General features: G+C 55.0%; 50 protein-coding genes, 1 tRNA gene and 1 pseudogene (2 of these 52 only partly in view). 19 read left to right on the top strand and 33 right to left on the bottom strand.

What is annotated here, in order from left to right; genetic code table 11:
- Positions 1–558: the 3' end of an amino-acid N-acetyltransferase gene (gene argA, locus AC2FAJ_RS17545; RefSeq protein WP_014885072.1), read on the top strand. 774 nt of this gene lie to the left of the window's left edge; only the last 558 of its 1332 coding nucleotides appear in the window; the start codon falls outside the window, past its left edge; its stop codon occupies positions 556–558.
- Between the two features lie 21 nt (positions 559–579).
- Here the strand turns inward: argA and recD are convergent, their stop codons facing one another.
- The 12 genes from recD to rppH all read right to left on the bottom strand — a co-directional run bounded on the left by recD (position 580) and on the right by rppH (position 19033).
- Complete coding sequence (recD, locus tag AC2FAJ_RS17550; protein ID WP_049136435.1) at positions 580–2400, bottom strand: exodeoxyribonuclease V subunit alpha; 1821 nt, start codon at positions 2398–2400, stop codon at positions 580–582.
- A complete protein-coding gene (gene recB / locus AC2FAJ_RS17555) occupies positions 2397–5939 on the bottom strand; it encodes an exodeoxyribonuclease V subunit beta (RefSeq protein ID WP_485454355.1) in 3543 nt (1180 codons plus the stop codon). The genes recD and recB overlap by 4 nt, the downstream gene beginning before the upstream one ends.
- Positions 5936–8818 (bottom strand): pitrilysin, encoded by a 2883-nt coding sequence (gene ptrA / locus AC2FAJ_RS17560; protein WP_188245981.1) that lies wholly within the window; start codon positions 8816–8818, stop codon positions 5936–5938. The genes recB and ptrA overlap by 4 nt, the downstream gene beginning before the upstream one ends.
- A gap of 263 nt (positions 8819–9081) precedes the next feature.
- Entirely contained in the window at positions 9082–12456 is a 3375-nt protein-coding gene (gene recC, locus AC2FAJ_RS17565) for an exodeoxyribonuclease V subunit gamma (protein WP_485454356.1), read from the bottom strand.
- Between the two features lie 12 nt (positions 12457–12468).
- Entirely contained in the window at positions 12469–12792 is a 324-nt protein-coding gene (locus tag AC2FAJ_RS17570; protein ID WP_041908385.1) for a prepilin-type N-terminal cleavage/methylation domain-containing protein, read from the bottom strand.
- Positions 12777–13178: a DUF2509 family protein gene (locus tag AC2FAJ_RS17575; protein WP_485454357.1), complete on the bottom strand. Its 402-nt coding sequence runs from the start codon at positions 13176–13178 to the stop codon at positions 12777–12779. The genes AC2FAJ_RS17570 and AC2FAJ_RS17575 overlap by 16 nt, the downstream gene beginning before the upstream one ends.
- Complete coding sequence (locus AC2FAJ_RS17580) at positions 13175–13735, bottom strand: prepilin peptidase-dependent protein (protein ID WP_485454358.1); 561 nt, start codon at positions 13733–13735, stop codon at positions 13175–13177. Before AC2FAJ_RS17580 ends, AC2FAJ_RS17575 begins: the two co-directional genes overlap by 4 nt.
- Positions 13726–14190: a prepilin peptidase-dependent protein gene (locus tag AC2FAJ_RS17585; RefSeq protein WP_485454359.1), complete on the bottom strand. Its 465-nt coding sequence runs from the start codon at positions 14188–14190 to the stop codon at positions 13726–13728. The genes AC2FAJ_RS17580 and AC2FAJ_RS17585 overlap by 10 nt, the downstream gene beginning before the upstream one ends.
- A gap of 184 nt (positions 14191–14374) precedes the next feature.
- Positions 14375–15169 (bottom strand): thymidylate synthase, encoded by a 795-nt coding sequence (thyA, locus tag AC2FAJ_RS17590; protein ID WP_485454360.1) that lies wholly within the window; start codon positions 15167–15169, stop codon positions 14375–14377.
- 6 nt (positions 15170–15175) lie between these two features.
- Positions 15176–16051 (bottom strand): prolipoprotein diacylglyceryl transferase, encoded by an 876-nt coding sequence (gene lgt, locus AC2FAJ_RS17595; RefSeq protein WP_028014284.1) that lies wholly within the window; start codon positions 16049–16051, stop codon positions 15176–15178.
- 192 nt (positions 16052–16243) lie between these two features.
- Positions 16244–18490 carry a phosphoenolpyruvate--protein phosphotransferase gene (gene ptsP / locus AC2FAJ_RS17600; RefSeq protein WP_028014285.1) on the bottom strand — a complete coding sequence of 749 codons (2247 nt, stop codon included), beginning with the start codon at positions 18488–18490 and terminating at the stop codon, positions 16244–16246.
- 12 nt (positions 18491–18502) lie between these two features.
- A complete protein-coding gene (gene rppH / locus AC2FAJ_RS17605) occupies positions 18503–19033 on the bottom strand; it encodes an RNA pyrophosphohydrolase (RefSeq protein WP_013098553.1) in 531 nt (176 codons plus the stop codon).
- A 683-nt stretch (positions 19034–19716) separates the two neighbouring features.
- Here rppH and mutH point away from each other — a divergent pair.
- The 3 genes from mutH to AC2FAJ_RS17620 all read left to right on the top strand — a co-directional run bounded on the left by mutH (position 19717) and on the right by AC2FAJ_RS17620 (position 21928).
- On the top strand, positions 19717–20409 hold the full coding sequence (gene mutH / locus AC2FAJ_RS17610; protein WP_028014286.1) for a DNA mismatch repair endonuclease MutH: 693 nt from the start codon (positions 19717–19719) through the stop codon (positions 20407–20409).
- Between the two features lie 128 nt (positions 20410–20537).
- Positions 20538–20756 (top strand): YgdI/YgdR family lipoprotein, encoded by a 219-nt coding sequence (locus AC2FAJ_RS17615; protein ID WP_014885085.1) that lies wholly within the window; start codon positions 20538–20540, stop codon positions 20754–20756.
- A gap of 131 nt (positions 20757–20887) precedes the next feature.
- Positions 20888–21928, top strand: a complete 1041-nt coding sequence (locus AC2FAJ_RS17620; RefSeq protein WP_028014287.1) for an NADP(H)-dependent aldo-keto reductase — start codon at positions 20888–20890, stop codon at positions 21926–21928.
- 45 nt (positions 21929–21973) lie between these two features.
- Here the strand turns inward: AC2FAJ_RS17620 and lplT are convergent, their stop codons facing one another.
- Together lplT and aas are read right to left on the bottom strand one after the other, a co-directional pair.
- The gene (gene lplT, locus AC2FAJ_RS17625) at positions 21974–23167 is read right to left on the bottom strand and encodes a lysophospholipid transporter LplT (protein WP_041908380.1); all 1194 of its coding nucleotides are present in this window, start codon (positions 23165–23167) and stop codon (positions 21974–21976) included.
- On the bottom strand, positions 23160–25319 hold the full coding sequence (gene aas / locus AC2FAJ_RS17630; protein ID WP_485454361.1) for a bifunctional acyl-ACP--phospholipid O-acyltransferase/long-chain-fatty-acid--ACP ligase: 2160 nt from the start codon (positions 25317–25319) through the stop codon (positions 23160–23162). The genes lplT and aas overlap by 8 nt, the downstream gene beginning before the upstream one ends.
- Before the next feature lie 624 nt (positions 25320–25943).
- On the opposite strand from aas, the gene galR reads away from it, so the two are divergent.
- Positions 25944–26960, top strand: coding sequence for an HTH-type transcriptional regulator GalR (gene galR / locus AC2FAJ_RS17635; RefSeq protein WP_028014290.1), 1017 nt, complete (start codon positions 25944–25946; stop codon positions 26958–26960).
- On the opposite strand, the gene AC2FAJ_RS17640 is transcribed toward galR, so the two are convergent.
- Positions 26921–27406, bottom strand: coding sequence for a GNAT family N-acetyltransferase (locus AC2FAJ_RS17640; protein WP_041908378.1), 486 nt, complete (start codon positions 27404–27406; stop codon positions 26921–26923). The two genes, galR and AC2FAJ_RS17640, sit on opposite strands and share 40 nt — an antisense overlap.
- Before the next feature lie 220 nt (positions 27407–27626).
- Here AC2FAJ_RS17640 and AC2FAJ_RS17645 point away from each other — a divergent pair, with 220 nt between their 5' ends.
- On the top strand, positions 27627–28664 hold the full coding sequence (locus AC2FAJ_RS17645) for a LacI family DNA-binding transcriptional regulator (protein ID WP_028014292.1): 1038 nt from the start codon (positions 27627–27629) through the stop codon (positions 28662–28664).
- Here AC2FAJ_RS17645 and lysA read toward each other — a convergent pair.
- The gene (gene lysA / locus AC2FAJ_RS17650) at positions 28634–29896 is read right to left on the bottom strand and encodes a diaminopimelate decarboxylase (RefSeq protein WP_485454362.1); all 1263 of its coding nucleotides are present in this window, start codon (positions 29894–29896) and stop codon (positions 28634–28636) included. The genes AC2FAJ_RS17645 and lysA overlap by 31 nt on opposite strands.
- Before the next feature lie 122 nt (positions 29897–30018).
- Here lysA and AC2FAJ_RS17655 point away from each other — a divergent pair, with 122 nt between their 5' ends.
- Complete coding sequence (locus AC2FAJ_RS17655; protein WP_045260912.1) at positions 30019–30945, top strand: LysR family transcriptional regulator; 927 nt, start codon at positions 30019–30021, stop codon at positions 30943–30945.
- Here AC2FAJ_RS17655 and AC2FAJ_RS17660 read toward each other — a convergent pair.
- A complete protein-coding gene (locus AC2FAJ_RS17660) occupies positions 30940–31632 on the bottom strand; it encodes an aspartate/glutamate racemase (protein WP_028014295.1) in 693 nt (230 codons plus the stop codon). The two genes, AC2FAJ_RS17655 and AC2FAJ_RS17660, sit on opposite strands and share 6 nt — an antisense overlap.
- A 133-nt stretch (positions 31633–31765) precedes the next feature.
- Between AC2FAJ_RS17660 and AC2FAJ_RS17665 the strand changes: the two genes are divergently transcribed.
- Positions 31766–32089 carry a cupin domain-containing protein gene (locus AC2FAJ_RS17665; protein WP_028014296.1) on the top strand — a complete coding sequence of 108 codons (324 nt, stop codon included), beginning with the start codon at positions 31766–31768 and terminating at the stop codon, positions 32087–32089.
- Between the two features lie 37 nt (positions 32090–32126).
- Here the strand turns inward: AC2FAJ_RS17665 and wzz(fepE) are convergent, their stop codons facing one another.
- The 6 genes from wzz(fepE) to AC2FAJ_RS17695 all read right to left on the bottom strand — a co-directional run bounded on the left by wzz(fepE) (position 32127) and on the right by AC2FAJ_RS17695 (position 39202).
- The gene (gene wzz(fepE) / locus AC2FAJ_RS17670; protein WP_028014297.1) at positions 32127–33251 is read right to left on the bottom strand and encodes an LPS O-antigen length regulator Wzz(fepE); all 1125 of its coding nucleotides are present in this window, start codon (positions 33249–33251) and stop codon (positions 32127–32129) included.
- Between the two features lie 187 nt (positions 33252–33438).
- Positions 33439–34854 (bottom strand): arabinose-proton symporter AraE, encoded by a 1416-nt coding sequence (gene araE / locus AC2FAJ_RS17675; RefSeq protein WP_028014298.1) that lies wholly within the window; start codon positions 34852–34854, stop codon positions 33439–33441.
- A 313-nt stretch (positions 34855–35167) separates the two neighbouring features.
- Positions 35168–35929: a 2-dehydro-3-deoxy-D-gluconate 5-dehydrogenase KduD gene (gene kduD, locus AC2FAJ_RS17680; protein WP_003862835.1), complete on the bottom strand. Its 762-nt coding sequence runs from the start codon at positions 35927–35929 to the stop codon at positions 35168–35170.
- Between the two features lie 63 nt (positions 35930–35992).
- Positions 35993–36829: a 5-dehydro-4-deoxy-D-glucuronate isomerase gene (gene kduI, locus AC2FAJ_RS17685; protein ID WP_045260916.1), complete on the bottom strand. Its 837-nt coding sequence runs from the start codon at positions 36827–36829 to the stop codon at positions 35993–35995.
- A 234-nt stretch (positions 36830–37063) separates the two neighbouring features.
- Positions 37064–38242 (bottom strand): acetyl-CoA C-acetyltransferase, encoded by a 1179-nt coding sequence (locus AC2FAJ_RS17690; RefSeq protein WP_028014300.1) that lies wholly within the window; start codon positions 38240–38242, stop codon positions 37064–37066.
- Positions 38243–38335: 93 nt separating this feature from the next.
- Entirely contained in the window at positions 38336–39202 is an 867-nt protein-coding gene (locus AC2FAJ_RS17695; RefSeq protein ID WP_447087613.1) for a LysR family transcriptional regulator, read from the bottom strand.
- Between the two features lie 104 nt (positions 39203–39306).
- On the opposite strand from AC2FAJ_RS17695, the gene AC2FAJ_RS17700 reads away from it, so the two are divergent.
- Both AC2FAJ_RS17700 and AC2FAJ_RS17705 read left to right on the top strand, forming a co-directional pair.
- On the top strand, positions 39307–39768 hold the full coding sequence (locus AC2FAJ_RS17700; RefSeq protein ID WP_041908370.1) for a multidrug/biocide efflux PACE transporter: 462 nt from the start codon (positions 39307–39309) through the stop codon (positions 39766–39768).
- 119 nt (positions 39769–39887) lie between these two features.
- Positions 39888–41117, top strand: coding sequence for an amino acid permease (locus AC2FAJ_RS17705; protein WP_485454363.1), 1230 nt, complete (start codon positions 39888–39890; stop codon positions 41115–41117).
- 36 nt (positions 41118–41153) lie between these two features.
- Here the strand turns inward: AC2FAJ_RS17705 and AC2FAJ_RS17710 are convergent, their stop codons facing one another.
- Both AC2FAJ_RS17710 and yjdI read right to left on the bottom strand, forming a co-directional pair.
- Positions 41154–41426 carry a GNAT family N-acetyltransferase gene (locus AC2FAJ_RS17710; protein WP_045260919.1) on the bottom strand — a complete coding sequence of 91 codons (273 nt, stop codon included), beginning with the start codon at positions 41424–41426 and terminating at the stop codon, positions 41154–41156.
- 10 nt (positions 41427–41436) lie between these two features.
- Complete coding sequence (yjdI, locus tag AC2FAJ_RS17715; RefSeq protein WP_041908367.1) at positions 41437–41667, bottom strand: 4Fe-4S mono-cluster protein YjdI; 231 nt, start codon at positions 41665–41667, stop codon at positions 41437–41439.
- Between the two features lie 178 nt (positions 41668–41845).
- Here yjdI and AC2FAJ_RS17720 point away from each other — a divergent pair, with 178 nt between their 5' ends.
- From AC2FAJ_RS17720 to AC2FAJ_RS17740, 5 genes are all read left to right on the top strand, one after another.
- On the top strand, positions 41846–43486 hold the full coding sequence (locus AC2FAJ_RS17720; protein ID WP_485454364.1) for an ATP-binding protein: 1641 nt from the start codon (positions 41846–41848) through the stop codon (positions 43484–43486).
- Positions 43470–44165, top strand: coding sequence for a response regulator (locus AC2FAJ_RS17725; protein ID WP_075202785.1), 696 nt, complete (start codon positions 43470–43472; stop codon positions 44163–44165). The genes AC2FAJ_RS17720 and AC2FAJ_RS17725 overlap by 17 nt, the downstream gene beginning before the upstream one ends.
- A 168-nt stretch (positions 44166–44333) precedes the next feature.
- Positions 44334–45422 carry an ABC transporter substrate-binding protein gene (locus tag AC2FAJ_RS17730; protein WP_485454365.1) on the top strand — a complete coding sequence of 363 codons (1089 nt, stop codon included), beginning with the start codon at positions 44334–44336 and terminating at the stop codon, positions 45420–45422.
- 78 nt (positions 45423–45500) lie between these two features.
- Positions 45501–47270, top strand: a complete 1770-nt coding sequence (locus AC2FAJ_RS17735) for an ABC transporter permease (protein ID WP_485454366.1) — start codon at positions 45501–45503, stop codon at positions 47268–47270.
- Positions 47263–48333 carry an ABC transporter ATP-binding protein gene (locus AC2FAJ_RS17740; RefSeq protein ID WP_045629973.1) on the top strand — a complete coding sequence of 357 codons (1071 nt, stop codon included), beginning with the start codon at positions 47263–47265 and terminating at the stop codon, positions 48331–48333. The genes AC2FAJ_RS17735 and AC2FAJ_RS17740 overlap by 8 nt, the downstream gene beginning before the upstream one ends.
- Positions 48334–48642: 309 nt before the next feature.
- On the opposite strand, the gene AC2FAJ_RS17745 is transcribed toward AC2FAJ_RS17740, so the two are convergent.
- Positions 48643–48792: a hypothetical protein gene (locus AC2FAJ_RS17745; protein ID WP_485454367.1), complete on the bottom strand. Its 150-nt coding sequence runs from the start codon at positions 48790–48792 to the stop codon at positions 48643–48645.
- A 611-nt stretch (positions 48793–49403) separates the two neighbouring features.
- On the opposite strand from AC2FAJ_RS17745, the gene AC2FAJ_RS17750 reads away from it, so the two are divergent.
- Together AC2FAJ_RS17750 and AC2FAJ_RS17755 are read left to right on the top strand one after the other, a co-directional pair.
- Positions 49404–50114, top strand: a complete 711-nt coding sequence (locus AC2FAJ_RS17750; protein WP_248113128.1) for a DUF4145 domain-containing protein — start codon at positions 49404–49406, stop codon at positions 50112–50114.
- A gap of 407 nt (positions 50115–50521) precedes the next feature.
- Positions 50522–50980, top strand: a complete 459-nt coding sequence (locus AC2FAJ_RS17755) for a hypothetical protein (RefSeq protein ID WP_485454368.1) — start codon at positions 50522–50524, stop codon at positions 50978–50980.
- Between the two features lie 303 nt (positions 50981–51283).
- Here the strand turns inward: AC2FAJ_RS17755 and AC2FAJ_RS17760 are convergent, their stop codons facing one another.
- Both AC2FAJ_RS17760 and AC2FAJ_RS17765 read right to left on the bottom strand, forming a co-directional pair.
- Positions 51284–51409: a hypothetical protein gene (locus tag AC2FAJ_RS17760; protein ID WP_255320002.1), complete on the bottom strand. Its 126-nt coding sequence runs from the start codon at positions 51407–51409 to the stop codon at positions 51284–51286.
- Positions 51410–52103: 694 nt separating this feature from the next.
- Positions 52104–52249, bottom strand: a pseudogene (locus tag AC2FAJ_RS17765) (ISNCY family transposase); the annotation flags it as partial.
- A gap of 469 nt (positions 52250–52718) precedes the next feature.
- On the opposite strand from AC2FAJ_RS17765, the gene AC2FAJ_RS17770 reads away from it, so the two are divergent.
- Positions 52719–53528, top strand: a complete 810-nt coding sequence (locus tag AC2FAJ_RS17770; protein WP_193359755.1) for a DUF4225 domain-containing protein — start codon at positions 52719–52721, stop codon at positions 53526–53528.
- Here AC2FAJ_RS17770 and AC2FAJ_RS17775 read toward each other — a convergent pair.
- From AC2FAJ_RS17775 to actS, 3 genes are all read right to left on the bottom strand, one after another.
- The gene (locus AC2FAJ_RS17775; RefSeq protein ID WP_020882780.1) at positions 53525–53839 is read right to left on the bottom strand and encodes a hypothetical protein; all 315 of its coding nucleotides are present in this window, start codon (positions 53837–53839) and stop codon (positions 53525–53527) included. The genes AC2FAJ_RS17770 and AC2FAJ_RS17775 overlap by 4 nt on opposite strands.
- Positions 53840–54225: 386 nt before the next feature.
- Positions 54226–54299: transfer RNA gene (locus AC2FAJ_RS17780), tRNA-Gly, on the bottom strand.
- 80 nt (positions 54300–54379) lie between these two features.
- Positions 54380–55123: an amidase activator ActS gene (gene actS, locus AC2FAJ_RS17785; protein ID WP_041908359.1), complete on the bottom strand. Its 744-nt coding sequence runs from the start codon at positions 55121–55123 to the stop codon at positions 54380–54382.
- Positions 55124–55286: 163 nt separating this feature from the next.
- Here actS and idi point away from each other — a divergent pair, with 163 nt between their 5' ends.
- Positions 55287–55829 (top strand): isopentenyl-diphosphate Delta-isomerase, encoded by a 543-nt coding sequence (gene idi / locus AC2FAJ_RS17790; protein ID WP_041908358.1) that lies wholly within the window; start codon positions 55287–55289, stop codon positions 55827–55829.
- Between the two features lie 38 nt (positions 55830–55867).
- Here the strand turns inward: idi and lysS are convergent, their stop codons facing one another.
- Positions 55868–57385, bottom strand: coding sequence for a lysine--tRNA ligase (gene lysS / locus AC2FAJ_RS17795; RefSeq protein ID WP_014885130.1), 1518 nt, complete (start codon positions 57383–57385; stop codon positions 55868–55870).
- Between the two features lie 9 nt (positions 57386–57394).
- Positions 57395–57671 (bottom strand): peptide chain release factor 2 gene (gene prfB, locus AC2FAJ_RS17800; RefSeq protein WP_100170824.1) (it continues 822 nt past the right edge of the window). Within the gene, positions 57395–57671 belong to an annotated coding region that runs on past the window's edge; the region does not span the whole gene.

The following is a 57671-nucleotide window of genomic DNA, read 5'->3' on the forward strand; positions in this document are numbered from 1 at the left end:
CGCAGCGGCGTGCGCCGTAGTCACCTGATCAGCTATCAGGAAGACGGAGCTCTGCTGCAGGAGCTGTTCTCCCGCGACGGTATTGGCACCCAGATTGTGATGGAAAGTGCGGAGCAGATTCGCCGCGCGACCATCAACGATATCGGCGGCATTCTGGAGCTGATCCGTCCGCTGGAACAGCAGGGTATTCTGGTTCGTCGCTCCCGCGAGCAGCTGGAGATGGAGATCGACAAATTCACCATTATCCAGCGCGATAACCTGACCATTGCCTGCGCCGCCCTCTATCCGTTCCCGGAAGAGAAAATCGGAGAAATGGCCTGCGTGGCGGTGCACCCGGATTACCGCAGCTCTTCACGCGGCGAAATGCTGCTTGAGCGCGTGGCGGCACAGGCGCGTCAGATGGGGCTGAGCAAGCTGTTCGTCCTGACGACGCGCAGCATTCACTGGTTCCAGGAGCGCGGGTTCACGCCGGTGGATATTGATTCTCTGCCGGAAACGAAGAAAGAGATGTACAACTATCAGCGCCGTTCGAAAGTGCTGATGGCCGACCTGGGGTAATCCTTTCTTTGCCGGCGTCGTTCAGAGGGAGTCAAATATCGCGCTCAGCCCGCTTCGGCGCTCCGTGCGGGTGGCAATCGCCTGTACCAGCACCCGTTCATCGGTATACAGCGACAGGCGCTGACGCGCGCGCGTAATGGCGGTATAGATCAGCTCGCGGGTAACGACGGGGGAAAGCTGTGTGGGCAGGATAAGTGCCGCATGGTTAAACTCAGAACCCTGGGATTTATGCACCGTCATCGCCCAGGCAGTTTCATGCTCGGGCAAACGGCTCGGCTGGAAGGACTTCACGCTACCGTCCGGCATCTGGAACCAGACGCGGAGCCCCTGCCCGCGATCGAGCGCAATCCCGATATCCCCGTTAAACAACCCCAGCGCGCTGTCGTTGCGGGAGATCATCACCGGCCGGCCTTCATACCAGCGCGAGTGCGGAGTACGGTTGATTTTACGCTTTTGCGCCAGCAGCTGTTCCAGCCTGTCGTTCAGGCCGCTGACGCCAAAGGGCCCTTCCCTCAACGCGCAGAGCAGCTGGTATTCGCCAAACGCGGCAATGACCTGCTCCGGCGTGCTTTGCTGCTGTACGCCCGTCAGAAAATGTTGGTACCCCAGCAGGGCGTCATCCAGCATCGCCTGATACTCTTCCCCGGTTTGCAGCGATTTTTTCTCAATATCGGTAAAGGTACCGTCAAATACCGCACAGGTAGCGTGCCGGTCGCCCCGGTTCACCGCCGCCGCAAGCTGACCAATGCCGGAGTCGCTGCCAAAACGGTAGCTTTTTTGCAGTAAACACAGGCTGTCGCGCAGCGCCCCCGCAAGTAAATGGTTCTCAGCCGCGAGCGAACATCCGGTCAGGCGCGCCAGCTCCTCAGCGCGTTCAGCGGTATACCCCAGGCTGGCATAGGTGCAGATATCGCCCAGCACGGCCCCGGCCTCAACGGAGGCAAGCTGATCGCGGTCGCCGAGGAAAATGACGCGCGCGTGCGGCGGCAACGCATCAATCAAACGCGACATCATCGTCAGGTCAATCATCGATGCTTCATCCACCACCAGCACGTCCAGATGCAGCGGGTTACCGGCATGGTAGCGCAGACGCTGGCTACCCGGCTGCGCGCCGAGCAAGCGGTGCAGCGTGCTGGCTTCGTTAGGGAAAAGCGCAAGCCGCTCCCCGGTGAGCGGCAGTTTTTGCAGCGCGCCGCCTAACGACTCCGTCAGACGTGCAGCCGCTTTACCGGTGGGTGCCGCCAGGCGGATACGACACTTTTGCTCACCCGATAACTGAATCAGCGCGGCAAGCAGCTTAGCCACGGTGGTCGTTTTACCGGTGCCCGGCCCGCCCGAAATCACCGAAATCCGCCGCGTTAACGCCACTGCTGCCGCCACTTTCTGCCAGTCTGTCTCGTCGTCAGAGGTAAACAGCGTATCCAGCGTTTGCCGGAGCAGTGCTTCATCGCACGGAAGCGGAGTATTGGTCTCGCTGAAGAAGCGCGCCACCGTCAGTTCGTTACGCCACAGCCGGTTCAGATACAAACGTTCACCCGTCAAAATCATTGGCGTACCGGTATCGGCGCTGCTGACGGCGGGCGAGCGGAGTAATATTTCTTGCCAGTCCACTGCCTCACCCAGAAGCGCGAAACACGCCTGTAAAGCCGGCGGCATTTTCTCATCCACCACCAGACGTGAAAGCGGCAGACAGACATGCCCTTCTCCCGCATCTTTACTCAGGATCGCCGCGGCAAGCATGACGGCAGGCTCTTCGCCCGCCACCATCATGGCAAATTGTACGTCCAGGTGGCGAAGTGCACGTTGTTCAATTGCGTCCAGCAGTAGCGCCTGCATCGTCATGCTACTTCCTCCGTGCTTGCAGCAAACAGGTTATCCATCTTTTCAATCAACTCCACAGCCGGACGGGTGCTGAAGATACCCGAACGCGGGTCGTTAGCATCCACGCCGCGCAGAAACAGGTAAATGACGCCGCCAAAATGATCTTCATAGCGATAATCGGCCATGCGATGGCGCAGGTAACGGTGCAGCGCCAGGGTGTAAAGCTGATACTGCAGATCGTAGCGATGCATTTGCATCGCTGAGGCCATCGCCTGCTGGGTATAGGCTTCGCTGTTTGCCCCCAGCCAGTTCGATTTGTAATCCAGCAGGTAGTAGCGCCCTTCGTGGCGGAAAACCAGGTCGATAAAGCCTTTCAGCATCCCCTGCACCTGGCGAAAATTCAGCGGCGGACACCCGGCGGATAACGGATCGTACTCGCGGATCAGCGCATCAAGCGCCTCGGCCCTGAGCGGGCTGGCGATGGGGAGGTAAAACTCCATCTCCACCTGCTTATCTTTGGCGGTCAGCTGGCTCAGCGAGATCCCCTGCGCCGTGAGCGGCGCGTGCAGAACAGCGCGGATCCATTCAGTGAGAACCGGCTGCCACTGTGCGTCGTAGCCGCCGCTCTGTAACATCTTCAGCACCCACTCTTCTGATACCGGCTGGGTAAAATCCAGCTCTTCAAACAGGCTGTGCAAAAACGTGCCCGGCGAGGCGCCGCGCGGAAACTGATGCGGCGTGAGCGCCGGCTCGACGGGCACGCTCCCGGCCCCAGCGGCATCCACGTCCAGTTTTGGCATCAGATCCTGCGCAATACTCTGTCCGTGCTGCTGTAAACCGGAGTAACTGGTGACGCGCCAGTCGTCAGCGATTGTGCGAGCCACCTCGCGGGCATGCAGCGCTGACTCTCCCTGCTCCGGCGTCTGCCAGCGGCTGCTGTCGGGCTGGGAGGGAATATGCAGGGCAACATGCTCTGAGCAAAGTGATTCGATGCACTGGCGCAGCCCTGCGGCATCTTTAGGCTCGCCGCGCTGAATAAGCCGCCCCAGCGCGCTCAGATGAAAATCACTCTCGCCGCTCTTTTCGCCACGGCGACGGAACAGCGGCGCGACGCCCAGGGAACAGTGCCAGACCGAACGGGTCAGCGCCACGTATAGCAGGCGCAGGTCTTCCGCGAGACGCTCCGCTTCGGCCAGCTCGACGCTGGACTCCGCGTTGCTGAGGTCGAGTACCGCTTCGAACGACTCGCGATCGTGGTAAAAAGCCTGGTCCTGCACGCGATAATTGGCGATAAACGGCAGCCAGACCAGCGGATACTCCAGGCCTTTCGACTTGTGAATGGTGACGATCTGCACCAGATGTTTATCGCTCTCGAGGCGCATCTGCTGGCTGGAAGAATTGCTGTTAGGGTCGGCAATCTGCTGGGCCAGCCAGCGCACCAGAGCATGCTCGCTCTCCAGTTGCGTACCCGCTTCCTGGAGCAGCTCGCTGATGTGCAAAATATCGGTCAGACGGCGCTCGCCGCCCGCTGTCGCCAGCATGTTTTCCGCAATGTGACGATGTGCCATGAGCTCGCGCACCATCGCCATCACGCCGCGCTTCTGCCATTTTTCACGGTAGCGCACAAACTCTTCTACCACAGCATCCCACGCGGATTCGTCAGTATTAAGCGCATCAATGTCACGCGCGTTCAGCCCGAGCATCGCGCTCGCTAAGGCGCTGCGGAGCGTGCTTTCACGCTCCGGGGCCAGCACAGCCTGCAGCAGCCATAGCATCTCGAGGGCTTCCAGCGTTTCAAAAACGCTGTCGCGGTTGGAGAGGTAGACGGACGGTATATTCAGTAGCGTCAGGGCGTCGCGGATAAGCGCGGCCTCCTGACGGCTGCGCACCAGCACCGTGATATCAGATGCCTTTACCGGGGCTGGTTTATCCTCCTTCCACAGCAGCGCATCGCCGCGCGCGCCTGCGCTGAGCCAGTCCCTAATTTGCGCCGCACAGTGCTGGGCCATAGCATTTTGATAGTCCGCGACGCCCCAGCCTTCCCCATCAAGTAGCCAGAAGTTCATGGCTGGCTGCGTTTCGCCATTAACCTCGAAGCGCAACGCGGTATTTTTAGGGGCGAACTTGACCGGCTGGAAAGGGATCTCCCGGAACATAAACGCCGTATCCATGCGGCTGAAGAGCGCATTGACGCTTTCCACCATGCCGGGAGAAGAGCGCCAGTTGGTGTCGAGCGTGTAGTGCGCGTCAACCTCGCTACGGGCTTTCATGTAGGTAAAAATATCCGCACCGCGGAAGGCGTAAATGGCCTGCTTAGGATCGCCGATTAACAACAGCGCGGTGCCGGGCTGCTGGCGCCAGATACGGCGGAAAATGCGGTACTGCTGTGGGTCGGTGTCCTGAAATTCGTCAATCATCGCGACCGGGAAGCGGGTGCGAATCGCGGCGGCAAGCGCTTCGCCATTTTCACTGCACAGCGCCGCATCAAGTCGGCTCAGCATATCGTCGAACCCCAGTTCGCCCCGGCGACGCTTTTCACGCGCGACGGCGTCGCGGATCTCCGTCATGGCGCGAGTGATCATCAGATCGTTGAGCGTCAGGGGCTCCGCCAGCAGGGTTTCAATCGCCAGAAACAGGGGATGTTCAGGTACGATACCGTCGGCTTTGGTCCGCTCAACCAGGAAACGCCGGGAGAATTTCTCCAGCGCATCCGGGAGCTGGTAACCGCGCGTCTCTTCCTGCGCCCACGCGCTGATCTTCTCGATCCATTTGCCCTGGTTGCCGCGATTGAACTTACGTCGATCGATCCCGGAATTCTCGATGACCGCGTCAATCTCACCGACTGACTCAATCCATTTTTGTTTGATGTCGTCAATTTTAGCGATGATTTTTTCATGGCGTGAGGCCAGGGTTTCATCCGCCGGGGGCGGAGATTTGATGACCGGCGCTTCCCCCTGAAGATAACGATCGATGGCGCGCAGCAGCGCTTCGGGCCCCTTCCACAACGCATGTACCGCTTCCGCAATATCCCGCTGTAACGGATAACAGTGGCGACGCCAGAAATCCGCGCAGGCCTGATAGCGAAGCACGGATTCATCTTCAATAAGCTGCTGCTCAAACAGCATGCCGGATTCAAACGCATTCAGGCTCAGCATGCGCTGGCAAAAACCGTGAATGGTGAAGACGGACGCTTCGTCCATCTGCCTTTCTGCGAGGAGCAGCCACTGGGCTGCCTGTTGCTTATCGGCGATCTCTTCCAGAAGGCTCGCGTAGAGAGGGTTATCCGTGCTCTGGCGCAGACAGGCGATACGCAGTTCGTGGATATTGCTCCGAATACGGCCGCGCAGCTCAGCGGTGGCGGCCTCGGTAAAGGTAACGACCAGCAGCTCTTCAACGCTCAAAGGACGAGGAAAAGCGGCATTACCGCCAAGCCCTAACAGCAGGCGCAGATAGAGCGCGGCGATGGTGAAGGTTTTTCCCGTTCCCGCTGAGGCTTCAATCAATCGTTCACCCTGCAGAGGTAAACGTAAGGGATCAAGGGACTCAGCGGTATCGGTCATTCTTTCTTACTCCAGGGCATAGATTGCTGCAACGCGCTGACGCTCTTCCAGACTTTCCAGCCTTTCGGGTTCACGTAGTCCGTTTTCCCGTTCTGGCTACCGGAAACCTGAGACAGGATAGTGATGCCCTGCGGCTTAATCACGGCCTGATGGAAGAAATCGGCAGCCTTCTGCGGCGTCAGCTGTTTTATCTCGGCCACTACTTTATCACGCGAATCAAATTTCAGATTACCGCGATCGAAATCTTTGCTCAGCTGTGACGCCTCTTCGCCCAGCGTCTGCGGCGGCTGCATCACCTGCGCGATGACGGCCTGCTGGATCTGAGCAAACTCTTCCGGCTTCATGGCCCGCAGTTTTGCTTCCACCTGCGGGAAGAACGCCTGATAGCGGTGCCAGAGATAGGCTGGCTGTTTGTCGCTGCTTTGCAGCAGGAAGCCCAGCCCCCATTGACGCCCCACGTTCATTGAGAAAGCAAATACCGCATAGCCAAGCTGCTCTTCTGTGCGCAGCTGGTTATAGAACCACGGCTGAATAATCTGACCCAGAACGGCGCTCTGCGCAGAGCTTGCGAATTCATCATAGCCCGTTGGCACAAACACCGCGGCCAGCGCGGAATCGGTGCTGCTCCCCGCTTTTTCAAAGATCACATTCTGTTTTTTCTCAACCAGCACGTCCTGGTTACGGCACCACTCGTCCCCTTTCGAACCGAGCTGCGTGCGAACATTTTCTGCCAGCGTTTTGGCCTGATCTTCGCTCATGTTGCCGACGATAAGAAACTCCGGGCGCGTGTTGGTTTTTAGCGAGTCACGGTAAGCCAGCACCTCTTTTAATGAGATTGATGGCAGCAAGGCACGGCGTTCTTCACGCTGGAAATAAGGTATTTGCGACAGCATTTGCGCCGGCATAAGCGCCTGATCGTAAGCTTTGCCCTTTTCTGCAGAATCCATCATCTGCGCATACCAGGATTTAGCCTGCTCAAGCTGCTCTTCCGTTGGCGTGTAGCTGAAGTAACCCTCGAGCAGTGCCTTGAAAAGCTGAGGCAGACGCTGAGTATAGCCATTTGCATTAAGCATCAAACCGTTGTTGGCATTGGTGGAGAAGCTGATCCCGCCCACGGCCGCCTGGTTGCTGAGCTGATCGAGCGCGATACCGGCCAGATAGTCATTGAGCGCGAACATCACCTGATTTTTGGCGCTGTTCATCGCTTTCGGGTTACGCAGGACCACGCTGACATCGGCCTTTGGCTCGCTCGCAAAATAACGGCTTGGGGTATACACCACGCGCAGCGTCGGTTCATCAATAATGAGCTCCGGGTGCGGATAATGCTTAGTCGTTTTGATCAGCGAGAAATCATCCGGGATATAGGGGTTCAGCTCCGGCAGCTTCAACGCAATCTCACCGGCCTTCTTCTGCCAATCGGCGAAGGTCTGGTCGCTGATTTTGTCTACCTGATAAGGGGCATCAACAAAGTATGCCGTCTTGTTATGCGGTTCGTTCGGGCTGATGTACCAGATGCGGGCATTTTGCGGCGTCATCATCGCCAGGCGCGCTTTAACCGCCTCGGCATCATAACGATCGGCAATATTGACCGCGTCGAGCGTGTGCGCCACCGGCACGCGGATCATGGTATCCGCCAGCCACTCCACGTAATCCATATCGCGGGTAATGGACGGGTAACGGAAATCGAGATCCAGCACGTGCGCGAGTTCATCAAAATAGCGCTTATCGACGCCTTTCTCGCGCAGTAAAGAGAGGTAGCTAAAGATAGCCGCCACCACTTCATCACGGTTGGCCTGACCTTTGTCGGTCAGGGTGGCGGAGATCGCCAGCACGCCGCTGTTGCCGTTTACCACGGGATCGGAATCGGCGCGGATCCCTTCCACCAGCCCCTGTTTTTGCAGCCAGTCAGATAAGGTTCCCGGGCTACGGTTACCAATCAGGTAGGTCACCAGCTCGTCGGTTTTACTGCGAAACTGGGCTGTGTTGTTATCAATGCGGAACTCAACGCGCAGCACTTTGCGGGGCATGGCAGGGACGTAGTGGATGACGATCCCTTTTTGCGCGTCCGTGACAACCGGTACGTCTATCTTCGGCAGGTCAATATTTTTATTCGGCACCCGGCCAAACGTTTGTGCCGCCAGTCCGGCAAGCTCCGGCAACGATTTGTTGCTGTAAATAACCGCCTTCATCAGGTTGGCGGAGTAGTATTTGTCACGAAACGCATGCAGGGCGTCAATGACCGGGCTTCCCGGTTTATCGCTCAGCGTCTCCAGGTTACCGCCCGAGAAACGTGAGCCCGGATGCGCCGGGTTGATGGTCTCGGCGCTGACCTGCGCCATACGCATACCGTCCCGGGTACGGGCCATAGTCAGCTCCGCATTGACGGCATTGCGCTCGCGGTCGGCGTATTTTTTATCCAGCAGCGGCGCGGCGATAGCATCGGCAAGACGATCAACCGCCCCTGCCAGCGCGTCATTTTCGACTTCGAGATAAAAGGCCGTGCGGTACGGTGCCGTGCTGGCGTTGTGGCTGCCGCCGTGCATTTTCAGGAATTCAGAAAGGCTATCCGGCTGCGGATATTTTTTAGAGCCCATCAGCGTCATGTGTTCGAGATAATGCGCCAGCCCCGGATGCGCCTCAGGATCTTCGAGCGATCCAACCGGCACCACTAACGCCGAGAGGGATTTCACCGCCTGCGGATCGGAAACCAGCAGCACGGTCATACCGTTATCGAGGCGGATAGCCTGATACTGACGGGTATCTTTTTCGCTCTTACGGATAGTTTCCTGAACGGGTTGCCAACCGGAGTCTGCCTGAGTGACGGGAGCCCAAAGGGCGACAAACAAAACAAACGCTTTGAACAAGGTGCTGCCTGGCATTACGACCTCTTTATCACGGCTATCCCGTCATACTTCAAGTTGCATGTGCGTCGGCTGCATGCGTTCACCCCAGTCACTTATTCATGTAAGCTCCCCGAGATTCACGCCCTTGCCGCCTTCCTGCAACTCGAATTATTTAGGGCAAACATCATTAACAAACTGCGTGCTGGACACGCCAACATCTCTTTATTTAGGTACATCAGTCCGTGATAAGAAGTGCATCATAAATGAACACCCCATACTGCGCAATTTTTATACAGCGCTCAGGACTGATTAAACTTAAACAACGGTAACAGGTAGCGCTGTGCCTCTTCCGTAATAGCCTCGAAGTATTCTGGCTCAAGCGTTCGCCATAGACGTTGATACCAGACATCCTCACCTTCACCGCGTACCATCATGTTTCCTTCATAGGCCTGCATAAATTTACTGCGCGCTTTCTGCAGCGAAGCCTCATCCGTTAACATCGCATCATTCTGCGCGTCATAACAGGCTTTTATCCACGCACCGCCACTTTCGGGCAGTAACAGGAGGGGTTTGTTCATTCCCTGAAGATAGCCCTCAATATACAAGGACAGATAGCGTAACGCCTGTTCTGCCTCCATAGGTGGGAAGCGCCATTCGCCCTCTTTGCGCACGAAGATCCGGCTTTCACCTTTATTCCCACCCGCACTGTAGACAAGATGTTCCAGCCAGAGTTGCAATCCTTGTGAAACGCTGAGCAGAGAAGGCCGCCAGCGCAGTAGCCCATCCGGTTGAACCTGGGTTAGCCAGCCCGTGAGCTGTATGCCCTTGCAACTGAGATCGATTTCGATGCTTTGTCCGGGCTGGCGGTGCTCCCTGACGCGCTCCGCCAGAGCGGTCATCTCCTGGCACTGCGCCTCCCAGACGATTTCCCCAAACGCACCGTAAGGTAGTTGCCCTGCGGCACGGTAGCGCCGGTAAAGTTTGTCTGCATCTTCCTCTTCAACCAGCGCATTAAGCAGCTGGAGGTTTAGCTGATAGCGCTCCAGCCCTTCCAGAGTAAAGGGTTCTGCATCAGGAATTTCGCTCTCTTCAGAGCGGAAGTTGACCCGTAATCGCTGCTGGAAGAAGGCGCGCACCGGATGCGCCCAAAACCGCTGAAGCTGTTCGAAAGTCAGAGTGTTAATGGGCAGCGGATCAAGCGGCTGAATAAAATCCGTATGGGCTCTCCCCTCTTTTTTCGCTGCTGGCAGCCATTCGCGGGCATAGCTCTGCTGTTCGCTGACAACATAGTTTACCGGGTCAAACGGCATGCGGCTGTGGATACAGGTAATGTGCGCCTTCACCCGCTGCTCGCTTTCATCGCAGTTAAGCGCCTCATCCCCAGCCAGATAGTGGCTCTGGCCGATATAGTCCACCAGTTCCTGCACCAGAACGGAGGGGAAGCGCTCGCTGTTGTCCTGAATGGAACGACCGATATAGCTGATATAGAGCTTACTTTGAGCGGAGATAAGCGCTTCAAGGAAGAGATAGCGGTCATCATCACGACGGCTACGGTCACCCCGCTTTGGATCTGCGTTCATCAAATCGAACCCCAGCGGTGCCAGGGCCCGAGGATAAATACCGTCGTTCATGCCGAGCAGGCAGACCACCTTAAAGGGAATTGAGCGCATTGGCATCAGGGTACAGATATTGATGGGGCCTGCCAGGAAACGCTGGCTGATTCGCTCCTGGTCAAGGCGCTGCGTCAACTCATCTCTCAGCAGCGACAAAGGAATCGCTTCGCGATAGTGGGAATTCACGCCCTCGTCAACGATAGCCTGCCACTGCGTTTCAATGAGCGCCATCGCCGCTTCGGTGTCGTTGTCTGGCAGGAAGAAATCATTAAGTAACGCCCTGCACACCGGGAGCCACTCTTCAAGAGGACGCGGCTGCATTAGCTCACGGCGCCAGCGGTTAAGCTGCATCAGTAGAGAAGCTAAATGCCCTACCAGGTCAGCAATCAAACCGCTGGACTCATCGTAAGGCAGCACTTCGTTCCACTCGCCCTGGCTGCTCTCCATGGCGTAGCCCAGCAGCATACGCGTCAGGCCAAACCGCCAGGTATGCTGGCCGGTTGGGGGAAGCTCGAACTCCTGAACGTTATCGTCATCGATGCCCCAGCGAACGCCTGATTCGTTTACCCACTGGCGAAGGTAGCGCAGCCCTTCTTCATTGATGTTGAAGCGGGCTGCCAGCACGGGAACATCCAGTAACGCCAGAACATCTTCGGAGATAAACCGGCTATCCGGCAGTGAAAGCAGGGTGATAAATGCCTGCAATGCCGGGTGCGACTGACGGGCACGACGGTCAGAGATGGCGTAAGGCAGGTATCGCTCACCCGTCGCACTGCCGAAGACGGCCTGAATAAAGGGACTGTAGCTGTCGATGTCCGCCACCATCACCACGATATCGCGTGGCGTCAGTTCAGGGTCGTCCTGCAGCATCGCCAGCAGCCGATCGTGAAGCACTTCGACCTCACGCTGCGGGCTATGACAAACATGGATCGTGATACTGCGATCCTCAGCGTCCAGCTTCCGCTTGCTGTCGCTGCGCTCAAACTCTTTCGCCGTCACGCCCATGACGGCGCGGTTCTCCAGATCCAGAATATCTAACTGAATATTATGCAGCAGACTATCCGGGGCGATCTCGACAAAGGCGTCAACGTCACCTTCGCCTGATGACGTAATATCGGAGAGCATGTGAATGTAATCACGCCCCAGCTTCCCCCATGAGGCAAGCAGTGGATTGGGCAGGTTCTGGATGCCGTCTTCATCAAAAAGCTGCCCGGCAGTCGAGCCGTCTTTAAACAGCGGGACGGATCGTTCTTCAAAAAGGCGCTTTCGCTGGCGAGTCACCAGCCGCGCAAGCCAACGTTCGTCTAGGATATCCCCCCAATACTGTCGGCAAGGGTTGGTGAACAAAATATGAATATCGATATGTTTACCCAGCGCATTCAACGCTTTCAGATAAACAGGCGGTAATGCGGATATCCCACAGATAAAAACGCGTGACGGCAGTCGGGCTGGACGCGCCGACGCATTCTCGAGTATTGAGATAAACCGATCGTACAGGTTGGCACGGTGCCACTTAGGCTGCCCAAGTTTCTCCGTATGCTCGACCAGCGCTTTCCAAAGCGGTGCCTGCCATATTTGCGCCTCCGGTAACCCTTCAACCAGTTCGCCCGCTTCCCAGCGAATTAACCAGTCAGAACGGTAAACAAGGTATTGGTCGTAGAGATCGGCGGTGCGCGACGCCAGCTGGAACAGCTTGCGCTTATCGGTATCGTCATTGAGGTAGTGACGCAGCATGGCGAATTCATCGTGCTGGAGCATTTCCGGCAGCAGCGCCATCAGCTTCCAGCTCATGCCCTGCTTGTTGAAGGCGCTCTGCTCGGGGATGTCCGGTAACACGCGAACAAACATCTCCCAGATAAAGCTCGCGGGCAGCGGGAAATCAATATTCGCGGCAATGCCAAACTTACGGGAAAGCGACATTTGCAGCCACTGTGCCATACCGGTGCTCTGCACCAGCACCATTTCAGGCTCAAAAGGATCGTCGAGCCGCTCGCGCTCAACAATAAATTCCATCAGTGCTTCCAGCACATCCAGACGATTTGAGTGGTAGACCCTTAACATAGACGCTCCCGACTACTGGCTAACCGGGCAATGCAGACGCGTTATTTCACCGCGTCGCCCCAGAGGAGAAATAAGTGTAACCGTGATGCTGACACATCCTGCGTGCGTTGTCTGCACCCGACTGGCCTGCCAGCCTGCGGGCAGAACATTTGTTGAGAGCTGAGCCTGATTCCAGGCGTGGTGCCAGAGCTGACGATACTGGTTAAACTGCGTAAACCGCGCCGCCAGCGCCCGATGATAACCGGCCAGTGCCGTGACGATGATGACCAGCAGCATCATCGCCAGCAGAACCTCAACCATGCTAAATCCTTTTTCTTTGCTTACTGCAGCTGGCATAGCGAACGCTCCTTTAGCGGGCAAAAATCACTCCAGCCGTGAGGCGAAAAGCGAATATTACCGTCAATAATCTCTCCTGAACGCCAGAGCAGCAGATCGTTGACTCCGGCAATCAGTAAAACAGTGGTCTCACTCAGCCGCCGCAAACACACTTGCCAGGCGAGTGCCTTTTTGCACTGGACTTCAGGATCGGGTGACCAGCTCTGAACGCGTCCCCACTCAAGCGCTGACTGTACAGAAGCCTGCTGCTGCAGCGAACGGCTCTCACCGCCAACGAGCGCGCTGAATGTTGTCAGTTGCTGGTTAAGGCCGGTGAGGATCAGCGTACCAAGCACCAGTAAAAGTAGAACCAGCGCCAGCGAAGACATACCGCGTTGACGGTTCACAGGTTGTACCCCGTGACCGTATACAAAGCCTGATAAGGCTCTCCATGATCGCCGTTGCGCAGGGCGAACAGTTCGATATTCAGCTCCGGCGCAAACCCGGCGTGTGTTACTTTCCTCACCACAAAATGCGCGATGGCGAGCTTGTCCGGGTCCGTGAGCTTTTCCCATCCCTGACCTTCACATGAGGTTGCCCCACGAAGCGTTTCCAGCGCGCCCGATTCCAGACGAAAACCGGTGCTGTCGTTTTCTGATGCACTGCGATCCCAACGACCGTTACTGTTGGCATCCCACCGAACAATGACGCAGCTGCCCTGCCTTGCGATCGCCAGCCCTTGCCCCTGGCAGTTCCCAGCACAGTAACCCGCACGCTGAAGCTGTTTGCCGAGAGCAAACAGGCGCTGCCAGACCTCTTCTTCCAGCTCTCTCTGGCCGGATTGCAGTAATACCGCCTGATGCAATCCGGGTAGAAAGCGCGATGCGCCAATCAACAACAGGCTACTGATGGCCGTAGCAATCAGAACTTCTGTCAGCGAGAAACCGCGTTGTCTCATCGACATGAACCTCCTTGTGAGACCTTACACATTCTGATGCGCCCTCCGTCTGAGATCAGGATAAGCCATTCTCCGGCACGGCTTTGCACGCGTATCCGCCCTGCCCATGCCGTATCCCTTGACCCATAGAAGCCTAATGACGGTGTGACCTCGCTCACCGCGACCTCTGGCCAGAGTGGAATCAGAACAAAGGGGCTGCCCTTCACACAGCCTTGCACGGCAGCGCTCACCAGACACTGCTGTTCCCCAACCCGCAGCTGGGTTATGTGATGATCGCGGTTGTACCTGTTGGCATCATTTCGCAGAAACACCAGATAGTCGCGCACCTGGCTGGCGGTTTGCCACAGCCGCTGCTGCCGCTGCCAGCTGTCCCAGCCGTACAGACCTGAGGCGCTGAGTATGACAACCAGCGAGACTGCCACCAGCGTTTCGATAAGCGTAAAGCCGTTCTCTTTTTTCATGCGGGAAGTGTGGCGATTCGCCGTGGGCGTGGCGAGCGGTGAATAATGGTTTTCCGAGGCGTTATCCGAAGTATCAGGAGAGTTGCAGCGCGTTGCACGTTTTCTGGATAACGCCTCGGAAAACGAAATAAAGACGAAAAAAAACCGGCGCTAAACAGCACCGGTTATGTCACGCTTTACCGCATCAGATAGCGACAGGCGCTTTGATGCCAGGGTGCGGGTCGTAGCCCTCAATCTCAAAATCATCAAAGCGGTAATCGAAGATCGATTCCGGTTTGCGTTTGATAATCAGCTTCGGCAACGCGCGCGGTTCACGAGTGAGCTGAAGATGCGTCTGTTCCATATGATTGCTGTAAAGATGGGTGTCCCCACCTGTCCAGACGAAATCACCCACTTCCAGGTCGCACTGCTGCGCCATCATGTGGACTAACAGCGCATAGCTGGCAATGTTAAACGGCAGGCCGAGGAACACGTCACAGGAGCGCTGGTAGAGCTGGCAGGAGAGCTTGCCGTCTGCGACATAGAACTGGAAGAACGCGTGGCACGGAGCCAGCGCCATTTTATCCAGCTCGCCCACGTTCCAGGCGGAAACGATGATTCGGCGCGAGTCCGGATCGTTTTTCAGCTGGTTCATCACGGTGGTGATCTGGTCAATATGGCGGCCATCAGGCGTTGGCCATGAGCGCCACTGCTTGCCGTAAACCGGGCCCAGGTTGCCGTTTTCATCTGCCCATTCGTCCCAGATGGAGACGTTATTTTCGTGCAGATACGCAACGTTGGTGTCGCCTTGCAGGAACCAGAGCAGTTCATGAATGATCGAGCGCAGGTGGCAGCGCTTCGTCGTCACCAGTGGGAAGCCTTCTTGCAAATTGAAGCGCATCTGGTGGCCAAAAATGGAGAGCGTACCGGTACCGGTACGGTCGTTTTTCGGCGTGCCCTCATCGAGCACTTTTTTCATCAATTCAAGATACTGTTTCATGGTTCCTCAGGAAAGTTGTTGCTGTGGACGACGACGATACGCCCAAATCATCATAATGGCACCCGCGACAATCATCGGAATGGAGAGGATCTGCCCCATGCTGATGTACTGTACCCATTCGCCGGTAAACTGCGCATCCGGCTGGCGGAAGAATTCAACGATGATCCGGAACGCGCCATAGCCAATCAGGAACAGTCCGGAAACAGCTCCCATCGGGCGCGGCTTGCGAATAAACAGGTTGAGGATGATAAACAGCACCACGCCTTCCAGCGCCAGTTCATACAGCTGGGACATATGACGCGGCAGCACGCCGTAGGTATCGAAAATGGACTGCCACTCCGGGTGCGACGGCAGCAGCGCGATATCCTCCGCGCGGGAGCCCGGGAAGAGCATCGTGTACGGTACGCTTGGGTCAACGCGGCCCCATAGCTCACCGTTAATAAAGTTGCCCAGACGACCCGCCCCCAGACCAAACGGGATCAGCGGTGCGATAAAATCTGACACCTGGAAGAAGTTGCGTTTGGTGCGTTTGGCAAAAATCACCATCACCAGGATCACCCCAATCAGGCCGCCGTGGAAGGACATGCCGCCGTCCCAGACGCGGAACAGGTAGAGGGGATCGTTCAGGAACACCGGGAAGTTATAGAACAGTACATACCCAATACGGCCACCGAGGAACACGCCGAGGAAGCCCGCGTACAGCAGGTTTTCAACTTCGTTTTTGGTCCAGCCGCTGCCAGGACGGCTGGCGCGACGGCCCGCGAGCCACATGGCAAAAATAAAGCCCACCAGGTACATCAGACCGTACCAGTGAAGCGAAACAGGTCCTACTGAGAAAATGACCGGATCAAACTCCGGAAAATGCAGATAACCACTGTTCATCTGTCACCACAAGATGTTGTTATTCCGCTGAAAGTGGACAGCGGTAGACATGCGATTCTGCCTTAAGCAGAGGCTCCAAAGTTGCGAATCATAGCATAAGGCGGGCGCGGAGGATGCGCCAGAGATGTAAAAGATGTGTATAGGATTTTGTGCGCACTGGCGCCCTCTCCACAAGGAGAGGACGAAAGACGATTAGCGACCACCGCGGATCAGGCCGCCCATACCGCGCCGTTCCATAAATGCCGCCACCTGGTGACGAACCTCTGCGGCCAGCTGCGCCTCAAGGCTGCGCTCAGCCAGCTCGCGGGCATCATTGATGTCGATATGCCGCAACAAATACTTCACGCGCGCTACTGCGCGGCCGTTCATTGACAGATGACGATACCCCAGACCAATCAGGATCGCGACACACATCGAGTCTCCGGCCATTTCACCGCACAGGCGGAGATCAATACCGTACTGTTCAGCCTCACGGGCAATCATCGCCAGCGCGCGAATGATCGCCGGGTGCAGGCTATCGTAGATACTGGCGACGCGGGTGTTGTTCCGGTCGACGGCCAGAATATATTGCGTCAGGTCGTTGGTACCGACAGAGATAAAATCAACGCGATTTGCCAGCTGCGGCAGCATAAAGACCATAGATGGCACTTCGAGCATGACGCCGATCCGTGGTTTCGGGATCGCATAGCCAATCATCTCTTCCACTTCACGACCAGCACGTTCGATCAGGCGCCGCGCTTCGTCGATTTCATCTATGCTGGTGACCATCGGCAGCAGAATACTGAGATTGCCCGTCGCGGCGTTGGCGCGCAGCATCGCGCGCACCTGGATCAGGAAGATCTCCGGCTGATCGAGCGTAATGCGGATCCCGCGCCAGCCCAGACACGGGTTCTCTTCGCTGATGGGCATATACGGCAGCTGTTTATCCGCCCCGACATCCAGGGTTCGCAGGGTGACAGGCTTGTCGTTGAACATCTGCAACATCCCCTGATACTGCGCCACCTGCTCCTCTTCGGAGGGGAAACCGCTCTGCAGCATGAAGGGGATTTCAGTGCGGTATAAACCGATCCCGTCGATGCGGCTGCCAAGCTTCTCTTCGTGCTCGGGGCTTAAGCCGGCGTTGAGCATGACTTTGATCCGCTCTCCGCTTTTCAGCTGCGCGGGCAGGTTAACGTCATCTTCCGCCAGCTTGCTTAATTCATTCTCTTCGCTGATGAGACGCTGATATTCCTGGAGCAGAACCGGCTCAGGATCGACCAGCAGTTCACCGCGGTAACCATCAACCACCAGCGTGCGGCGGTGCAGCACCGAGGGCTGAATATCCGCCCCCATAACGGTAGGGATACCGAGCGCGCGCACCATAATGGCGGCATGGGAGTTCGCTGCACCATCACGTACGACAACCCCGGCGAGTCTGTCCTGCGGCAGCTCGGCCAGTGTTGTTGCCGAAAGTTCATCGGCCACCAGCACAAACCGTTTTGGCCAGGCATTCGGCCCCTGAATGGTATCATCGAGGTGGAACAACAGGCGCTGTCCCAGCGCGCGGAGATCTCCCGCCCGCTCTTTCAGATAACCGTCGGTCAGAGCAGCGAACTGCTCGGCAAATTTTTCGATGACCTTTTTAACCGCCCACTCCGCGACTGCGCCTTTATCAACCTCAGCAAAAAGCTCACGGCGCAGACGCGCGTCGGAAAGCAGGTGCGAGTAGAGGTCGAAGATGGCCGCCGTCTCTTTTTGCGCACCAGCGGCAAAGCGCTTGCTGTAGCGACGAAACTCATTGGCCGCCTCTTCCAGCGCGGCGGTAAGACGCTCGCGCTCCAGCGCTTCATCAAGCGTAGAGGCTTCGTAGACCTGCTCCATCAATGGCAGCGTGGCGTCCATCCAGCCTTCCGCAATCGCCACCCCTGGCGATGCCGGAAGGGCGCGAATGCGCGTATGGCGATACTGACCAAAGAGCGCAGCAAGCTGAGACTGAGAGAGGATCGCCGCCATCTGTGTCGCCAGCGTGACGAGGAAGGACTCTTCGCTTTCATCATACTGACGCAGCTCGCGCTGCTGGACGACCAGCACACCGAGTAGCTGACGACGCTGAATAATCGGCACCCCCAGAAACGCGCGGAAGCGTTCTTCTTTTACGGAAGGGATGTATTTAAAGCTGGGGTGTTTTTGCGCGTCGGCAAGGTTGATAGGTTCAGCCAGCCGCCCAACCAGCCCGACGATACCTTCATCAAAGGCGAGCGTTACGGTGCGCCCCCGCGGCTTTTTCAAACCGCGGGTCGCCATCAGGTAATAGCAGCGCCGATCGTGGTCGGCCAGATACACCGAACAGACCTCGGTCTCCATCGCAAGACAGATGTCAGTGACCAAAATATTCAGCGCCTCGTTGAGGCGCGGAGCGCTGGCCACCTTCTCGACTATTTCTCGCAAGCGGGTGAGCATGATTTGCGTAGCTTAACCTCTTTTACGTCGCCAGGCAGGTGCGCTCTGCGGCTTAGGCGGGATCTCCTGAAGCTGCATCACCACACTTGCAAACTCTTTCATCACCCTACGGTAAACATCGCGCTTAAATGACACGACCTGACGAACAGGATACCAATAGCTCACCCAGCGCCAGCCATCGAACTCCGGCGTACTGCTGGTTTGCATATTGATGTCCGAATCGTTGCCCACCAACTGCAGAAGAAACCACTTCTGTTTCTGGCCGATACAAACCGGCTTTGTGTCCCAACGCACCAAACGTTTCGGTAACTTGTAACGCAACCAGTTGCGGGTCGAGGCAAGGATGCGAACATCTTTTCGGCTTAAACCGACCTCTTCAAAAAGCTCCCGGTACATCGCTTGTTCTGGGGACTCTCCCGGATTGATCCCGCCTTGCGGGAACTGCCAGGAGTGCTGACCATATCGACGGGCCCACATGACCTGGCCCTGACGATTACAAATTACTATTCCTACGTTCGGGCGGTAGCCATCGTCATCAATCACCGGACTACCCCAAACTAAACCTTATATATGAATGATTGTTTCACACTACAGTGAGGCGGTAAACCACTCTCTTACAGGCCTGCAACCTAATAACATTTGAATAACTCACAAATAAGCGCAGAGTTATAAACAGATGTGCGGTCTCGAGGGCAATTTTATTCACCTTTTCTGTGGATATAGTTGTGAAGAAGTGTCTGATTACCGATGAACAACCTGAAATGGCCTCTGCCCTCCCATTTCTCGCCTTCAACATAAAGTCATATTTTTCATTATTTTATATTCATATCGACAAACAAAATGCAGAATAGCGTGACGATCGTCACAGCAGGGATCGTCGTGCTGATGAAAGATCGAACAGCGTCGGTTTTATCCACAGATTGTGCCAATAAGTTAGGCACAATTTGTCTGAAATTTGGATTTTCGTCGCACGTCAAGGCTGTAAATTGAAACAGTAGTCAGGGTTATGCCCAGTTATCCCATTTTTCTGTGGATAACATGGTGTAAGATCCTGTTTATTGTCAGTGACCAGATTTGAACAACCCGTTTTGCGTCCCTGATGAAACCGTGAAAAATTCATAAAAAAACCTATAAATCATGCACATGGAATATTGGTACAGAAAAAGTTAAACTCTATCCACAGGGGACTGTTTCTTCGTTTATTTTTTAATCAAAAGGTTATCGTCATGCATCCGCTTTCACCCTTGCTCTCACCGCCTTCGAGCGAAAGCCAGTTGCTACAGCAGGCTCAGCGCCTTGCAGGCTTCTCGCTGGGCGAACTGGCGGCGATGGCAGGGCTACAGATCCCGAAGGATCTGAAACGAGATAAGGGCTGGATCGGCATGCTTCTGGAGCTGTGGCTGGGTGCAAGCGCCGGGAGCAAGCCAGAGCAAGATTTCGCGGCCCTTGGCGTAGAGTTAAAAACTATTCCTATCGACCGCCAGGGTCGGCCTCTGGAGACTACCTTTGTCTGCGTTGCGCCCTTAACCGGCAATACCGGCGTAACGTGGGAAACCAGCCACGTGCGCCATAAGCTGAATCGCGTGCTTTGGGTTCCGGTTGAAGGTGAACGGCAGATCCCGTTAGCTGAACGCCGCGTTGGCGCGCCGCTGCTCTGGAGCCCGGATGAAGAAGAGGAGCATCAGCTGCGCCTGGACTGGGAAGAACTGATGGACATGATTGTGCTCGGTCAGGTCGAGCGAATTACCGCCCGGCACGGAGAAGTGTTACAGCTGCGCCCAAAAGCGGCAAACAGCAAAGCGCTTACCGAGGCGATCGGCGCGATGGGCGAACCCATACTGACGCTGCCGCGCGGCTTTTATCTCAAAAAAAATTTCACCGGCGCGCTGCTTGCTCGTCATTTCTTACTTAAAACATAGTTTTTTACTTATTTTGCGAGCTCACAAACATAATCGCCTGGTTTTTAAGATTTTACCGCTTCACCCTGTTGCTATAACGGGTTAATACTACACTATGATTTGATACGAGCCAGATGAGGACGATAACGATGAAAAAATGGGCGGTGTTAATTTCAGCAGTCGGGTTGGCGTTTGCCGTTTCGGGCTGCAGCAGCGATTACGTCATGGCGACGAAAGACGGCCGGATGATCCTGACTGACGGTAAACCTGAAGTCGACGATGATACCGGTCTGGTCAGCTACCACGACCAGGCAGGCAATAAAATGCAGATCAATCGCGACGAAGTCTCGCAAATTATTGAGCGATAACAGTCGGAGGTCAGTAGCCTACTGGCCTTTTTGATTTTTTTCTTCCCCTTTTGCTTCCCCTCTGCCATGTTTATATTCCTTTGTCGGGAGGTTCCTGACGCGGTCTACATGTCTATTGAAGGAAGCCGGCTATGCATTATCACCGTATCCCCCACAGCGCTCTGGAGATAAGTCAACTGGGGTTGGGCACGATGACATTTGGTGAACAAAACAGCGAAGCCGATGCCCATGCACAACTCGATTATGCCGTCAGCCAGGGGATTAACCTGATTGATGTCGCAGAGATGTACCCTGTGCCTCCACGCCCTGAAACGCAGGGACTTACCGAAACCTACGTCGGTAACTGGCTGGCAAAACGCGGTAACCGTGAAAAGCTGGTTATCGCCTCGAAAGTGAGTGGCCCCGCGCGAAACAACGATGCCGGGATCCGCCCAAACCAGATCCTCGATCGCAAAAATATCCGTGCCGCGCTGGACGCGAGCCTGAAGCGCCTGCAAACCGACTATCTCGACCTTTACCAGGTCCACTGGCCGCAGCGTCCAACCAACTGTTTTGGCAAGCTCGGCTACAGCTGGAACGAGAGCGCCCCCGCCGTTACGCTGCTGGAAACGCTGGAGGCGCTGACCGAATGCCAGCGCGCGGGAAAAATCCGCTACATTGGCGTGTCCAACGAAACGGCCTTTGGCGTAATGCGCTATCTGCACCTGGCGGATAAACACGATCTGCCGCGCATCGTCACCATCCAGAACCCGTACAGCCTGCTTAACCGCAGCTACGAGGTGGGGCTGGCCGAAGTGACGCAATATGAGGAAGTGGAACTGCTCGCCTATTCATGCCTCGGTTTCGGCACCCTGACGGGGAAATACCTGAACGGTGCGAAACCGGCCGGGGCACGTAATACCCTCTTTAGCCGCTTTACCCGCTACAGCGGCGAGCAGACGCAAAAAGCCGTTGCTGCCTATGTGGATATCGCGAAGCGCCACGGCCTGGATCCGGCGCAGATGGCGCTGGCCTTCGTGCGCCGTCAGCCGTTTGTTGCCAGTACCCTGCTTGGCGCGACGACCATGGAACAGCTGAAAACTAACATTGAGAGTTTCCATCTGAACCTGAGTGAAGAGGTGTTAGCGGAGATTGAAGCGGTGCATCAGGTTTATACCTATCCTGCGCCGTAGCTGATGCTTTTGCCGGGTAAGGCGAAGCCGCCACCCGGCTACTTATTAACGGCGACGCTGCCAGATCCACAATCCCGCAATCGCCGCCGCGAACAGCCCACCAAATCCAACGCCAATCGCCACCACCGGGACACCCACTTTTACCGCCAGCGAGTAGAGCCCCAGCATTAACAGCATGGCCAGGTTTTCACCGAGATTTTGAACCGCAATGGCATTCCCCGCCCCGACGGTCTGCTTGCCACGCTCCTGGAGTAACGCATTCAGCGGTACCACAAAGAAGCCCCCCAGAATACCAATCAGGATCAACAGAGCATAAGCGGGCAATAACGCATGTTGTAGCGAGAAGATAAGCACCACGAGGCCAATCAGGATCCCCGCTGGCATGCAGCGTGCAACCGTTTCAAGCGTCACCAGCTTCGCCGCCGCGCCCGCCCCAGCCACAATCCCGATCGCCACCATCGCATTAAGATAGGTCGGCGTCGCATTGTCCGTAATCCCCAGCGCCACCGGTACCCACAGAACCAGCAGGAAGCGCAGCGTGACGCCCGCCCCCCAGAACATACTGGTTCCCATCAGGGAGAAACGCGTTTCCCCGTTACGCCAGAGCACGCGGCACGCGTTAAAGAAACTGCCGGTCATTGGTTTAAAGCGCCAGGACTGGCCCGGGCGAGCCACCGGCAGCTTCGGAATAAACAGGTTAGCCACGACCGCCCCACCATACACCACTGCACACACGCCCAGGGCCGCCAGAACATGCCAGTCGGCCAGCACGCCACCCGCGACGGAGCCGAGGAGGATAGCGGCAATCGTTGACGACTCCATCAGGCCGTTGGCTTTCACCAGCTTATCGCCCGTAGTCAGTTCTCCGAGAATGCCATACTTCGCCGGGGAGTAGGCGGCAGCACCGATGCCCACCAGCGTATAGCCAACAAACGGATTAAAACCAAAACATATACTGGCAGCGCCCAGCAGCTTGAGACCGTTGGCAAACATCATCACCCGGCCTTTCGGGAAGCTGTCCGCCACCTGCCCCACAAACGGGGCAAAGATAATGTAAGCGCCCACAAACACCATCTGCAGGATCGGCTGACTCCAGTCAGGGTAAAACTCGGCTTTCAGCAGCGCCAGCGTGGCAAACAGCAGCGCGTTATCACCGAATGCAGAGAGAAACTGCGCGGCGATGACGGCCATCATGCCTTTCGACCTGAGGGAGGTGTTAGTGTGTACTGACTCACGCATTTTGCTGTTCCGCCTCTTCAACCATACCTTTCAGGGTCACGAAATCGGGCTTGCCGCTACCCAGCACCGGAAGCTGCTTCAGGTAGCGAATATCGCGCGGCACCGCCAGCTCTGGAATGCCATGCTCACGCGCATAGCTCAGTAACCTGTCGCGCTTAAGCTCAGCATCAGTGGTAAACAGCACCAGCGCCTCGCCTTTGCTGGCATCGCTCTTCACGACCGTGGCGTGCATCTTCTCGGCGGACACGGCCGTCGCCAGTTGTTCAACCATTTCCAGAGAGACCATCTCACCGGCGATTTTGGCGAAGCGTTTTGCGCGCCCCTGAATCTTTACAAAGCCTTGCTCATCGAAACGAACGATGTCACCGGTGTCGTACCAGCCGGTTTCAATCTCGCCGTTGACGTTTTCCGCCGTTGGCGCTTCCAGCACGCCTGGGTTTTCCACGCGCAGGTAACCGTTCATCACGTTCGGCCCTTTCAGCTGCAGGCGGCCACCGTCCTCAATGCCCGGCACCGCCAGCAAGCGCGCGTCCATCCCCGGCAGAATTCGGCCCACCGTTCCCGGTTTCGCCGCCATCGGTACGTTGATCGAGACAACGGGCGCGCACTCGGTAACGCCATAACCTTCAAGAATGCGCAGGCCAAACTTGTCCTGCCAGATCTGACGCGTGCTCTCCTGCAGCTTTTCCGCACCGGCCACCACGTACCGAACGCGGAAGAAATCATACGGATTGGCGAAACGGGCATAGTTACCCAGGAAGGTTGAGGTCCCGAACAGGACGGTGCAGTTACGGTCATACACCAGCTCCGGCACAATGCGGTAGTGCAGCGGGCTAGGATAGAGGAACACCTCGGCACCGGTCAGCAGCGGCGTGAACAGCCCCACAGTCAGGCCAAAGGAGTGGAACAGCGGCAGCGCCGACATAAAACGGTCATTCGCGGTAAAGTCGGCAATGCTTTTGATCTGCTCAACGTTCGCCAGAATACTCTTGTGGCTGTGGACGACGCCTTTCGGGTTGCCCTCCGAACCCGACGTGAAAAGGATAATCGCGTCATCTTCCGGCTGCTGTTTGACCTGAGCCAGATGCGGCACCAGCAGATGCGCAAAAATCCACAGCTTGTCGCCGGTGGTCACGTCCGCTTTTAGATCTTCCAGGAAGACCCAGCGTACCTGGGTCAGCTGTTCCGGCAGATGCCACAGCTTGCCTTTGTCCAGGAACTGTCGGGAGGTAAAGATGGTATTGATTTGGGCGGCGGTAATGGCGCTGGTCAGCCCTTTCACGCCCGCCGTGTAGTTCATCATCGACGGTATACGGCCACGGGAAACCGCACCAAAAATCACCGCCGCGCTGATGCCCGCGTTTGGCAGCATCAGGCCGATCTTTTCGCCCTTTTTGCTGTACTTCTCAAGAATGCGGCCCACGAACAGCGTCTTGGTCAGCAGTTTACGATAGGTATCCGGGGTAAAGTTGATGTCTTCAATGCAGTTTTTCTTCGCGCCGTAGCGGTACTGCGCCGAAAGCAGGGATTCATACAGCGTTTCGCGCGCACGAACGGCCATGCGCGCTTCCATCATAATCTGGTGCAGCATTTCCCCGGCGATTTTACGGCGATCGCGGGCACGCGGCGCTTCCGGCATCGGTAACGACGTTGGCGGCAGAATATGCAGGGTGATTTTGGGGAACAGACGCTGCTTCACCAGCCCCTTAAGGCGGCTGAAATGGGTCAACTCCGCGCCTTCAATGCGCAGCGGCACCACGGTCGCGTTTGATTTCGCCGCGACAAACCCCGCGCCGTCGTAGATTTTCATCAGCGAACCGGTCACTGAAATGCGCCCTTCCGGGAAAATGACCACCGGACGCCCCTGCTCTACCAGACGTACCAGGTGTTTAATCATCATCGGCTTTGTCGGGTCAAGCGGTACGAAATCGATCAGTGGGGTGAGCCAGCGCATATACCACTGCTGGCTGATGGAGGTATAGACCGCAAACACCGGACGCACGGGCAGAAACAGCGCAAGCAGGATGCCGTCTATAAAGGAAACATGATTGGGTGTGATAAGAACGCGCTCGCCACGAAGCGCCTGGGCATCGCCAGTGACGCGGATGCGAAAAAGAATACGGAACAGTGTACGGAAAAACCCAAATAGCATCTCAACTCCCTTTGCCAGACAGTGTGGTGGGTTGACAGTAAATGGTGGCAGATTACACGAGAAGTGATACGGGAGCGACAGCAAAAATGGAGGCGAAAAAAAACCTGCGCATCCGCGCAGGTTGGTGCAAGAGATGAGTACGAAACCGTACTAAGAATTCTCACCAATCAATACCTCTGGGATCTTGATTGTGGCTGTTGACCCTGCACTTCGCCAGCAGGAAAACGCAAGGGAATGAGCCGAAATGCAACCAGGTGTGAATATTCTCTTTTGCTGTTACAGGTTGAACTATCAGGCAAAAAAAAACCTGCGTAAGAACGCAGGCTGGTGTAAGTCGTGTTAATCAACCGGAGTTGATTCCACCTATCAATACCTCTGGGATCTCGACTCTACCAACCTCTTTAACGTCATCGCCACCGGACAATCGCAACAGCCTGAGGCAAAGTGTAACTAAAGGTTCAGAATGACATTCTTCTGACATGACCAGGCGTGTAACGATTACACTACCAGGGTTGGTCTGCGTCACGTTTGTGGCTCCCGGAAACCGGCTTCCCTTGAATGAACGTCACTTTTCCGCAACACTATTCAGTGTGTAAACGCTTACCCCAAATAAGAAGGTTATAAATGGCGACAATAAAGGATGTGGCTCGTCTGGCAGGTGTGTCGGTAGCCACCGTCTCCCGCGTGATTAATGATTCACCCAAAGCCAGTGACGCATCACGCCAGGCGGTACAAAGCGCCATGGAAACCCTGAACTACCATCCGAATGCCAACGCCCGCGCGCTCGCCCAGCAGTCAACAGAGACTATTGGGCTGGTGGTGGGAGACGTTTCCGACCCCTTTTTCGGTGCCATGGTAAAAGCGGTTGAACAGGTCTCTTATCAGACGGGTAATTTTTTGCTGATCGGCAATGGCTATCATAATGAACAAAAAGAACGCCAGGCCATCGAGCAATTGATCCGCCACCGCTGCGCTGCACTGGTGGTACACGCCAAAATGATCCCGGATGCCGAGCTAATTCACCTGATGAAGCAGATGCCCGGCATGGTGATTATCAACCGTATTATCCCCGGCTTTGAAAAACGCTGTGTAGCCCTCGACGACCGCTACGGCGCCTGGCTTGCGACCCGTCATCTGATTCAACAGGGTCATACCCGGATTGGCTATCTCTGCTCCAATCACCCCATTTCTGATGCGGAAGACCGCCTGCAGGGCTACTACGACGCCCTGCGCGAAAACGGTCTGCCGTGCAATGACCGTCTGGTGGCCTACGGTGAACCAGATGAGAGCGGCGGCGAACAGGCCATGACGGAGCTGCTGGGTCGCGGACGGAATTTCACCGCGGTCGCCAGCTATAACGATTCGATGGCCGCCGGGGCAATGGGCGTCATGAATGACAACGGGATCGAGGTGCCGGCTGAAATCTCGCTGATTGGCTTCGACGATGTTTTGGTCTCCCGGTACGTGCGCCCGCGCCTGACCACCGTACGCTACCCCATCATCACGATGGCCACCCAGGCCGCAGAGCTGGCGCTGGCGCTGGCCGAACAACGCCAGCCGCCGGAGATTACCCATCTCTTCAGTCCAACGTTAGTGCGCCGTCACTCCGTTGCTGCCCCCGCTGACGCACAGAGCGAATAGCGATACAGGTGTACCGTTTTATCCGGATACTCCAGCCCATCGCCAATATACTGCCAGCCGTAACGTTCATAGAAGTCGCGGCAGGCAGACCAGAGATGAAGTTCCTCGTACCCGGCCCGTGCGGCGAAGCGAATAACATGCTGCTGTAACTTTCCTGCCAGCCCCTTGCCTCGCGCCGCGTCATCAACGTAGAGCGCCGCCAGCCACGGACAGAGATCCTGACGGGTAATCAAATCACAGCGCCAGAGTCCCACCGTCCCGAGAAGCCGTTCATCCTCTACGGCGATAAAGGTCAGCGGCAGGGCACCCGGCGTCTGGCTGTGCTCGACGATGCTATGGAAAAAATCCCGCGCAAGCCCCTCGCCAAAGGCCTGCCAGAGCCAGTCGGTGACCTGCTCCGCATAGCGCGGTGCCTCGTAAAGCGGGAGAATGACGGTCTTTTTCACGTTTCACCTGCGTTTTTAATGATTATGCTGGCCTGACGTCTCCAGCCCGGTTTGGCGATTATTTTACCAGAGTCAGACTATTTAGTTTTACTTCCGGCAGGCCAGGCGAATCGTGACCAAAAAGCGTGATCGTGGCAGAAGTTTTGCGCTTCCCGCATCGCTTATACGCTGTCAGGTCTGTGTTAAACTGCAAACCATTACGTGGAAGCAGGAATGTAGAATGGCAACAATGCTGGATGTCTCACTGCGCGCGGGCGTGTCGAAGGCTACCGTCTCGCGCGTGCTGAACGGCACAGGTCAGGTTAAAGAGAGCACGCGTCAGCAGGTCTTTGCTGCGATGGAAGAGCTGGGCTACCGCCCAAACTTTCTCGCGCGTTCGCTGGCTAACCAGACCAGCAACAGCATTGGTCTGGTCGTCTCTACCTTCGACGGCTTTTACTTTGGTCGTCTTTTGCAGCAGGCGTCGCGGCAGACCGAAACCCACGGGAAACAGCTGATCGTCACCGACGGTCACGACGCGCCAGAGCAGGAAGAGCAGGCGGTGCAAATGCTGGCCGACCGCCAGTGCGATGCCATCGTGCTTTACACGCGCTATATGAGCGAAAAAGCGATCATCAAGCTGATTAATACCGTGCAAACGCCGCTGGTGGTCATCAACCGTGAAGTCAGCCAGGCACCGGAGCGCTGCGTGTTCTTCGAACAACAGGATGCCGCGTTTAAGGCGGTGGATTACCTGATCAATCAGGGCCACCGGGAGATCGCCTGCATTACCGTTCCGATCCACACCCCCACGGGTAAAGCGCGGCTGATGGGCTACCGTAAGGCGCTGGAAAAGCACGGCATTCGTCTGGACGAGCGTCGAATAAAGTACGGTGATGCGGGAATGACGCGGGGCTATGAGCTGTGTAAGGAGCTGATTGCTGAAGGGGTGTCGTTCAGCGCGCTGTTTGCCTGTAACGATGATATGGCGCTGGGCGCGTCCAAAGCGCTGCATCAGGCAGGGCTTAAGATCCCGCAGGATATCTCCCTGTTCGGCTTTGACGATGCCCCAAGCGCAAAGTGGCTGGAGCCTGCGCTGTCGTCGGTTTATCTGCCGATAGATAACATGATCGTCACGGCTATCGATCAGGCGATCCGGCTGGCGAAGAACCAGCCGGTCGATGCGATCCCGCCGTTTACCGGCACGCTGGTATTACGCGATTCGGTCACAACGGGGCCGTACTTTAATCAAACGAGTTCCAGCGCCAGCAGTTCCTGAATGGTCTGGCGACGACGGATCAGCCGCGCCTTGCCGTTATCAAACAGCACTTCCGGCAGCAGCGGACGGCTGTTGTAGTTCGAGGACATAGACGCCCCGTACGCCCCGGTGTCGTGCAGCACCAGGTAATCGCCCGGCTTCACCTCGGGCAGCGCGCGGGTTTCAACTTTGCCACCTTCCTGCTGGGTAAACACATCACCGGATTCACACAGCGGGCCTGCGACCACCGTCTCGCGGCGCGGCGCGTGCGTTAAATCGCGGCCATCGGCAGCCAGGGCGGTAATGTGATGGTAGCTGCCGTACATGGACGGACGCATCAGGTCGTTAAAGCCCGCATCAATCAGCACGAAGTGGCGGGAGCCCATCTCTTTGACGCTGCGTACCTGAGCCACCAGCACGCCGGCTTCGGCTACCAGGAAACGACCCGGCTCAATTTCCAGCTTCACGGCATGGCCCAGATGTGCGGCAATTTGATCGCGCGCGGCGCTCCACAGGCCGTAATAGTGATCGGTGTCGATCGCCTCTTCCCCTTCACGATAAGGAATGGAAAGACCTCCACCGGCGGAGATCGCCTCCAGATCCTGACCGAAGTCAACAACCTGGCGCACCATCGCCCCGCACACCTGCTCCAGGTGCCCGTAATCGACGCCGGAGCCAATGTGCATATGAATGCCTACCAGCTTCAGGCTGTAGCGCTGCAGTACCTCAAGCGCGGCAGGCATATCGGCGTACCAGATGCCGTGCTTGCTGTTTTCGCCCCCGGTGTTGGTTTTTTGGCTATGGCCATGTCCAAAGCCCGGGTTGACGCGCAACCAGACGCGATGGCCGGGTGAAACCTGCCCAAGCTGCTCCAGCATATCCACAGAACCGGCGTTCACCGGCACCTGCAGTTCATGCAAGCGCGCAAGCGTGGCGTCGTCGATCACATCCGCGGTAAAGACGATCGCGTCAGGATCGGTTTTCGGATCAAAGCCTGCCGCCAGCGCACGCTCGATTTCACCCAGCGACACGGAGTCAACCTTCACGCCCTGCTCGCGCATCAGGCGCAGAATATGAATATTGGAGCAGGCCTTCTGGGCAAAACGCACCACGTCAAACTGATGCAGGGCGGCGATCTTCTCGCGAACGATCTGCGCGTCGTAGACCCATACCGGGCAGCCAAACTCGGCGGGCAGGCGCAGCAGGTTTTCAGCGTTCAAATCGGTATCCGTCTGGTTGAGCGGGCGTGGCATGGTCTTCTCCGGTTCAATTCATTTTTTATGATTACGCCACAGCGGAAGCAGAATAAAAAATATCGTTTTATCGCGAGTCTATGCAAAAATGATATGGACAGTTCCTTGCTTTCAGGTGCCCTATGCCCGCCGTCAATTTACGCCACATCGAGATTTTTCACGCCGTGATGACCGCCGGCAATCTCACCGAAGCCGCGCAGATGCTGCATACCTCGCAGCCGACGGTCAGCCGCGAGCTGGCGCGCTTCGAGAAAGTGCTGGGGCTTAAGCTGTTCGAACGCGCCCGGGGCAGGCTTCACCCGACGGTGCAGGGGTTGCGCCTGTTTGAGGAAGTGCAGCGCTCATGGTACGGGCTGGACAGAATCGTCAGCGCGGCGGAAAGCCTGCGCGAGTTTCGTCAGGGCGAGCTGTCGATTGTCTGCCTGCCCGTCTTCTCTCAGTCCTTTTTACCGACGCTGCTCCAGCCTTTTCTGGCCCGCTATCCTGAGGTCAATCTCACCATCGTCCCGCAGGAGTCGCCTCTGCTTGAAGAGTGGCTGTCGGCACAGCGGCACGATCTCGGGTTAACCGAAACCCTCTCGACACCCGCAGGAACGGCGCGCACGGAACTGCTCGCGCTGGATGAAGTGTGCGTTCTGCCCGCCGGGCATCGGCTTGCCCACAAAGCAGTGCTGACGCCCGCGGATTTTCATGGTGAAAACTACATTAGCCTGTCGCAAACGGACAGCTACCGGCAGCTGCTGGATACGCTTTTTTCTGAGCATCAGGTGAAGCGGCGGATGGTCGTTGAAACCCACAGCGCGGCGTCAATATGCGCGATGGTGCGCGCGGGCGTCGGCGTTGCGGTCGTCAATCCGCTTACGGCGCTGGACTATGCAGGAAGCGGGATCGTCATCCGCCGTTTTAGCGTTTCCGTCCCGTTCACCGTAAGCCTTATCCGCCCGCTGCACCGTCCGGCTTCCGCGCTGGTGGACGCATTCACCGAACACTTAGTTGAGCATGCGCGTCAGGTGGCGCTTCGCTTACCTGACCTGCAAAACCCGTTATGACAGCATAAATTCCACGGCATCTGCCGCGTGAATGGCCGCGGTATCAAACACCGGGATGGGGCTTCGTTCGGCCGGCACCAGCAAACCGATCTCCGTGCAGCCGAAAATCACCCCTTCAGCCCCCTGCTGCGCCAGTTTATCTATTACGCTGACGTAATATGCGCGGGAGGTTTCGCTGAAGGTTCCGAGGCAGAGCTCGTCGAAGATAATCTGATTGATGCGCGCCCGGTCCCCCTCATCCGGGATCAGGCTTTCAATCCCAAACTCGCTGTGCAAGCGCCCGCGATAGAAATCCTGCTCCATGGTGTAACGTGTGCCCAGCAAGGCCACGCGCGACATTCCCGAAGCGCGAATGGCGCGTCCGGTGGCGTCCGCGATGTGCAGGAACGGCAGCGAACAGCGCGCTTCAATGTGCGAGGCCACTTTGTGCATCGTGTTGGTACACAGCAGAATGCCCTGCGCCCCCGCACGCTCCAGCCCCAGCGCGGCATCAGCCAGGATTTCTCCGGCTTTATCCCATTCGCCGCTCGACTGGCAGGCTTCGATTTCATGAAAATCAACGCTGTGCAGCAGCAGGCTCGCGGAGTGCAGGCCGCCCAGACGCTGCTTTACGCCTTCGTTAATCAGGCGGTAATAAGGGATTGTCGATTCCCAGCTCATCCCACCTATCAGGCCAATCGTTTTCATCATCGCTCCTTATATGTTTAAGCCAGTGAAGCAAACTTGTGATCCTGTTTCCAGTTCTTTATTACGTCGTTTTCTTTTTAAGCTGGCCAATGTAAATTAAATAAAACACTGTTTTATTATGAAGGGCAAAGCCATGTTTATGTTCCACAAAGAGACCGCGTCTGAAGATCTGGGGAACGGCGTTACGCGTCGCGTGCTGGCACACGGCGGCAGGATGATGGCGGTTGAAGTACAGTTTGAGCAGGGCGCGATTGGCCCACTGCATAACCACCCGCACGAACAGTTAACCTATGTTCTCTCTGGTGAATTTGAGTTTACCATTGGTGAAGAGAAGCATGTCGTGACGGCGGGAGATACCCTCTACAAACAACCACATGTGATGCACGGCTGCGTCTGCCTCAGGGCCGGCACGCTGCTGGACACCTTTACGCCTGTTCGCGAGGATTTCCTGAAATAAAAAAGGCGCTGTTGCAGCGCCTTCATGTGTGCAGAATTTATTCCGTTACCGGCTCTGGCAATGGGTTTCGGCTGAGCATGGCCTCACGGAGTAATACGCTGCCGCAGGCAAACAGAGCGCCAAGGATCGCCGCCAGAATGACAATCATGCCTTTGCCCGGGCCGTCTTTTTTCACCGGCATCGATGGCGAAAGCTGATACCTGAATGGCTCAAGCTTAACGTCTGCGAAGGAGAGTTTTTTCAGCTGCGCCAGGTAATATTCCCGGTTCTGGAAGTCCGCGTTCAGCTCCGTCACATCCTTAAGATTTTTTTCAATCCTTAGCTTTTCCGCGATACCGTCAGCCCCGAGCGCGACGGAGTAATCCGGATCGTCTTTTATCCCTTGTCCGTTGCTATAAACAGGCTTCTTAATGCCCGCCGCATTCGCCACTTCCAGCGAATAGTTCAGCCGCTGCAGGTTGGTGTTATGCACATTGGTCAGACGAACGCGGTCGAGCGTCAGCTGCTGCTCTACCTCGTTCGTTTTGAGGGCGATCTGGTTGCGGATATTCTGCACCGTTTCTTTCTCAACAATTGCCGAGATATAGTTGATATACCCCTCCAGAACGGATTGGGCATCGGCTGCGGTCGGCGCGGTGAAGCTCAATGTCCAGGAGACGAAAGGCGCTTTATCCGCATCTTTTCCCTGAACATCATTCACCGCTTTCATTTTGTCTGCAATATTGACAACCGCACGGTGCAGTTCAAGCGGGTCCACTTGCGCATTCTTGAGCTGCGCCATCACGTAAGGGGAAGAGGTCATATACTCTTCAAGCAATGACTGCGACTGGAATTTTTTAATAAACAGGTCAAAGACTTCCTGACGGGTAACCGGCACCTTCACATCAAGAACCTGCAGCGCAACCATCATCTGGCTCAGCGGATTCCACTGTGTCTGTTCCGCCGGAGTGATCACCGCTTTACTGGTCCATTTTTGCGGCAGTAGAAGCGCAATTGCCAGACCTGCCAGCGCGAAAACAAAGATAATGGTGGCAATACGTTTTTTCGCGGTAATCAGAATATCTAACAGGCCCAGAAGATCGATCTCTTTTGAACTGACTGCTGGAGGAGCATATGAGGGAAAATCGAGGTCCGTATTTTTTTTGAAATCCATTGCTGACATAGCCGTTCTTATGTTTCGGGTGCAGTAAATTCCTGCCGGGTGAGTTCAGTTGCCCAATAATACAAGAAACTAAGAATAATCTGAACACGAGAATGGACTATCTGAGGAACGGCTATCAAAGTTGGTAGTTATTCAGCATCACGGTTACAAAACGCCGGGTGGCGCTGCGCTTACCCGGCATTACCTCTTACACGCCGATATTTCGCAGTTTCTCCCCGCTCATCAGCTTGCGTTCAATATGTTCCAGCGTCACGCCTTTGGTTTCTGGAATTAGCCAGAATGTCACGCCAATAAACGCCACGTTCAGCACCGTATAGAGCCAGAAGGTTCCCGCCGCGCCAATCGCATCCAGCAGCGTCAGGAAAGTCGCGCCGATGATCATGTTCGACACCCAGTTGGTGGTGGTGGAGCAGGTGATACCAAAATCGCGACATTTCAGCGGCTGAATTTCAGAGCACAGGATCCACACCACCGGCGCGGCGCTCATCGCGTAGCCAGCGATACACATCATGGTCATGCCCACGGAGAGCCAGGAGAGGCCGCTGGACGCCGTGCCGTTATCAAACTGCATCAGGCAGTAGCCGAGGATCAGCGTACCGAGCGCCATCACGCTAAAGCCAATCTTCAGCGCCGGTTTACGTCCGGCCTTATCGACGGTGAACACCGCGATAAAGGTGGCGAACATAAAGGTCAGCCCCACCACCAGCGTGGCGATCATCTGCTGTTCGGTGGTGGTAAAACCGGCCATTTTGAAGATGCGCGGGGCGTAATACATGATGATGTTCATCCCCGTGAACTGCTGCATCGCCTGCAGCAACATGCCGAGGAACACCGCGCGGCGCACGTTGCGGTTAGCCTTAAACAGCGACCAGCCGCCCTGCTTCAGCTTCAGGCTTTCGCGGATCTCGTTCAGCTCTTCACGCGCTTTCTCAGACGTGTCGCGCAGCATGCGCAGCACCTCTTCCGCTTCCACGTGACGCCCTTTTTGCGCCAGCCAGCGCGGGCTGTTGGGCAGGAAGATCACTAAAACAATCAGCACTACCGCAGGCAGCGCCAGCACGCCGAGCATCGCCCGCCAGTTACCGCTGTAGCTGAAGTACGTATCGGACAGGAACGCCAGCACGATGCCCAGCGTCACCATCAGCTGGTACATGCTAATCATCTTGCCGCGCACGTTCTCGCTCGCCATTTCGGAGAGATACAGCGGCGCGGTGTAGGAGGCAATCCCCACCGCCACGCCCAGCAGCACGCGGGAGAGCAGCAGCACTTCAACATTAGTGGCAAACGCCGAACCTATGGACCCGGCAACAAACAGGACCGCCCCGACCATCAGGCTGTATTTACGCCCAAGGCGGAACGAAAGCCAGCCGTTAAACAGTGCGCCGATGGCCGCGCCGAGCATCATGCTGCTCACCACCCACTCCTGCAGGCGGTTACTCAGCGTAAAGTGATCGGTAATAAACGGCAGCGCTCCGGCGATAACGCCGATATCAAGGCCGAACAACAAACCGGCCACGGCTGCCGCAATGGAGACAAACTGGTTCATGCGGCGGGTATCGCGCAGCGCGGCGGGCATCAGGGTAGAGTCATTTATAGATGTCATATTTTTCCTGCCTCAACAGCAAAATTCGTTAAGTGAAATTACGAGATAGCGGGGAAAAGTGTCAGGCCGGAATTCGTGAAGATATGGATTATTACGCTATGGCATAGCGTTCTGTGATGGACATTACAATTTCAACTAATGCTGGATAATCACCTGATTTTACTAACATCTTAATTTTTCAGTAATAAAAGTGTGATGGCAGTCATCTATGATTTTTAAGTATGGATTTTTCGTGTTTATCAATATGGACTTTGACAAATTTTAAGCAAAAAAAACCTCCGCCGAAGAGCAGAGGTATTTGTCATAAGTTAGGTTATCGCGCCAGCCAGCCGCCATCAACCGCGACGGTATAACCATTGATATAGTCCGATGCCGGGGAAGCCAGGAACACTACCGGCCCCATCAGATCGCTCGGTAGCCCCCAGCGGCCCGCCGGAATACGCTCCAGGATCGCCGCACTGCGTTCTTCGTCAGCACGAAGCTGCTGGGTGTTGTTGGTGGCCATGTAGCCCGGCGCAATCGCGTTGACGTTGATGTTGTGCTGCGCCCATTCGTTCGCCAGCAGGCGGGTCACGCCCATCACCGCGCTTTTCGACGCGGTGTAAGACGGCACGCGGATGCCGCCCTGGAAGGAGAGCATCGAGGCGATGTTAATGATCTTGCCGCCCTTGCCCTGCGCGATGAAATGCTTCGCCGCCGCCTGGGACATAAAGAACACGCTCTTGATGTTCAGGTTCATGACATCGTCCCAGTCGGTCTCGCTGAAGTTAATCGCGTCTTCACGGCGGATCAGCCCCGCGTTGTTGACCAGAATGTCGATATGGCCAAATTCCGCCACCGCGCGATCCAGCAGCTCCGGAATAGCGTCGATTTTACGCAGGTCGGCGGTCAGGCTGAGAAAACGGCGGCCCAGCGCGGTTACGCGTTCGATGGTTTCCGTGGGCTCAACGATGTTAATCCCGACGATATCACAGCCCGCTTCCGCCAGGCCTAACGCCATCCCCTGGCCCAGTCCGGTGTCACACCCGGAAACCACGGCCACTTTACCCTGCAGAGAAAATGCATCCAGAATCATGTTTGTTCCTTACTCTTTCAGCGCCTGTCATCAACAGGCAGATGTATGCTTAATTGCCCGCGACTAGCGCAGATCCTTAACCGCGACGTGGTCCATGTCATCGAAGACCTGGTTTTCTCCAACCATCCCCCAGATGAAGGTATAGGCTTTCGTCCCCACGCCGGAGTGAATAGACCAGCTGGGTGAAATCACCGCCTGCTCGTTATGCATGACGATATGGCGGGTTTCCTGAGGCTGTCCCATCATGTGGAACACGCAGGCGTCTTCATCCATGTTGAAGTAGAAGTAGACTTCCATGCGGCGTTCGTGGGTATGGCACGGCATGGTGTTCCACAGGTTACCCGGGGCCAGTTCGGTCAGACCCATGCTGAGCTGGCAGGTTTCCAGCACATCCGGCACGAAGTATTTATTGATGGTGCGGCGGTTGCTGGTGAGGTTGTCGCCCAGCGTCACGGGCGCAACGTCAGCGGGCGTTACTTTTTTGGTTGGATAAGCGGTGTGCGCCGGGGCGCAGTTGTAGTAAAACTTCGCGGGTTTACCGCCGTCGATGCTGGCAAAGACCACCTCTTTCGCCCCTTTCCCGACGTACAGCCCGTCGCGGTGGCCAATCTCGTAGCACTGGCCGTCCACGGTAATCGTGCCCGGCCCGCCAATATTAATCACGCCCAGTTCACGACGCTCCAGGAAGTAGCTTACGCCCAGCTGCTTGCCTACTTCACCGCCCACGGAGACGGTTTTCGCCACCGGCATAATGCCGCCCACGATAATGCGGTCGATGTGGCTATAGACCATGGTGTACTTATCGGCTTCGAACACCTGCTCAACTAAAAACTCGCTGCGCAGTCCCTGAGTATCCAGCGTTTTGGCGTGCGCGCTGTGGATGCTTTGTCTGACGTCCACGGTAACCTCCAGATGTGGTCATGCCCGAAGGCAGAAATTAAACGAAACGACGTTTCGTTTTATGATGAGCACATACTAGCGGCATAAAATAGGGTTTTCAATTGCAATTAAAACAACGTTTCATTTTTTATTTTTGTTTATAACAGAAATGACGCGCGGATCACGATTACTTCCCATGAAGAGAAGAGCACGATAAAAAAAACCTCCGAAGGAGGTTTTTTAAGTGAGGAGAAATTAGCGTTCGATGGCGAGCGCCACACCCTGTCCGCCGCCTATACAGAGGGTAGCGATCCCTTTGCGCGCGTTTCGCTTTTTCATTTCGTGGACCAGCGAAACCAGGATTCGGCAGCCGGACGCGCCGATGGGATGACCCAGCGCAATTGCACCGCCGTTCACGTTGACCCGCAGCGGATCCCATTCCAGCATTTTGCCGACCGAGATCGCCTGCGCGGCAAAGGCTTCGTTCACTTCGATCAGATCGACATCCGAAAGCTGCCACCCTGCGCGCTCCAGGCAGCGACGGGTAGCGTAGACCGGCGCAATCCCCATCAACGCAGGATCCACGCCCACGCTGGCAAACGCCTTAATGCGGGCCAGCACGGGGAGATCGAGCTCAAGGGCTTTGCTTTCGCTCATCATCATCACGGCGGCGGCACCGTCGTTAATGGACGAGGCATTGCCCGCGGTGACCGAGCCCTGTGTTTCAAACGCGGGATTCAGTCTCGCCAGGCCTTCCGCGCTGGCATCCGTGCGCGGCTGTTCATCGGTATCGACGACGATCGCCTCGCCGTTCTGACGCTGCGTGCTGACCGGGACAATCTCGTCGCGAAAGCGACCGGAATCAATCGCGGCACGCGCTTTTTGCTGCGAACTGAGCGCATAGGCGTCCTGCAATTCGCGGCTAATGCCGTACTCGCGCGCCAGGTTTTCTGCCGTCACGCCCATATGATAGTCGTTGAACGCATCCCACAGCCCGTCATGCACGAGGCTGTCGAGCAGCTGGCTGTTACCCAGCTGCGCGCCGGTTCGGCTATCGGTGAGAACGTGCGGCGCGCGGCTCATGTTCTCTTGTCCGCCAGCTATAACCACATCCGCTTCACCGCACTGAATGGCCTGGGTGGCGAGATGCAGCGCTTTTAACCCTGAACCACAGACGTCGTTGATGGTAATGGCGGAGACGGTATTGGGCAGCCCACCCTTCAGCGCCGCCTGACGCGCAGGGTTTTGCCCGGCACCGGCCGTGAGAACCTGCCCCAGGATCACCTCATCAACTTCATGGGCTGCGATCCCGCTACGTTCCACCAGCGCTTTAACGACCACGCTGCCCAGGTCAACCGCCGAGTGACGCGCAAGCGCTCCCTGAAAACAGCCGATAGCCGTACGCAACGCACCCACTATTACGACATCTTTCATCACGACCTCTGTGTTAAATGACATGACGATAGTAGAGGATTGTTACTGGCAATTATCTTAATTGTTTAAAAATAGTGAGTTTAATCACAAGGATTAGCGTGCATCCTGCAGATACTGCCGCAGCCAGCTTCCGGCCACGCCGGGAGGGGATCGTTTATTCCACAGCAGATCGATGCCGATCGCCCGTGGCCAGCCGGGAACATTGAGCTGTACCAGCGACTTCGCGGCGGCGAATTCGTCCACCAGCGCGCACGGCAGCACGCACCAGCCGAACCCCTGGACGGCCATACTCAGCAGTAACAGGTAGTTCGGCGCTGACCAGACGGGCCCGCGCGCGATCTCAGCCTCGCGCTCAAGGTAGGTGCTGAGCCTCAGCTCCCGCCAGCCGTGCAGCTCGTCGCTCTGCACCTCGTGTTGTCCGGCGAGCGGATGCGTGGTCGCGGCATATATCGCCATTCGGGTCTGCACCGGCAGCCGGGTAGCGCCAATATCCGTAGGATAACCGTCTCGCGCTTCCGTCAGCCCCACCTGCGCGCGCTCCTTTTGCAGCAGATCGATCACGTCCTCTTCCTCGCCAATCAGGCATTCGAACTCCGTGTGGGGAAAGCGAGCGTCAAACTGCTTCATCAGATCTTCAAGCACGTCGGGGTTGAGGGTATCGGAGAGGACAAACGTCAGACGCGCCTCCGTTTGTGCCGTTAACGACACCGCCAGCTCATCCAGCCGCGTGCTGGCGGCGAGAATGGCCTGCACATAGCCCAGCACCTGTTCTCCCTGGACCGTTAACACCGGCTGGCGCGCCGAGCGGTCAAACAGTTCGAAACCCAGATCGGCTTCAAGGTTGGCAATGGAGGTGCTGATCGTCGACTGGCTTTTACGCAGCCTGCGCGCGGCAGCAGAGAAAGAGCCTGCCGCAACGCTCTCAACAAACGCGGTAAGAGCTTCAGGTGAATAGCGCATAGACTATCTACTTTATCGATGGATACTATCTTTAATATATCAGCTTTAGCGATAAAAATAGGCTGCATCAACGCCCATACCGGTGAATAAATGAGGTCTACACTATGCAACATCAGGATGCACTCCAACGTAAGCTGCCGGAGCGGATCTTTCATGCTGTCTGTTTCGAAGGGATTGCCACAGCAATTCTCGCCCCCACGGCGGCATGGCTGATGCAGCGATCGGTGGTGGAGATGGGTGGGTTAACCATTATCCTGGCTACCACCGCCATGCTCTGGAACATTATCTATAACTTCGGCTTCGACCGTTTCTGGCCTGTCCAGCGCGTAAAACGTACGGCAAAAGTGCGCGCGCTGCACGCCCTGGGGTTCGAATGCGGGTTTATTGTAATCGGCGTGTCGATTGTCGCCGCCGTGCTGGGCGTGACCCTGCTTGAGGCATTCACGTTAGAAATTGGTTTCTTCCTGTTCTTCCTGCCATACACCATGTTCTATAACTGGGCATACGATAACCTGCGTGAGAAATTCCTTAAGCGTCGCCAGCAACGACGCGCTCTGGCAGGCTAAACCCTCGCTGGCCGGACGCCTGTTCCGGCCAAACTCCGTCGAAGCAACTGCGCTCTTCAGGCATAACTATGGTAAATTGCACGCCATTCTGATGGTTTGTTAGTTGAAACGTTGCTCTAATGTCGAAAATTTGGTCAAAAGATGAGACTCTCTGGAGTTTCGCTCTCTATGGCACGGCCGTGGGCGCAGGAACGCTGTTCTTGCCCATTCAGCTGGGCTCCGCAGGCGCTATTGTCCTGTTTATCACCGCCCTCGTGGCCTATCCGTTAACCTACTGGCCGCACCGGGCGCTGGCGCAATTTATTCTCTCGTCAAACACAAAAGGTAATGAAGGGATCACCGGCGCCGTCTCCCACTACTATGGTAAGAAGATTGGCAATCTGATCACCACGCTCTATTTCATCGCCTTTTTTGTGGTGGTGCAGATTTATGCGGTGGCCATTACCAACTCGTTAACCGAGCAGTTGGCAAAACACCTGACGGTGGACACCACCGTTCGCGTGCTGATCAGCCTGGGGGTGGTGCTGGTATTGAATCTGATTTTCCTGATGGGACGGCATATCACGATAAAAGTGATGGGCTTCCTGGTGTTTCCGCTGATTGCCTATTTCCTGTTTGTCTCGATCTATCTCACCGGAAGCTGGCAGCCCTCGTTGCTTACCAGCCAGATGGCTTTCGATCGCCAAACGCTGCATCAGGTATGGATTTCAATTCCGGTGATGGTGTTTGCCTTTAGCCATACCCCGATTATCTCAACGTTTGCCGTTGACCGTCGCGAGAAGTTTGCCGACGGTGCCATGGATAAATGCAAGAAGATCATGAAGGTGGCGTACCTGATTATCTGCCTGAGCGTGCTGTTCTTTGTCTTCAGCTGCCTGCTCTCTATCCCACCGTCCTATATTATGGCCGCCAAAGAGCAGGGGGTGACGATTCTGTCAGCGCTGTCGATGATGCCGTCTTCCCCAGCCTGGCTCGGCATTTCCGGGATTATCGTGGCGATCATAGCGATGTCGAAATCGTTCCTCGGCACCTATTTTGGGGTGATTGAAGGGGCGACGGAGATCGTGAAGTCGTCGCTAAATCAGGTGGGGATTAAAAAGAGCCGCGCCTTTAACCGCGCGATTTCCATTATGGGAGTGTCGTTAATCACCTTTGCGGTCTGCTGCATTAACCCGAACGCCATCTCGATGATTTACGCCATCAGCGGCCCGCTTATCGCCATGATCCTGTTTATCATGCCGACGCTGTCGACGTATCTGATCCCTTCCCTGAAACCGTACCGCTCAATTGGCAGCCTGCTGACGCTGATCGTCGGCGTGCTGTGCGTGTCGGTGATGTTTGTTGGCTAGACGTACTCGTGCCCGGCGTGCTGCCGGGCGCGTTATTTACGCCCGAATATCGTCATATTCCCGCGTCTTATCAAACTCATGCTTCGCAAACGGGCACAGCGGAATAATTTTGCGGTTCTCACCGCGCATCTTCTCCACCACTTTCGCCACCAGCTGTTTACCGACGCCCTGCCCTTTCAGGCTCTCATCCACATCAGTGTGCTCGATAATGCTCAGGTGCTCGCCGGTCGGCACGAAGACAATCTCTGCGACCTGATTGCCGTCTGCATCATTCACGTAAAACTTGTTATGGCCTTCCAGAATATCCATGGTTCCTCGCTTATTTTTGGCGATACTTCAGCGCACCGCTCGGGCAGGTATCAATCACGCGTACAACCGTTTCAACGTCCACTTCATCGGGAATGATCCACGGCTTACGTTTCAAATTAAACAGCTTTGCGCTCCCACGCACGCAGTTACCTGAGTGTTTGCAGATCCCGGTATTAAAGTAAACGTCAATTTTCTCGCCGGTATAGGCCCGGTACCCCTCATCCAGTAGTTCTTTATCCATGACATTGCCTCTGTAATTATTATCGTGCTGAATGAAGCATAGCCTTACGGGATCCTGATGGCTATAACGCCGAAAACGAAAAGCCAGGTCACAACTCTTTTCTCGCCAGATTGCGTCCGCTATTGGCACATGTCAGGCTCCTCAAATCTCTCACTTTCATAGGGCTAGCACAGGTTGAATGAAACGCAGACTCTCTTTTCAGGTAAAGCTGTTTTTAGCGCTGGTGTGCTTCTCCTGCCTGCTGTTAGTTCTGCTGGGAACGATCCTGTTTCATTTTATTGACCGACAGCTACACCACGATTTGGGCCAGCGCGCCCGGGTGCAGGCCAGTGAAATCGCCCTGATACCGGGTCTGGCGGAAATGGTGGCAGCCAGAGATATCCCCGGTATCGCCCGCTTAATACAGCCGCTGCGTGCCGAAAGCGATGCCAGCTATATTGTGATTGGCGATACCCGGGAACAGCACCTTTATCATTCGGAATCACCGGAGCGCATTAATTTACCGATGATTGGAGGGGATAATGCGGAGGTGTTAAAAGGCAAAACCATTATTTCCGTGCGTCAGGGCGGGATTGGGGTGTCGCTGCGCAGCAAAGCGCCAATCTATAATGCGCAGCATCAGGTCATTGGCATCATCTCGGTCGGCTATCTGACCTCGTATATCGCCAATATTAACGCCCGCATTCTCTGGCAGGCTGGACTGTACGGTATTGCCCTTCTGCTGTTGCTGTTTATTTTCTCCTGGCTGTTTACCCGCAATCTTAAAAAGCAGATGTTCCGCCTTGAGCCGAAAGATATCGCCCAGCTGGTTTTGCAGCAACGTGCGCTATTAGAAGCGATGTACGAGGGGGTATTTGCCATCAATGAAGAGAAGCAGCTGATTTTAATTAACCGGGCAGCCAGGGAGATGCTGGATATTCATCAAAGTGAGAAAGAACTTATCGGCAAACCGCTGGAAGACGTTCTGCAGACGTCGCCGGGCTTTTTATCCCAGCGCTACGCCTCGGTAAGCGCTGGTCGCCACGATCAGATCGCAGTGCTTAACCAGCGAGAGGTGATCGTTAACCGCGTGGCGATTGAGGTCGAACCCGGCGTTGAAAGCGGCTGGGTGTACAGCTTTCGCGACAAAAACGACATTAACACCCTCAGCAGCCAACTGAGCCAGATCAAGCGCTATGCGGACAACCTGCGCATTATGCGCCACGAGCAGCTGAACTGGACCGCCACGCTGGTGGGGCTGCTGCAGATGAAACACTATGACGAGGCGATCCGTTACATCCAGGTGCAGTCAGAAGGCGCGCAGCGCGTGCTGGATTTTGTCTCCGCCCATTTTGTCTCTCCGGCCCTGTGCGGGCTGCTGTTAGGAAAATACGTCAGCGCGCGCGAAAAAGGCGTTGAACTGCAATTTGACCCGGCCTGCCAGCTCACCCGCATGCCCGGCACGCTCAACGAAACGGAGCTGATGTCCATTATTGGTAACCTGCTGGATAACGCGGTGGACGCGACCCTTAAGGCACCGGTCCCCGCGCCGGTGGAACTCTACATTTCTGACCGCAACCAGGAGTTGTTGATAGAGGTGGCAGACAGAGGCTGCGGTGTGGATGAGGCGGTGAAGCCACACATTTTCCGCCAGGGATTCAGCAGCAAACCGGAAAGTGAAAACGACATTGTGGGTACCGAGCACGGTATTGGCCTGTTTCTGGTGGCAGGCTATATCAGGAAAGCAGGCGGCAGCATAGAGATCGCCGACAACACGCCGCAGGGCACCATTTTTTCTGTGTTTATTCCCAATGGACAACAGCATGACCCAACCACTTGACGTTGTGATCGTTGAAGATGAACCGCACCTGGCGGAACTGCATCGCGAGTATATCGAGCAGAATTTTCACTTGCGCGTGGTGGGCATCGCCGCGTCGATTGAGCAGGCATGCTGCCTGATTCGTCAGCATCAGCCGCGGCTTATCCTGCTGGACAACTATCTCCCGGACGGTAAAGGCGTGGAGCTCATCGATAACCCGCTGCTGAAAAGCTATGAATGCTCGGTGATCTTCATCACCGCCGCCAGCGATATGCAGACCTGCAGCCATGCCATGCGCAGCGGCGCGTTTGACTACCTGATCAAGCCCGTCTTTTTCCAGCGCCTGCACGCCTCGCTGGAGCGGTTTATGCGCTTCGTCCACACCGTGCAGCAGGTGAAGGTGGTCGACCAGCACGCGCTGGATCGTCTGTTTAATCTGCCTGCCGCGGAAGCCTCCATTACGCCGTCGACGAAGGGCATTGAACCCCAAACGCTGGAAAGGATTAAACGCCTGTTCGCCGAACATCCCGACAGCGCGATGTCGGTTGAAGAGGTGGTGGAAAACGTGGGGATCAGCAAAACCACGGGGCGTCGCTACCTGGAATACTGCGTGGAGAGCGGGTTAATCATCGTCGAAATGCTGTATGGCAATATTGGTCATCCACGGCGGCTATACCGCAAAGCCGACGATAAACCGTAATCCGAAACCGTTCGCAGGCAAACATTCGCGGATTTTATGGTGTTAATTGCTGAAACGATGGTGACAGTCACACTTCGGAATCATTGCCCGCGCCTCCCTATTGTCGGAGGCGCGCTTTACGCTATGTTGACAATTAGTTCCTCAAATGTAACTAAAAGGTTAACTATAATGTCGAACACGTTCCGAATTTCTCTGCTTACCGCTACCGTACTGTTCTCTGCTTCTGCACTTTCTGCCCTGCCGCAGGGCTATCCTGCTGAGTATCAAAAAGTTGTCGATGCCGCCACCAAAGAGGGCAAGGTGGTGATTTACTCCACCACCGACACCAAAGCCGCCGGGCCGCTGATTGCGGGCTTCGAAAAAACCTACCCGGGCATCAAAGTTGAATACAACGACATGAACAGCACCGAGCTGTACAACCGTTTTATCAGCGAACAGGCCTCCGGTGGCGGTAGCGGCGACGTGGTCTGGAGCTCCTCAATGGACACCGGGCTGAAACTCGCCACCGACTACGCCATGGAGTACAAATCGCCGGAGCAAAGTCAGCTGCCGAAATGGGCAGTCTGGAAAGATAAGGCATACGGCACCACCTATGAGCCAGTGGTCTTTATCTACAACAAGCGCCTGATCCCGGCTGGCGACGTGCCGGATTCTCACGCCGCGCTGGCGAAGCTGATTGCCAGCCAGACGGACAAATTCAAGAGCAAAGTCACCACCTACGACATCGAAAAATCGGGTCTTGGCTTTATGCTTTCCGTGCAGGATCACAAGGCCGATCCAAACTACTTTAAAACCCTGGCCGACGTCGCCAAAGGCGGCTTAGCGGTGCAGTCATCAACGGGCACCATGATGGAGAGGGTTTCCTCCGGTGAAAACCTGATCGGCTTTAACATCCTCGGATCCTATGCTGAAGCCCGTGCGAAGAACGATCCTTCTCTCGGCATTTCGTACCCGAAAGATTACACGCTGGTGCTCTCGCGCGTGTCGTTCATCAGCCAGCAGGCGCAAAACAGCAATGCGGCAAAACTGTGGCTGGACTATGTGCTGTCTGAAAAAGGGCAAAGCATTCTGGCCAGTCAGGCGGATATTCCGTCCATCCGTAACGATATCGAAGGCAAAAATGATATTGACGGCCTGACCAAAATCCTCGGTAACGCGCTGAAGCCGATCCCGGTTGATGAAACGCTGCTGGAGAACCTGCAGCCGAAAAAACGCCTGGAGTACATCAAAGAGTGGCGTGCAGCAGCCGCCAAATAAGCGTTCGGGCGCGGCGCACGCCGTCGCGCCCCTTGCGACTGAGTTCGTTTTATTGGGCTGCAACACCAGGGATACCCCATGAATACATTACGCAGAAAGTGGCAAAGCCTGCCGCGCGGCATCGTCGTGCTGATAACCGCTCTGGTTATCTACACGCCGCTGTCGTTTATCGTGATACAGAGCTTCCTGTCCGCTCCGTTCTTTTCTCCGGCAAAAGAGTGGAGCCTTGAATCATTTGGCTTTATCTTCACCGACTCTGATTTCTATAAGGCCCTGAGAAGCGGCTTTATTCTCGCCTTCGGGCTGGTCATCATCGCCATTCCGCTGGGTGGCGTACTGGCGTTTCTGATGGTTCGCACCGACCTGCCCGGCCGCCGCCTGATTGAACCGCTGATCCTGGTCCCCATTTTCGTATCGCCGATGGTGCTCGGCTTTGGCTATGTGGTGGCCGCCGGTCCCGTGGGCTTTCTGTCCCTGTGGGCGCAGGCGCTGATCGGCTTTGTGCCGTGGAACATCTACGATATGTCGAGCATCGTGGTCATTGCTGGCCTGACGCACGTGCCGCATGCCTATCTCTATATTTCATCCGCGCTGCGCAGCGTCGGCTCTGATGTGGAAGAAGCCGCGCGCATTGCGGGTGCCTCTCCGCTGCAGGTGATGACCTCCGTCAGCCTGCCGATGGTGCGCCCGTCGATCCTGTACGCCATCGTGCTGCTGTTCTTCCTCGGGCTGGAAGTATTTGGCCTGATGCTGGTGCTCGGCGATCCGGAAGGCAATATGGTGCTGGCAACCTACCTGTACCAGTTGACGAACAAGCTCGGCACGCCTTCCTATCACCTGATGGCGGCGGTTGCCGTGGTGCTGATCTGCATCACCATCCCGCTGGTGATGCTCCAGCGCCGTCTGATGCGCACCGCCAACCGCTTCGTCACTATGAAAGGGAAAGCCTCACAGGCTCGCGCGTTACCGCTGGGCAAATGGCGCTGGGTTGCCGGGGCGGTGGTTGCCTTCTGGCTCACCGTCACCATCGGCGTGCCGCTGCTCGGCGTGGTGCTGCGCGCGTTTATCTCCAACTGGGGCGTCGGCGTTTCGCTGTGGGATGAGCTTTCGCTGAGCACTTTCCGCACCATCTGGGCACAGCCCAACCTGCTGCGCGCCATCGTCAACTCCATGGCAATTGGGGTGATTGGCGGCGCGCTGGCCGTGGCGTGCTACCTGTTCGTCGGGATTGCGATGCACCGTAAGCCGGATAACACCACGCGCTTCCTGGACTACAGCGTGCTGGTGCCGCGCGCCGTGCCTGGCCTGCTTGCCGGTCTGGCGTTCCTGTGGGTGTTCCTGTTCCTGCCGATGTGGCTGGACAACTCGCTGAAATCCGGCTGGCTTTCCGGGTTCGCCTGGACCGACTGGATGCGCGAGAACGTCATCGTCTGGCTGCGTTCGCTGCGCAGCACCATTTTCAGCGTCTGGCTGGCCTATACCGTGGTGTGGATGGCTTACGGGCTGAGGCTTATCTCTTCCACGCTGCTGCAGGTGGGGCCAGAGCTTGAAGAAGCCGCGCGCAGCACCGGGGCGACGCGCGGGCAGATCACCCGCCATGTGACCATTCCCCTCTCCCGCAACGGTCTTATTGGTTCGTGGCTGCTGATGTTTCTGATCTTTGAGCGCGAATACTCAACGGGTGTGTATCTGCTTTCCCCCGGCACGGAGACCATCGGTTCAATGCTGGTTTCCCTCTGGGCCGCGGGTGCCATTGATATCGTGGCGGCGCTCTCTTTCATTAACATCCTGCTGGTCGTGGTAGGTCTGGGCATTGCCCTTCGTTTCGGAGTGAAAATACATGATTGAATTAGCGGTTGACGATCTGCACTTAACCTACGGCGACAATCCTGTTTTAAAAGGTGTCTCCATGAACCTGAAGCGCGGCGAAGTGGTCTCCCTGTTAGGCCCCTCCGGCAGCGGTAAAACCACCCTGCTGCGTGCCGTCGCGGGTCTGGAAAAACCGACGCAGGGGTCGATTGTCATTGGCAACAATAAAGTTTACGACGGCACGCCGCGCAGTGAGATCCCGGCAGAAGAGCGTAACCTGGGGCTGGTGTTCCAGTCCTATGCCCTGTGGCCGCACAAAACCGTGTTTGAGAACGTGGCCTATCCGCTCAAGCTGCGTAAAGTTCCGGCCAAAGAGATCCAGCAGCGCGTACAGGACGTACTGGACCAGCTGGGTCTGGGCCATCTTGGCAAACGTCACCCGCACCAGCTCTCCGGCGGGCAACAGCAGCGCGTGGCGATTGGCCGGGCGCTGGTGTACAACCCACCGGTGATTTTGCTGGACGAGCCGCTTTCCAACCTCGACGCCAAGCTGCGCGAAGAGGCCCGCGTGTTCCTGCGCGAGCTGATTATCAAGCTCGGGTTATCCGCGCTGATGGTGACGCACGACCAGAACGAAGCGATGTCCATATCCGACCGCATCCTGCTGCTTAACAACGGCAAAATTGAGCAACAGGGCACGCCGCAGGAGATGTACGGCTCGCCGAAAACGCTGTTTACCGCCGAGTTTATGGGCAGCAACAACCGCCTGCACGGCAAGGTCACCGAAGTGCGCGACGGCAGAGCGCGTATCGAAGGGAAAGGCTGGGTGCTGTGGGGCCAGGCGGGCGAAGGGGTACAGAGCGGTAATGACGCTACGGCGGTGATCCGGGTCGAGCGCGTGGCGGTGGTTGAGGGGCCAGGGGAAAATCAGCTTGAGCTGCCGCTGCTCACCAGCATGTATCTTGGCGACCGCTGGGAGTACCTGTTCCGCACGCCGGGAGATGATTTTGTCATTCGCGCGTATGGGCATGAGGTTCGGGATCCGCAGCACTGCCATCTTTCGCTGCCGGAGAGGCATGTTTGGGTGTTCCCGAAAGGGTGAGTGTGAAAAGAAAAGGCTGCGGGATGCGGCCTTTTTTGCTTTGACAGAGTGAGAGCATGCAACCTACGCCCTCAAATATTTAATTAATTATACCTTTCCGATGTCAACAACTTCTGCGCTTGCCCGGCTTACTGAGATTGCGGAATGCCCTGGGCTGCCGCAGATGGCGGCAGTGGCACGGCCGATCCCGCGCAGGAGTTCCGTGACGGCCATTACGTAATGGCGCCGCAGGCAACCCCTGCGGTTGGACTCCAGGGAAGCGGCCCCTAGCATGTCGGCGAGAATGCTAAGGAACGAGGCCATGGTCTGTCAACTACGGGCGGAGTTGAGGGAAAGCAGGTAGGCCCGGGCAGGATTAACCGGGCCTTTACCTCCGTGCAGCATCGGCATGAAATTCTCATTGGGCAGAATGACAACTGGCGACAGGTTAAGCTCCGGAGCATCAGATATCAGGGGCATTCAGGGCCCCGTCCGGGGCGGAAGTCCTCCGGCGCGCTGCGTGAAATACCGAGGTAAATGATACCGAAAAGCGTACCGCAGAGTGTCTACTTTTCAAAGGTACATTTTAATAAGTAGAATCGTAAAATAAAAAATACATAACTGAAATGGGTCAAATCTGATGTGGTTTTAAATTACGCAGTGAAAGAACGAAGCATTTATAAAGTAACTGAATCGTTATGCTGAAGGTATAGCTCTGCGTGTTTTCTAACAAGAACCGCTGGGTTCACCGACCTCTTGATTTGCAGCAGGGGCAAATTCTTTCTTTTCGGGGCCGCTTTAACGGATATCGTCATACTCAGGCTCGTCCTGAGCTAATCGGGACCTTTTATCGTGACCTCCGGCCCGTATATCCAGCCAAGCATGGGCTGCTTCGATACTGCAGCCCCCCCTCGAAACGTATCTCCTTGATATGCCGATCCTGAAGTGTTTGATTTGCTCGCTCTACTAAGATCCGGCACGGTGTCGGGTATTAAATACTATCCATCAGATGAGCAGTTTCAATCGATTTCATTGATAAATTTAGGGAAAAGATGTTTCATAGATGCACAAGTTAACTATGGAGAGTTCCAATGTCTTGGATATGTCCACACTGTGATACGGCTGCAATTGTCAATGATAAAGACATTGCAAAACATTCATTTCAGTTGAAATCAGGTGAACATCATTTCGAGTATACCACTATGGGTTTAACGTGCCCTAATCCCGAGTGTTCAAAAGCTACTATTTGGATGAGCAGGGAAAGATTAGCTTCTTTCGCTGGACAATTTTTACCTGCATCAGGCACAAAAATGACATGGTCTGTAATTCCATCAACTAATAAGGAACGGGCAAAGCCCTATCCGGATTATATTCCACCATCAGTGTTGGAGGATTACAAAGAAGCTTGTGCTATAAAGGATCTTTCACCAAAAGCTTCTGCAACTCTTTCAAGACGTTGTTTACAGGGCATAATACGTGACTTCTGGAGAATAGAGGCAGATACCCTCAATAAAGAGATCTTAGCTATCCAAGATAAGGTTGACCCAGTCGTCTGGGATGCAATAGACAGTGTCAGGAAAGTGGGTAACATCGGCGCTCATATGGAGAAAAACATAGACGTCATCGTTGATGTGAGTTCTGATGAAGCAGATTTGCTTATCGAAATGATTGAGATGTTAATTGAAGATTGGTATATCGCTCGGCATCGAAAACAAGAGAAGTTGAAGCGGATACAGGAGGTAGCTGCGGAAAAAGCAGCAGCGAGAAAGATCAAACCTAATGAAAAAGCCGATCATAGCTAGAGCTTATTGTTCTTTACAACAGCTGCATTAGTAGTTGATGCAACGGTTAAATCAATGGCACATGCAGGCTGCATGTGCATTGAGAACGGCTTAGTTGTAATAACTACATGACTAACTGCAAGCATCGACGGTGTGAGTGATTAAAAAAATGTAAGAAAACGATAATCAACCAGCATCTAATGCCCTTCCTGGTTTCATTAGCATCTCGTACTGTTCTGCAACCAATGAAAGCAACAGGTTTTCATTATCGCTGACTAAAAAAGCGAATTCATATCTCTCACAAGCGTCAATAAATCAAAAGATTAGAGCACGTTGGACCTTCTTGCCGGATCATAAAATAAGGCATTGTAAGTGCTTTATTAGTAAAATGAGTAAAATTTCAATTATTCAGAAATGGGATGAAACCTATGGCTAGCGAAAGACTTTTGATTCCGCAGGATGCTGATTACTTCCACGCCCTCGGTTTGGCAGCAGTCGCTTTTGCTCGTCTGGAATGGGATGCTGTTTGGTGCTGCGAAAGGCTTCAAAAAGGTTATATATCAACAATAGAACCCAAGAAAAAGACTGCGGGGTTCATTGCTAGAGATCTTGAGGCTTTATTCGGCCGAATTTCAGATCAATCATTTCGCCTAAAAGTAGAGCCTTTTGCTCAGGAGTTTATTGCTATCGTTCAGGATCGTAACGCACTTTTTCATGGCAAACCAGGAACGACAAAAGAATCTGAACAGAGGCTTTTCCGCTCAGGTACGCCTTGGTCAATTCAGGATGTTAATGACTTTGCTGACCGGTGCACGCGAGCCGGCACGCCCCTAAATGCGCTGCTTTACAACGAACTGAAAGAGGGCTGTGTTGTTCCTCTGGTCTAGTGCTCATTTTAATCAACTTCACATGACCGTGAGGAGGTTATTCGTAAACTGTAGGAGTGCCTGGCGTTCGTCAAAGAGAACGTTGAAACACATCATGAATTTGTATCTAGAAACGGGTTTCTTGCTGGCCTGGTTCGTCGCGAGCTATAAAAATGAGTCTAAGTCGAATCAAACTTACAAGTTAGAATAGTCACTACCAATAGACTGCATAATGCAGTCTATTGTCGTTTATGACCAAATGTTTGGCATAAAAAAAGCCGCCCCGAAGGAGCGGCTAAAAACTGTCTTAGACCGTTTTTGGGGTTACTTGGTCTGAGTAATAACGTTGACCTGGAAGGTATTACCGGAGATGTTAATCCCTGGGCCTTCTGAGGCAACGAACGACTGCAGAACAATGAGCAACACCACCGTTAAGATGGAATCTTTCATTTCTTCGCTCCTTGTGGGAGCTATGTGGCGCTGCTTAATTTGAGTTTCCCGCAATGCCAACGACAAGTAGTGTCAACTTACGAGTCTTCATAGCAGAGTTTATCGGGATCTCCGGCAAGCTCAACCAGGGGTTCCTAATCCCCGACCATTGACCGTGTATTTAGAGATCGGTTGGCGGCTCCCGCCGCCGGTAATTGTGTGTGGAAAAAGTCATCACTTGATCCAACCACATGATCAGATAGTTTATAAGCTCATTAGCTACATAACGTATCTATCAATTTACCAAGACCAATGGTCAAAACGTTTCTCATCAATACGTCTGCTCAGACAAAAAGATGACGGATTAAGAGTATAAAAAAATAATATCCTTAACAATAGATAGCGCAGATTAATCTGCTTCCACGCATAGTTTTATTGATAATTGGTGATTCTTCGTACACAATGAGGCTGTCAACTTACGAGTCTTTATGGCTTGCCCGTGCTGATCCTAACAGCCGGGGGAAGAAACCGCCTCCCCAAGGCGGTTTCTTTTCGTCTGCTCCCTCTCAGCACTATCTCTTCTTAACAATTAGATGCTTTGCTCATCACAGAACAATAATGGTGTCCTAATGAAAAAAGACGTTCAGCGCAGAGTTTAAACGCGAATCCGCTCCACTCTGTTGGGACAACTGCCCGATGGAATGTCTCTTCAGAAGTCTGAATAATGAGTCATTAAACTCTGTGTCTGATGTTCGGTCAGAGCAAGCTGATGAGAAGATCTTGACAGCGCATGCGTTTTTTAACAACTGATTGAATGATATTGATCCGACAGAGTTCTTTATCTGACATGGTCACAAGCATCCAGATATCTACATGGCCTGAGGATTGGATACTTTATGCCAGAAAATGTGACATCACTAAATGGGTTAAAAGTGACAACAGAATATTGCAGTCACAAAATTGGTGCGCATAACAAAGAATATCTTAAATAGCTGTACAATTAGTGAATAGATGCCCTTCAAAACATCAAGTTATCTCCCTTGCGTCAGCCCAAAGCAGCATTGTGTAACTGCACTGCTTGTTGCAGTGAGGCGTGTCGCTGAAGGCATCAAGTAGCGATATTTGGCGAAGAAAAGCGCTTTTCACCGAGGGCCTGGGCTGACGGTCTAGCAGATCACCAACAGAGCTGGGGATATTTTGAACAGGAGAATGTAAACTGGAAGGATAAAGCAACGGGCCCCCCACGGGGGCGGGTTGTGAAAATATTTTCTGTTGTCTTCGACCTTATTGCACGTAAAATGACCAGACACATTTTGGGAAGGAGTCTTTAATGGATATTGCGCTGCTCAACAGGGGCTGGAACAGAACATGGTCAGATACCATGGTGAATCTTGAAGCCCGGAAACTCGTCGAAACAGCAAATCGGCTGTCAGCATTCTATTTGCAGGATGGTCTTACACGAATCAAGTTTGTCGAAGAGATAAAACAGGTTGTAGATAAAGAATTTGAAACAGCACGACGAGCTAAAACCGATGAAGAATGCATTGCATGCATCAAAAATCTACGTGCCGAAACAGATAATCTACAAGAACAAGAACACCTGTTAAGAACCAGAGCCGCACAGCTTTACGCGAAAGTCGAATTTGTTAAGGAAAATAATAAAATCGTCGGTTATGTTATATCCGCTGTAAATGTGGTGCTATCAGGCGTGGTTCTCTTTGGTGGCTTTATGATGTTATCCACTATGGGGCCGATTGGTATGCTGGCTGGGGCAGTCCTGATTGCCGATGGAATGAACGGATTAACGAAAGAAGTGCTCAACTTTAATCAGCCAGCAGGACATAAACCCTCGCAAGGTATCATTGCTGACTCCGCGATGCATACCGCCCAGTTTATGGGATTTAATCCTAACACGGGCCTGGCTCTCTATAATGGTGTTACTCTTGGTGCCAGTGTGTACAGCATTGTGGGATTCGCTCGAAAAACTGGAGCCTGGAGATTATTCCGCTGGCTTCCACACGATTACTATCGCAAAGTCAGCACAATGAGCACTCCTAAACTAACAATGAAGATTGTCGGTTATGGTGTTAAAGCAAAAGTGATTTTCGATCTACTAACAACAGAAAATGGAACCAGTTAATCCTTGATAGTTTTTCGGTAACGCCAGGATTTATAGGAAATTACCGGCGGCTGCGCGAAGGACATAATGGCAACCCCAAAGATCATCGCCAGCCCCCATGCAAATGCTCTATCAGGTGAGCTGAAGACGATAAGTAGCAGTAGGATTAAGGCACACACAGCCACCACTCCCGCCAAGGTAACAAATCGCCTGGCAAGGTCATTTATGGCCTCTCCAAGCGTTCCTCCATATTTTTCAATATTGCTTTTTATCTTCTGCAATTCGGGCTGCGTAAACCCTGAACGTAACAAAGCTTCATCAGTCACTTTCATATCGTCTCGTCCCTTATCTTCCAGAAGTGCTTTCCCAATCGCTGATTGTGCTAGCAATCATACTGATGAACTTTACAGCAATCCACATGATGTTTGTGCAATGTATCAGATTTCAGACAATAGCAGCCAAAAGGCCGCACATCGGGCTTAAATGCGTATGATCAATCTGTTCGGGAGTTATGCCAGGTATGCGGCTTTTTGTTCGTTGTTGTGCTGTCGCGGTAAGAACCAGGAACCACCGCCAGCGTGATGATATGCTCTCTTGTACCACAGACCAATCACGCGACAGGTGCGGGCGTAGAGCAATGGGTAGTTTAAGTTGTACCTGCTAAAGCAGGGCTACGTAACTAACTGATAAGCTATAACTTATTGATTTATCAGGAGGTTGGAGCGGGCGAAGGGAATCGAACCCTCGTATAGAGCTTGGGAAGCTCTCGTTCTACCATTGAACTACGCCCGCTTTGAGGTGCGTAAGGCATTATAGACCTTACGCACCTTCATACAAGCCTCTTCACAACTAACCGGCGATTAAATAATCACTTAGCACTTCGGTTTGCTGCCGGGCGCAGGAAGATAGCGTTGCGGATCGATGGCCGTCGCCTTATAGCGGATCTGGAAGTGCAGCTTCACCGAATCGGTACCTGTACTGCCCATGGTGGCTATCTTCTGCCCCGCCTTCACGTTCTGCCCGTTGTTGACCAGCATCGTGTCGTTATGCGCGTAGGCGGTGATGTAATCTTCGCCATGCTTAATCATGATGAGGTTACCGTAGCCGCGCAGCTGGTTACCGACGTAAACCACCTTCCCTGCCCCGGAGGCATAAACCGGCGTACCGCGCGCAGCGGCGATATCAATACCCTTGTTGCCACCTTCAGAGAGTGAGTAAGGGGCGACCACTTTACCGCTGGCAGGCCAAATCCAGCAGCGCTGTCCAACCGGCGGCCATGACGATTGCGGTACCTGATAGGACGGCGTCACTTTGGCGGTTTTGCCTTTCGATGAGGATTTTTTGCCCGAGGACGAACTGCCGTTCACCTTGAGCTTTTGCCCCACTTCGATGGTGTACGGCGGAGAGATGTTATTCAGGCGCGCCAGATCCTTCACGCTGGTCCCCGTTGCGCGCGAAATCCGGTACAGCGTATCCCCGCGCTTAACGGTATAGACCGAACCGGAATAGCTACCCATATCCGACGATTTGCTTCCTGAACAGCCTGCCAGGAATAGCGTCAGCGTCAGGCAAAAGATGGCGATGATGGGATTTCTCGTCAGGCTTCCTGCAAACAAAACAGATCCTCGGTCAGCGTGAATGGCGCACTATGATACCAGCCCGGAGAGATATGGGTCAGCCCTTTTCCGCTCCTGGAAACAAACCGTTCGTATAAGATTGCCGTATAATGCTCCCTGTTGATGGTGCAGAACCATCCGCATCGTTGGCACTGGAGCATGAATGAGTATTCAAGAACACGTTATTTTGGTTAATGACCAGGGAATGGTGATTGGCACTCAGGAAAAATACGCCGCGCATACTGCCCAAACCCCGCTGCATCTGGCGTTCTCATCCTGGCTGTTTAACGCCGAAGGCGAGTGTCTGGTAACCCGACGCGCACTAAGTAAAAAAGCCTGGCCGGGCGTCTGGACGAACTCCGTCTGCGGTCACCCTCAATCTGGTGAACGGACGGAAGAGGCAATTATCCGTCGCTGCCGCGATGAGATTGGCGCAGAAATTACCGCGATTACGCCTGTCGCCTCAGAATTCCGCTACCGCGAAACGGATCCTTCCGGGATCGTGGAAAACGAGATTTGCCCGGTCTTCGCTGCCCGCGTCACCAGCGAACTGCGAATTAACCATGATGAAGTGATGGCATTTGAATGGGTGACGCTGGAATCGTTATTCCGCGCGCTGGACGCCGCCCCATGGAGCTTTAGCCCGTGGATGGTGCAGGAAGCAACGGTCGCGCGAGACGCGCTGAGAGCGTTCGCGGCGCAATAAAAAAGCCCCTTTCGGGGCTTTTTTAGCAACGTAACGCCTTATTTCACCGGGCGCATTGCCGGGAACAGGATCACGTCACGAATAGTGTGGCTGTTGGTGAACAGCATCACCATACGGTCGATACCAATACCCAGACCTGCGGTTGGCGGCAGGCCGTGCTCCAGCGCGGTCACATAGTCTTCGTCGAAGAACATCGCTTCGTCATCGCCTGCTGCTTTCGCGTCAACCTGATCCTGGAAACGCTGCGCCTGGTCTTCCGCATCGTTCAGCTCGCTAAAGCCGTTGCCGATTTCACGGCCGCCGATGAAGAATTCGAAACGGTCGGTGATTTCCGGGTTCTCGTCATTACGACGCGCCAGCGGAGAGACTTCCGCCGGGTATTCGGTAATGAAGGTCGGCTGAATCAGGTGCGCTTCTGCCACTTCTTCGAAGATCTCGGTCACGATACGGCCCAGACCCCAGCTCTTCTCAACCTTGATGCCGATGCTTTCAGCGATGGCCTTCGCAGAGTCGAAGTTATCCAGATCCGCCATGTTGGTTTCCGGACGGTATTTCTTGATCGCTTCGCGCATGGTCAGTTTTTCGAACGGCTTGCCGAAGTCGAAGACTTCTTCACCGTAAGGGACCTGCGTGGTGCCCAGAATATCCTGCGCCAGGGTACGGAACAGGGATTCGGTCAGCTCGATCAGATCTTTGTAGTCCGCGTACGCCATATAGAGTTCCATCATGGTGAACTCAGGGTTATGGCGAACGGAGATACCTTCGTTACGGAAGTTACGGTTGATTTCGAACACGCGGTCGAAACCACCGACTACCAGACGCTTCAGGTACAGTTCCGGCGCGATACGCAGGTACATGTCCAGGTCCAGGGCGTTGTGATGGGTGATGAACGGACGCGCAGACGCGCCGCCAGGGATCACCTGCATCATCGGGGTTTCCACTTCCATAAAGTCGCGGTTAACCATGAACTGGCGAATACCGGCCATGATCTGGGAGCGAATTTTGAAGGTCTTGCGGGATTCATCGTTAGAGATGAGATCCAGGTAACGCTGACGATAGCGCGCTTCCTGATCCTGCAGGCCGTGGAACTTGTCCGGCAGCGGGCGCAGGGCTTTGGTCAGCAGGCGCAGCTCGGTGCAGTGGATAGACAGTTCACCGGTTTTGGTTTTAAACAGTTTACCTTTCGCACCCAGGATATCGCCCAGGTCCCACTTTTTGAACTGCTCGTTGTAGATGCCTTCCGGCAGGTCGTCACGGGAAACGTACAGCTGAATACGGCCGCCGACGTCCTGCAAGGTCACGAAGGAGGCTTTACCCATGATACGGCGGGTCATCATACGGCCTGCAACGGCCACTTCGATGTTCAGCGCTTCCAGCTCTTCGTTCTCTTTACCGTCGAAGTCAGCGTGCAGTTGGTCTGAGGTGTGGTCACGACGAAAATCGTTCGGGAACGGCACGCCCTGCTCGCGCAGCGCTGCCAGCTTCTCGCGGCGGGTTTTCAGTTCGTTGTTAAGATCGACTACCGCGTCAGCGCCCTGTGCTTGTTGTTCAGACATGTTGGTTCCTCATAACCCTGCTTTCAAACTTGCTTCGATAAATTGGTCCAGGCTGCCGTCCAGCACCGCCTGCGTGTTGCGGGTTTCAACCCCGGTACGCAGGTCTTTGATGCGGGAGTCATCAAGGACGTAAGAACGGATCTGGCTGCCCCAACCGATGTCGGACTTGTTGTCTTCCATCGCCTGTTTCTCAGCATTTTTCTTCTGCATCTCCAGCTCATAAAGCTTCGCTTTCATCTGCTTCATGGCCTGGTCTTTGTTCTTATGCTGGGAACGGTCGTTCTGG

The sequence above is a fragment of the Enterobacter cloacae complex sp. 385G4 genome, from assembly GCF_057320665.1.

Coding starts and splice junctions, on each gene's coding strand:
- AC2FAJ_RS17760 (WP_255320002.1), bottom strand. CDS start 51,409: ATGAAAGATTCCATCTTAACGGTGGTGTTGCTCATTGTTCTGCAGTCG.
- mutH (WP_028014286.1), top strand. CDS start 19,717: ATGCATCCGCTTTCACCCTTGCTCTCACCGCCTTCGAGCGAAAGCCAG.
- AC2FAJ_RS17615 (WP_014885085.1), top strand. CDS start 20,538: ATGAAAAAATGGGCGGTGTTAATTTCAGCAGTCGGGTTGGCGTTTGCC.
- ptrA (WP_188245981.1), bottom strand. CDS start 8,818: ATGCCAGGCAGCACCTTGTTCAAAGCGTTTGTTTTGTTTGTCGCCCTT.
- AC2FAJ_RS17645 (WP_028014292.1), top strand. CDS start 27,627: ATGGCAACAATGCTGGATGTCTCACTGCGCGCGGGCGTGTCGAAGGCT.
- araE (WP_028014298.1), bottom strand. CDS start 34,854: ATGACATCTATAAATGACTCTACCCTGATGCCCGCCGCGCTGCGCGAT.
- aas (WP_485454361.1), bottom strand. CDS start 25,319: ATGCTATTTGGGTTTTTCCGTACACTGTTCCGTATTCTTTTTCGCATC.
- AC2FAJ_RS17620 (WP_028014287.1), top strand. CDS start 20,888: ATGCATTATCACCGTATCCCCCACAGCGCTCTGGAGATAAGTCAACTG.
- recB (WP_485454355.1), bottom strand. CDS start 5,939: ATGACCGATACCGCTGAGTCCCTTGATCCCTTACGTTTACCTCTGCAG.
- idi (WP_041908358.1), top strand. CDS start 55,287: ATGAGTATTCAAGAACACGTTATTTTGGTTAATGACCAGGGAATGGTG.
- galR (WP_028014290.1), top strand. CDS start 25,944: ATGGCGACAATAAAGGATGTGGCTCGTCTGGCAGGTGTGTCGGTAGCC.
- recC (WP_485454356.1), bottom strand. CDS start 12,456: ATGTTAAGGGTCTACCACTCAAATCGTCTGGATGTGCTGGAAGCACTG.
- AC2FAJ_RS17695 (WP_447087613.1), bottom strand. CDS start 39,202: ATGCGCTATTCACCTGAAGCTCTTACCGCGTTTGTTGAGAGCGTTGCG.
- AC2FAJ_RS17570 (WP_041908385.1), bottom strand. CDS start 12,792: ATGCCAGCTGCAGTAAGCAAAGAAAAAGGATTTAGCATGGTTGAGGTT.
- AC2FAJ_RS17705 (WP_485454363.1), top strand. CDS start 39,888: ATGTCGAAAATTTGGTCAAAAGATGAGACTCTCTGGAGTTTCGCTCTC.
- AC2FAJ_RS17770 (WP_193359755.1), top strand. CDS start 52,719: ATGGATATTGCGCTGCTCAACAGGGGCTGGAACAGAACATGGTCAGAT.
- AC2FAJ_RS17720 (WP_485454364.1), top strand. CDS start 41,846: ATGAAACGCAGACTCTCTTTTCAGGTAAAGCTGTTTTTAGCGCTGGTG.
- AC2FAJ_RS17655 (WP_045260912.1), top strand. CDS start 30,019: ATGCCCGCCGTCAATTTACGCCACATCGAGATTTTTCACGCCGTGATG.
- AC2FAJ_RS17745 (WP_485454367.1), bottom strand. CDS start 48,792: ATGCCCCTGATATCTGATGCTCCGGAGCTTAACCTGTCGCCAGTTGTC.
- kduD (WP_003862835.1), bottom strand. CDS start 35,929: ATGATTCTGGATGCATTTTCTCTGCAGGGTAAAGTGGCCGTGGTTTCC.
- AC2FAJ_RS17710 (WP_045260919.1), bottom strand. CDS start 41,426: ATGGATATTCTGGAAGGCCATAACAAGTTTTACGTGAATGATGCAGAC.
- lysS (WP_014885130.1), bottom strand. CDS start 57,385: ATGTCTGAACAACAAGCACAGGGCGCTGACGCGGTAGTCGATCTTAAC.
- AC2FAJ_RS17660 (WP_028014295.1), bottom strand. CDS start 31,632: ATGAAAACGATTGGCCTGATAGGTGGGATGAGCTGGGAATCGACAATC.
- AC2FAJ_RS17580 (WP_485454358.1), bottom strand. CDS start 13,735: ATGTCGATGAGACAACGCGGTTTCTCGCTGACAGAAGTTCTGATTGCT.
- AC2FAJ_RS17755 (WP_485454368.1), top strand. CDS start 50,522: ATGGCTAGCGAAAGACTTTTGATTCCGCAGGATGCTGATTACTTCCAC.
- AC2FAJ_RS17730 (WP_485454365.1), top strand. CDS start 44,334: ATGTCGAACACGTTCCGAATTTCTCTGCTTACCGCTACCGTACTGTTC.
- lplT (WP_041908380.1), bottom strand. CDS start 23,167: ATGCGTGAGTCAGTACACACTAACACCTCCCTCAGGTCGAAAGGCATG.
- recD (WP_049136435.1), bottom strand. CDS start 2,400: ATGACGATGCAGGCGCTACTGCTGGACGCAATTGAACAACGTGCACTT.
- AC2FAJ_RS17740 (WP_045629973.1), top strand. CDS start 47,263: ATGATTGAATTAGCGGTTGACGATCTGCACTTAACCTACGGCGACAAT.
- lgt (WP_028014284.1), bottom strand. CDS start 16,051: ATGAACAGTGGTTATCTGCATTTTCCGGAGTTTGATCCGGTCATTTTC.
- yjdI (WP_041908367.1), bottom strand. CDS start 41,667: ATGGATAAAGAACTACTGGATGAGGGGTACCGGGCCTATACCGGCGAG.
- lysA (WP_485454362.1), bottom strand. CDS start 29,896: ATGCCACGCCCGCTCAACCAGACGGATACCGATTTGAACGCTGAAAAC.
- AC2FAJ_RS17700 (WP_041908370.1), top strand. CDS start 39,307: ATGCAACATCAGGATGCACTCCAACGTAAGCTGCCGGAGCGGATCTTT.
- AC2FAJ_RS17690 (WP_028014300.1), bottom strand. CDS start 38,242: ATGAAAGATGTCGTAATAGTGGGTGCGTTGCGTACGGCTATCGGCTGT.
- AC2FAJ_RS17750 (WP_248113128.1), top strand. CDS start 49,404: ATGTCTTGGATATGTCCACACTGTGATACGGCTGCAATTGTCAATGAT.
- ptsP (WP_028014285.1), bottom strand. CDS start 18,490: ATGCTCACCCGCTTGCGAGAAATAGTCGAGAAGGTGGCCAGCGCTCCG.
- AC2FAJ_RS17665 (WP_028014296.1), top strand. CDS start 31,766: ATGTTTATGTTCCACAAAGAGACCGCGTCTGAAGATCTGGGGAACGGC.
- AC2FAJ_RS17585 (WP_485454359.1), bottom strand. CDS start 14,190: ATGAAAAAAGAGAACGGCTTTACGCTTATCGAAACGCTGGTGGCAGTC.
- AC2FAJ_RS17735 (WP_485454366.1), top strand. CDS start 45,501: ATGAATACATTACGCAGAAAGTGGCAAAGCCTGCCGCGCGGCATCGTC.
- AC2FAJ_RS17775 (WP_020882780.1), bottom strand. CDS start 53,839: ATGAAAGTGACTGATGAAGCTTTGTTACGTTCAGGGTTTACGCAGCCC.
- thyA (WP_485454360.1), bottom strand. CDS start 15,169: ATGAAACAGTATCTTGAATTGATGAAAAAAGTGCTCGATGAGGGCACG.
- AC2FAJ_RS17725 (WP_075202785.1), top strand. CDS start 43,470: ATGACCCAACCACTTGACGTTGTGATCGTTGAAGATGAACCGCACCTG.